Below are 56,169 nucleotides of genomic sequence, written 5' to 3'. Positions count from 1 at the left end.
TCGGTATAGCTGAAGAAGGGGGCGAGCCCTGCACCGATTTCGCCGATGACGCCGGCGCGGAAGGTCGTCGCATTGTCCTTCTGGCCCGACGAACCCGTGACGCGGTCGCGGCGGGCGCCCAGCACAACCGACACGCGATCATAGAAGCGCATCTGGTCCTGAACATAGAAACCGAGCTGCTTCTGACTGTCCGTGGTAAACGGCCCCGTCGCGACATAGGTCGTCAGTGCGTCTTGATCGATGTCGTAAAGATCGACGATCTCGAGCCCGAAGGCATCGCGTTTGGCGACCCTGTTCCAGCTGTAATCGATGCCCACCAACAATTTGTGCTCGATATTGGCACCGGTGTTGAAGCCGAATTGAAGATTGTTGTCGGTCGAAAAGACGTTCAATCGCGCATCGTTGGCACCGCCATAGAGACCGATGGTCCGACCGTCGGTGCCATACACCGAAAAGGGATCCTGCGGGTTGGAATAGCTGTCGGCATAGCGCGTGTTATATTCGAGGTCGCTGTCGATGTAGCGCGCTTTCAGGCTGAGCGTGACGGCATCGGAAAAGCGGTGAGTGACCGCGCCGCCGCCTTGCAGCGAGCGGCCGGCGTAACGGTCCGATCCAGCCTTGCCGACGAATGTATACTGGCCCAGTTGTTCCCCGGCGACCGTATTTGGCAGGAAGGTCCCGACGATCGGCAGGAACTGCGACGTCGAGCCGGTGTCGTCCTCCTGATACAGGCCGGTGAGCACGATGTCGGTGTCGGGGGTCGGCTGCCAGCGCAGGGACGGCGCGAACATCACCCGATCGTCGGGGACATGGTCGACATAGGTGTCGGCTTCGCGGGCGCGGCCGACGGCGCGGATCGCGAAATTGTCGGACAGCGCGAGGTTGACGTCGGCGAGCACCTCCTTGCGGTCGTCGCTGCCATAAACGAGATTGATTTCGCCCTGCGTTTCGAAGCCGGGTCGTTTCGAAACGAGGTTGACGAGGCCGCCGATCGAACCTTGGCCGAACAGCACCGAGGCGGGGCCGCGGACGATTTCGACGCGGTCGAAATTATAGGGGTCGGAGGTGATGCTGGCATAGAAGGAGAAGATGTCGCGCATGCCGTCGCGAAACTGCAACGCCTCAAGGCCGCGGACGTTGAAGCCGTCGACGCGGGTGTCGCGGCCATAGGGGTTGGCGAGGACGCCGGCGGCATATTTCACCGTATCGCTGATGCTGATCGCGCCCTGCGCCTGATATTGATCGGCGGTGACGATCTTGATCGGCTGCGGCAGTTCGAGCGGCGGGGTGTCGGTCTTGGTGCCAGCATAGCCGGTGACGACGATCTGGTCCTGATCCTCGATATCGGCCGAGGGTGATTCGGCGGCGAGGGCGGCGCTGCTGGCTAGCATGGTGTTGACGAGCAAGGCGATGCGCGCAGTTTTCACTTGATATTCCCCTGACGGTGCGAACGAGTCTATCGCGCACTAATGAGATGCATTCGCATTAGCAACATTGAATTTCGATCGTTCGTTCACATGCTGGAGCTGATCTGCGGCTATACCGAATGGGAGGTCCAGATTGATGTCGCACCCCATCAACATCTCGCGTCAAAGCATTCAGCTCGACGAGGAAATGTCTTCATCTGGTACGCGTTCGCCTCTTGGTTGAAGGGGGCGTTTTGCGCTCAGTTCGGCGCTGCTCGCACGGCGGTCGTAGGCGCTGCCATTCCGCCAACGTGCCCCCAACTTGTCCCTTTACGCCCGTCGCAGGTAGATCCAGCGGACTGTCGGGTGTCTTGGATTTACGCCCTAAAGCAGCCTGACCGCAAGCTGCCAAAGCGGGTCCTTCGGCAGAGCAACAGCGCAGAGGAATCAACTTCGTTCACCGCGCCCATCGAGAGGCCGCAGGTTTCAAAGCGTCGAGAAAAGCCCCGGCACTGGTGCGATAGGAGTCTTGCGCCGCAGGAGTCATGCGGTCCCAATTCGCATACATCTGTATCATCCGGCGGTTGCGGCGGAACCGGTGTTCGTGCCGGGCGAGAAAATCCCAGTAAAGCGCGTTAAAAGGGCAGGCGTCAGGCCCCGTTTTCTGCTTCACGTCATAGCCGCACCGCACACAATGGTCAGACATCCGATTGATGTAGGCACCGCCACCGGCATAGGGTTTGGTTGCAAGTCGTCCGCCGTCGGCATGTTGGCTCATGCCGATCACGTTCGGCAGTTCAACCCACTCATAGGCGTCGACATAGGCAACAAGAAACCAGTCAGCGACCTCCTGCGGCCGCACCCCCGCCAGCATCGCGAAATTGCCAAGGACCATCAGCCGCTGAATATGATGGGCATAGCCATGGTCGCGGGTGTTGCGGACGGCTTCGGCCATGCACACCATTTCGGTTTCGCCGGTCCAGTAAAATTCAGGCAGCGGCCGCGTTGCATTCAGGGCATTGGCTTCTGCGACCTCGGGCATTTCCAACCAGTAATAGCCGCGCACATATTCGCGCCAGCCAATGACCTGGCGGATAAATCCTTCGGCCGAGTTCAGCGGCACCTTTCCGGCGGCATAGGCGTCAGCGGCGGCCGTCGCAACTTCCAAGGGGGTAAGCAATCCCAAGTTGATCGCGGGGCTGAGCCAGCTGTGGAACAGCCAGTCCTCGCCGGTCACCATCGCGTCCTGATAGGTGCCGAAATCCGACAAGGCGGCGTCGATGAAGTGCGCCAACGCGCGCCGGGCTTGCGATACGGTGACCGGCAAAGCGAAATTTTCGAGCCGACCAAAATGGCCGCCAAAGCGTTCTGCGACCAGCGTCATCACCTCGCTGGTGATCGCGTCAGGCGGGAATGGCATCGGCACCGGATAGGTTACCCCGCTTTCGGGCGATGCCCGATTTTGCTTGTCGAGGTTCCAGGTTCCCCCTTCGGGTTTGCCGTCCGCCGTCATCAGCAGCCCGGTTTTGCGGCGCATATCGCGATAGAAATATTCGATCGTCAGCGCGTTTCGCGACTGCGCCCAGGTCTGGAATTCAAGGGTTGAACAGATAAACCGGTCATCGGGGCAAATATCGACAGGGATACCGCAGGCGCTTTCCCAGCTGGCGATCGCGGTGGCCACGCGCCATTCGCCTGGCTCGACAACCCGTATCGACGCAGCGCGGTGTCGATCGACGGCGCGCTTTACTTCGCCGGAGAAGCTGCCGCTATTATCAGGATCGTCGAGGCGGACATAATCGACACGCCAGCCTGAAGATCGCAACTCTTCTGCAAAATGGCGCATCGCAGACAGGATCAGCACGATCTTGCGCTGATGGTGGCGCACATAAGTGGTCTCTTCCGCCACCTCCATCATCAGCACGACCGCAACGGACCGATCGACATTGCTCAGCGAGGCCAGGTCGTGCGATAATTGGTCGCCGAGCACCGGAATCAAAATGGTCATCGCGACATGTCCCGTTTCGGACGGCTGATCGGCAGCGGGCACGGTGCGTTCATCGTTGACGACATCATAGGAAGTTCCATGCCATGCCGAAGATGATTAAAAAAGGTGATCTGCCGACCAGGCTTTGCGCGACGTGCGGCCTGCCTTTCGTTTGGCGGAAAAAATGGGCGAGGGATTGGCAGAAGGTCAAATATTGTTCCGAGCGATGTCGGCCAAACGGCTGATGCATGGCAAGGGCGCCCGCGATCCGCTCGGTCTCGGCCGTCGGCGCGGCGAAACTTCGCTCGCGCGATGACTGCCATGGCAAAGGTGACGGATCGCAACAGCGTCAGAACGATCGGACCCGGTCGCCCATCTCCCCCGTACGACCGCCGGTCTCTCGCTCATCTCCCTAGCTCCCCGTGACATGGTCGACGACCTGGGTCCGGATGTCCACGCGGGCACGCAGCCGGGCGGCAAGCAAAGCCATGCCACTGACCTTGCGCTGGACAAACAGCATATCGGTCGGCGGGATATGCCAGGATTCGCGGTCGGCGGCCAAAGACATGGCATGGTCACGAATCTCGCCGAGATAGGCGCGGTTCGCAAAATCGAACCTTCCCACCTGCACCGTGGCTGTGAAAACAAGATCGATGATGCGATCAATTTGTGCACGATGGCGGCCGATCACGGCGGGACCGATCAGACCGGCGTCGAGCGCGGCCATGCGCGCTTTGTCGCGATCGCCCGACAGGCCTGCGGCGAGCAGATTCCGATAGGCAAGGGCCGTGTGCGGCGTCACGGCTTGTGTCGCCCCAAAGTCAAGCAACACGATCCGCCCGCTTTCAGGCTGATAGCGATAATTGGCGAAATTTGGGTCGGTCTGCATCAACCCGAAGCGAAAAAGCTCGTCCAACACCAGATCGAAGATCAGCGCGGTCACGCGATCGCGCTCGTCCTGACCCGCGGTCTCCAATGTTTCGATGGGGTGCCCCGGCACATAACCCATCGCGAGCGTCCTGCTGGTCGTGAATTCGGCATCGAGCGCCGGAACGACAAATTCGGGCCGGTCGGCAAGCAGGCGCCGATACGTCTCCATCTGCGCGCCCTCGCGGAGATAGTCGGTTTCTTCGTGCAACTGGACCTTGGCCTCGGCCAACAGCGGGGCAATGTCGAGTTCGCGGGGCAACAGGCCGGACAGGCGGAGCAGCGTTTCGACATTATCGACATCGGCATCGATGCTTTCGCGGACGCCAGGATATTGGATCTTGATCGCGATATCGCGGCCATCTTGGGTCATCGCGCGGTGGACCTGCCCGATCGAGGCCGCAGCGATTGGTGTCGCGTCAAAGCGGGCGAAGCGCGTGCGCCACGCCGCACCCCATTCGGCGGCAAGAACGCGTTGAAGCTGTCGCGGCGGCATATGATGCGCGCTCTCGCGCAGGCGCCCCATGATGGCCGACAATTCGGCGGGCATCATGTCACCGGAATCGAGCGAGATCATCTGGCCGAGTTTCATCGCCGCCCCGCGCAGGTGCGACAAGCGATCGGCGACCCGCGCGGCGTTGCCCGGCGTCAACAGCATCTCGCGAAGCCGCGGACGTTCACCCTCGGCCAGCCGACGTGCGCCTTCGGCCAGCATGCCGCCGGCGACGCCGCCTGCCAGCCGACCAAACTGGCCGAGCCGCGACAGGCGGCTGCCTGGCACGGCGCGGCTCCTATCGCGATCGTCGCTCACCAGCCCTGACTTCCCAGGACACCCTTGAACGGGCCCGCAACCGCGCTGGTGATCCAACCGCCATAAAATGCGCCGGGTTGAGGGCGCACGGTTTCACCATCGACGCTGCACCGATCAAATGGCGCAGCGTAAAATGCGACATGGTCGCGGAGCATCCGGAACGATGGCGTGGGGTTGGAATAGCCCCAGCCTACCCCGGGCAGCACATCATCGTCGATCACGACATCCCAATAGGTCGCTGCACCCTTCCACTCACAAAAGGAACCGCCGTCGGAGCGGCGAAGGGCGCCAGGTGCAATGTCGGGCCGAGGGATATAATAGCTCGGCGGATGGCTTGTCTCGAGCGTGACGACGCAGGCGCAAGAGTCCGCGATGATCGTGCCCAGGTGTTCGATGACAATGCGCGCATCGACAGGCCGGGCGATCGCCGGGCGGGGAAACGACCAGACGCTTACCTGCCCGGCAGCGACGGCGTCGGGAACAGGTCTCATTCGGGGTCCAGTCTGCGGGCAAGACGTTGGAGCGCCGGCCGGGCACACAAGAACGCGCTATATAGTTTTTCCAACAGCCACAGCATGGCAGGGTTTTGCGCGGCAAGGCCCAGCGGCCGCAACAATGGGATCGCCCGCCACATCGCCGCGAAAGCCGCCCCGCCGGAGAGCATATGGTTGCCTTCGCGCGCATGGAACCGGGCAAGCAGTGTCCCGCGATCGATTGGGCAGTCGCTCGCAACCGGACCGGCAACATCGACGAAGTTGATCGCTCCGCACCGGTCGAGCCGACGCATCACCGCGATTTCGCGCCGGCATAGCGGGCATCCGCCATCATACCACACGACGAGACTTTTCATGCGAGACTTTGACCAACTTCCTTGTCGATGCACAGCGCAACCAGCTTGCCGCCACAAGTGCGACCATTTCTCCGTCACCGTCGATTACACGGCCGGATCGGAGCATGCCCATGCGCTTGCCCGATGCCGGTCCAGGCCGCCACACTATTTCCGCGCTTTGCCCCAAAGGGCAGGTCGGCCGCGGCGGCGACCGGCTGGACTATGGCTTTGTCGAATAGGTGTGGCAGACCAGTACAATGCTGGGCCGTCTAATCGCTGCTTGACGCACCCCCGCGCGGGCAATCGAACGAACGGGGTTCAAAGCCAGGCCGCAATGATCGTCAACAGGCCGAGTCCTGTGGATAGCCGCATCCGCAGAGCCAGCCATTCCGCCGCACCGGTTTCGCCCCTTGAAAGGGCGCGGTCGACCCATGGGGATGCGGTCAGACTGGCTCCGACAATAATCAGTGACGGACCCGGCCACGGCAGGCCGAACATCCATGGCAAGAAGGCCCCGAGCGCGATCAAGGTTGGCACGACGGCCGCGATCGGGGCCCAGCGTGGAACAGTCGGGCTCGTCAGCGCCAACCCCCACCAGACCCCTCCCACAAAGCTGAGGATCAGAGCCGCATAGCAAGCGGCGAAGGCCAGCGCAGCGAAATACCAGGCCGGATCGCGCGAAGCGATCATCACGACCGCCAGGAGCTGGGGCAACAGGCCTGCCCATCCGAGGCGTTTTGAGAGCAAGGATACAAAGGGTACAGATTTGGTCATGCCGACGAACAACCATGGCGCGGGGTTTGCGGCAATATGTCCTTTCAGGCACGGACTCAGCCGGCTTCGCCAAAGGGCCGTCTGGCTGGATCGGCAATTTTCATCTGCTTCAGCGGCGTACCGAAAAGACGGACCCGGTCGAGGGGGAAACCGGGTCCGACTATTTAGTCTCGCAAGCCATCATGGCGGAAGCAGGGATGAAGAATTTTCACGCCCATGGCTCGCATCATGACCTCTGTGGCATTCCTGCGGCGGACGAAACCTGACCTTTGGGGCAATCTCCACCTGTGACCCTAATATCCAGCCTCGATGGCAAATCGTATGGCGTCGGCTGTGGTTCGGGCCCCCAATGATCGGAACAAGGCCGCTCGGTGCATCTTGACGGTCCGCTCGCTCAAATCGAGGTCGTAGGCGATCTGCTTATTTAGTTTGCCGCGCGCCATCTCGATCAGGATCTCCCGTTGCCGGGGACTCAGCTGTTCAATCTTTGCATGCGCGTGTCGGCGCCGGTCGTCGTTCGCACGCGCCATACCCTCCTCAATCTCGACCTGCGAGCCAAGGAAAAATTCCAGCTCGCCGGCGGCGTCGAAGATCGGCGCCACCATGACCGCATTACGGAACGGACGCCGGTCTCGCTTGTAGTTGAGTATCTCGACCATCGTCGGTTGCTTCAAGCGAATTCCGGTCCGCAGGGTCTCGGTCAACCATGGCTCAGTGCCAGGGCCGGAGAGAAAACGGCAATTGTGGCCGACGATCTCTTGTCGGCTGAACCCGGTCAGTGCAACAAATGCCTCATTGCAGGCAACAATGGGATTGTCCGGCAAATTAGGGTTGCTGACCACGGCGGCGATCGCGCTGGACGCAATGAGGTCGGATGGGATCATCGGATGTAAGTTACAACAAAACCGGCAATACCGAAAGCCCGGTTGGTGGCTCAATGGGTTCGGAATAGGGCGCAAATGCGTGACAATGGAATCGAATGTAGCCTGTGTATCTGGTGACGGTTTTTCGGGCTGCTATTCGTGTTGGTGAACGCTAACCGAACCGTCTGTAAACGGCCGATCGGTTTGACCCATGCGTTTCTCATTTGGCCATTTTGGCCGCAGGAGAATGATCATGGGTAGGTCAAAGTTCGACTATTTACCTCCACGACCGGTGTGGAATGCCGGTCGAAAGGTTGGTGCAAAGCGGCCGTTAAAACCACGGCAGATATGGGCAATTCGCTTTCACCTGGATCGAGAGCATCGGCTTCCAGACAGGGCGCTTTTCGATCTTGCTATCGACAGCAAATTGAGAGGCTGCGTTCTGGTGAAGATCAAGATCGGCGATCTCGTCACCGGCGGTGAGTTGAGAACGCGGGCGATGGTGATTCAGCAGAAGACCGGTCGACCAGTTCAGTTCGAAATCATGTCGGATGCTCGGGGAGCCTCCTCGCTGGGCTTGAACGTCGCGGCGGATCTATCGAGGGCTATGCTTTCCCGAGCCCCATCGATCATTCAGCGCATATGAGCACGCGGCAATAAGCGCGTCTCGTCGACGAATGGGCCACTGCTGTTGGACTCCGAAGCGAAGATTACGGGACGCATTCGCTACGCAGGACGAAGGCGTCGATAATTTACAAAGCGACCGGAAATTTGCGTGCGGTGCAAATTCTGCTCGGTCACACTAGGATTGAAAATACCGTTCGATACCTCGGCGTCGATGTTGAAGACGCGTTGACTCTGGCGGAAGGCATCGAAGTCTAACCCTAAATCTTGATTTCCTAGAGAGCGAGCGCTCTGGCTCGTCCGGAACGTCCGCTCTCTCTCTATTTGGCCCCTAATAGCGGACAGTCTCCAACCGGCCAAGCGCCGCCGTGTGTAATTCCGGCTATTGCGACAAGGTTCGCGCTCTTTTGGCGTTTCCATCCAAGCCGGGGTGTTATCTGAGATTTATTCGGGTCCTGCGTGATACAAAATGAGAAGCCTGTGCTTCCCCGGTCCGATCGGAAGAAGCGGTAGCGTCGCATCGGTTGAGACGGTAACACCATCTCTGCAAGGAGCGATGCTGAAGGCGATGGAGTTCGCGAATTCAGCAAGTAACGTCGGAGGCAACAGAGATGCACCGTAGAGGTGGCAGGGCGTCTTTGACGACCGGCGATGATCGACCTCCAATTGAACCCATAGGCTCCCACCGAACGGAAGAGAGCGAGGTCGCCTTCGCCGACCCGCTCGATGGTCCGGGCATTCGCGAAGGGGTCGCCGGTCTCGCAGATCGGACCGACGATATTGGCGCCATAATTTTGATCGGCCAAGATGCGGAGCATGCCGACCGACGGGTTGGCCTCCACCGCGAACATCAGCTGCTTGCGCGGCACTTTGCCAAGCGCGGCGCGAAAACCCTGCGCCGAGCGCCTGAGCGCATTGGCCGAATAGATATAGGCCGGGGTCGATCTGTGCGGCGATCGTTTCGATCGAGACCGCCTCGGCGTGCATCTCGCCGGTGCGGAAATGGAATGAGGTCATCGATTATGTCCTTGGATGACAGATCAGCGATCACGGCGCCGGGCGTGCCGGGCGGTCCGTATCGCGCCCGGCAATTCGCGGTGGCGGCTTCGTTCGACGCGCAGCGCCAGCGCGACTTTTTTGCCGCCGATCAGGAGCAGGAGGCCGGTTGCGGCCACCAGGAGGCCGAGAAGGCCAACAAGGTCGGCGCTCCCCGCCGCTGCCGTCGCGGCGCGGGTCGCCAGCGTGCCGGCGGCGATTAGCGCCGCGCCCGCCACGCGCCAGGCGAGGTTGCGCCGGGTCATCTTTTTTCTTCCCGGTTCTTGTCCAGCCGTTCCCAAAGGACCGTTTCGCCCGCCGCGTGCGCGAGCTCGGCAAGTTGGCGTGCGTTTTCCTTGGACGCCGGGCAGAGCAGCAGATCCGCCCGGAACTCGGTTTCCTCGCGCATCGCGCGGTTCATGTCGCCTTTCTCGAAGACGAGGCCGATCGCCGGGTCGGTCTGGCGAAAGGCCGCCTGCCGGGCGTTGGCTATGAGCCGCGGATCGCTGTCGATCCCGCGTCCCTCGATCGCGACGAAGCCGAGCACGCGGGCACGGCGGACAGCTTGAATAAGCAGTTCGCCGGCGCCGCAGTCGACATCGACGATACGGATGCTTTGGCGCCCGCGCTTGCGCAGCCCCTTGAGCTTGCGAAGTATGGCGGGCCAGCGCCGGTCCTTCTCGGCGTGGCTTCGCGCGTCTTGCATCCCGGCCGACTGGGCAGCGGCAGCGGGAGACATCCACAGGATGCCGGCGGGTGTCATCGGTGAATAGCGCATGGTCATCCTCCTCATGCCGCAATCGCTGCTTCGCCCGCCTGCAACCGAGCGAAAGAAACAGCGGGGATCAGCGGATGCACGGCGGCGATAACCACGGCCTCCGGAATGCCACGACATTGGGCGCGGGCGAAGGCCCAGGCGGCACTCTGGGAAATTAAACAGCCTTCGAGTTGTCCTTTACCACCCTGAACCAGCCAGTGACCGGCCGTGTCGCGGCCAACGAATATCGTCAGGCTTGATGAATCGGGCTCCGCGGAAATCGCAGAAATCATGGCGAGATGCTCCTTGGCTACGCAAATCGCGGCCCGGAAATCGGACCGCGATGCCGACAATTTATTGAGACGCGCATAGCGATTCGAGATCGAGAGACGGCGTTAGCCATTGTATTTTCGATATTTCCTGTCGGCGCTCGCCGCGACCGCGCCCATAGTCCTCCCCGGCTTCAGGTAAAGCAGGCCGGGAGGTGGCACGGAGCAGGCGGACCCGAGGCGTGCTGAGTTTGGCCGGGTTGCGAGCTCGGCGAGCCGCCCGAGCGTCTTGCAGGCGCGTCGATGGCGGCCCAGAAACTATCGAATGGCAACGTGCCCGATACGCGTTTCCGATCGCCCTTTGTTGCACCGGCGCCGCCGGCTGTCTTATGCGGTTGCCGGATGGATCGGCGTCGCCGCGTATTTTGTTCGATCATGGTGTTTTCCAATCGATCCCTCCGGCCGAGAGGGGGGCCGGAGATACGCGGATGCATATGCCGGAACTTCGCGTTTGATCTCCAGATGAGTGCGGCGGTCGCGGCGTTGAAATTCTCAAATGACGGAACGGCCGGCCCTTAATTTTGGAACGACGAACTGGTGCCGACGTACGCCGCGTTGCCGAAATCGGCAAAATCATACGAAAATACTATGCGTCCAATAGTTTCACTGTCTCGAATTCAAACGCGCGCCTCTCCTATTTGAGGGTCTGCAGACGACTCGTGCCACGTCCCGTGGCCAGCGCCATGCTGGAGCAAACCCATGCAGGATCTTCTCTGGATCGGCATCCTCCTCTGTCTGGTCGCGGCAACCCTTGGTTACGCCCGCTTGTGCGACGACGCGTGAAGGATTGATGGCCATGACACTCGACCTCTGGCTCGCCGGGATTACCGCGCTCGGCCTTCTCATTTATCTCGTGGCTGTGCTCGCACGGCCCGAACGCTTTTAAGGGGGCGAACCCATGACCTTTCAGGGATGGTTTCTTATCATCGCGTTCGTCGCGATCCTGCTCTTGCTCTGCAAACCGATGGGCCAATGGCTATTCGCACTTTATGAGGGGCGCCGGACGCCGCTCCATCGCGTGCTCGGGCCGGTAGAATCCGGCTTTTACCGCTTGTCGGGCATCGACCCGACCGAGGAGCAGGGGTGGCGCCGCTATGCGGTCCACATGCTGATCTTCAACGCGGTGCTGTTGCTCTTTACCTATGCGATCCTGCGCCTGCAGGGCGTGCTGCCGCTTAATCCGCTCGGCTATGCCGGGACCAGTGAGCATCTCGCATTCAACACTGCCGTCAGCTTCACGACCAACACGAACTGGCAGAGCTACGGCGGCGAATCGACGATGTCTAACCTCAGTCAGATGCTCGGCCTGACCATCCACAATTTCCTCTCGGCGGCGACAGGCATCGCGCTCGCCTTCGCAATGTTCCGCGGCTTTGCACGCCGTAGTGCGGCGACGATCGGCAATTTCTGGGCCGATATGACGCGCGTCACCCTTTATCTGCTGCTCCCGCTCTGCTTCGCCATCGCGATCTTCTATATCGCGAGCGGCGTTCCGCAGACGCTGGCGGGTTCGATCGACGTGAAGACACTCGAGGGCGCCAAGCAGACACTGGCGCTCGGCCCCGTCGCGAGCCAGGAAGCGATCAAGATGCTCGGTACCAATGGTGGCGGCTTCTTCAACGCCAACTCGGCGCACCCGTTCGAAAACCCCACCGCGTTCACCAACCTTGTCCAGATGCTGTCGATCTTTGCGATCGGCTTCGGTCTGACTTGGACCTTCGGCAAGGCGGTCGGCAACCAGCGCCAGGGCTGGACGATCCTCGCCGCGATGGTCACGATCTTCCTCGCGGGCACCGCGGTCGTCTATTGGCAGGAAGCGTCCGGTAATCCGATCCTTCACAGCCTCGGCGTCGCCGGCGGCAATATGGAGGGCAAGGAGGTTCGCTTCGGCATTGCGGCTTCGTCGCTTTTCTCGGTCGTGACCACCGCGGCCTCATGCGGCGCGGTCAACGCGATGCACGACAGCTTCACTGCACTCGGAGGGATGATCCCGCTGCTCAACATCCAGCTCGGCGAAGTCGTCATCGGCGGCGTCGGCGCGGGCATCTACGGCTTCCTGCTCTTCGCGATCCTTGCGGTGTTCGTCGCCGGGCTAATGGTGGGGCGCACCCCCGAATATGTCGGCAAGAAGATCGAGGCGCGCGAGGTCAAGCTCGCGGTACTCGCGATCGCGGTGCTGCCGCTGATCATCCTCGGCTTCACCGCCATTGCGTCGGTGACGGAGGCCGGGCTGGCTGGCCCTCTCAATAAGGGTCCGCACGGATTTTCGGAAATCCTCTACGCTTTCACCAGTGCGGTCGGCAACAATGGCTCGGCCTTTGCGGGTCTGACCGCCAACACGCCCTTTTACAACGGGTTGCTTGGGGTCGCGATGTGGATCGGCCGCTTCTTCATCATCGTCCCGATGCTAGCGATTGCGGGCGGCCTGGCGATGAAGAAATACACGCCCGAAACCGCGGGCAGCTTCCCCACGACGGGGCCGCTGTGGACGGGCCTGCTGATCGGTATCGTGCTGATCGTCGGCGGCCTGACCTTCCTGCCCAGCCTCGCGCTCGGTCCCATCGCCGATCATCTTGCGATGATCAACGGCCAGCTCTTTTAAGGATCCATGCACATGGCCCAGTCCACCCGTGCGTCCGAAACCAAATCCCTGTTCACGGCAGATCTGATCGTCCCGGCGATCGGCGACGCGTTCCGCAAACTCAACCCAAAGGAACTGATCCGCAATCCGGTGATGTTCACCACTGCCGTCGTCGCGCTGCTGCTTACCGTCCTGCTCTTTGTCGGGCAGGACGGGCTGGCGCCCGGCTTCAAGCTGCAACTCGTCGTCTGGCTCTGGTTGACGGTGCTGTTCGGTACCTTCGCCGAAGCGCTCGCCGAAGGCCGCGGCAAGGCGCAGGCCGCCTCGCTGCGTGCTACAAAGGCCGAACTGACCGCCAAGAAGCTGACTGGCGAAGGCAAGGCGTATGAAAGCGTTCCCGCCAGCGCGCTGCGGGTCGGCGACATCGTGCTCGTCGAGACCGGCGACCTGATCCCGTCGGACGGCGACGTCGTCGGAGGTGTCGCGTCGGTCAACGAAGCGGCGATCACCGGCGAAAGTGCGCCAGTGATCCGCGAGGCGGGCGGCGACCGCTCGGCGGTCACCGCGGGCACGCGCGTGATCTCCGACGAAATCCGCGTCCAGGTGACGGTCAATCCAGGGCAGGGCTTCCTCGATCGGATGATCGCGCTTGTCGAAGGCGCCGAACGGCAGAAAACCCCGAACGAGATCGCGCTGACCTTGTTGCTCGTCGGCCTCACGATCATCTTCCTGATCGCGGTCAGCACGATCCCGGCCTTTGCGAGCTATGCGGGCGGCGGCATCCCCGTCGCGATCCTCGCGGCGCTGCTCATCACCCTCATCCCGACGACGATCGCGGCGCTGCTCTCCGCCATCGGTATTGCCGGCATGGACCGCCTCGTGCGCTTCAATGTGCTCGCGAAATCGGGCCGCGCGGTCGAGGCGGCGGGCGACATCGATGTGTTGCTGCTCGACAAGACCGGCACGATCACCGTCGGCGACCGGCAGGCGACCGAGTTCCGTCCGGTTGGCGGCCAGTCAATGGCGGTCCTTTCGGAGGCGGCGCTGCTGGCGAGCCTTGCCGACGAAACCCCCGAAGGCCGCTCGATCGTCGTGCTGGCGCGTGAGAAGTTTGGCCAGACGACGGCCGACCTGCCCGCGGGCGCCGAGATCATCGCCTTCACCGCGCAGACCCGCATTTCGGGGGTGAAGATCGGTGGCAGCGTCATTCAGAAAGGCGCAGTGGATTCGATCCTGAAAGCCAATCCGGAAGCGGAGACCACCGCCGCCGCCACCGAACTGCGCCGGATCACCGACGAGATCGCGCGCGCGGGCGGGACGCCGCTCGCGGTCGCGAAGGATGGCCAGTTGCTTGGGGCGATTTTCCTCAAGGACATCGTGAAGGCGGGCATTCGCGAACGCTTCGGCGAACTGCGCGCGATGGGCATCCGCACCGTGATGATCACCGGCGACAATCCGCTCACCGCCGCGGCGATCGCCGCCGAGGCCGGGGTCGACGATTTCCTCGCGCAGGCGACCCCGGAGGACAAGCTCGAGCTGATCCGCAAAGAACAGGCGGGCGGTCGCCTCGTCGCGATGTGCGGCGACGGCACCAACGACGCGCCGGCGCTCGCGCAGGCCGACGTTGGCGTAGCGATGAACACCGGCACGCAGGCGGCGCGCGAGGCGGGCAATATGGTCGATCTCGATAGCGATCCGACCAAGCTGATCGAGGTCGTCGGCCTCGGCAAGCAATTGTTGATGACGCGCGGGGCCTTGACGACCTTCTCGGTCGCCAACGACGTCGCCAAATATTTTGCGATCATCCCGGCGATGTTCATCGTGCTATATCCGGGGCTCGGTGTGCTCAACGTCATGGGCCTGAAGACCCCGGAGAGCGCGATCCTGTCGGCGATCATCTTCAACGCGCTGATCATCCCGCTGCTCGTGCCGCTCGCGCTGCGGGGCGTCACCTACAAGCCGATGGGCGCGGGCCCGCTGCTTGCCCGCAACCTCGCCGTCTATGGCCTCGGCGGCCTGGTGGCACCTTTTGTCGGCATCAAGCTGATCGACCTTGCGGTCGGCGGCCTGGGTCTTGTCTGAGGAGATGACAATGAACAAGGATTTCATCAGCTCGCTGCGTCCGGCGCTCGTTATGACGCTGCTCTTTGCACTGCTTCTCGGTCTTGCTTACCCGCTGGCGCTCACCGGCATCGGGCAGACGCTCTTCCCCAACCAGGCGAACGGCAGCCTTGTCGAGGAGAACGGCAAAGTCGTTGGTTCGACCGTCGTCGGCCAGGCGTTCACGTCCGAACGCTATTTCAATACGCGTCCTTCCGCGGCGGGGAAAGGCTATGACGGGCTCGCCTCGTCGGGCTCGAACCTCGGCCCGACGTCGCAGGCGCTCGTCGACCGGGTCAAGGGCGATGTCGAGAAACTGAAGACCGCCGAACCGGGCAAGACCGTCCCGTCCGACATGGTGACCGCGTCGGGCTCGGGGCTTGACCCGGACATCACGCCTGAGGCCGCTTTCTATCAGGTCGATCGGGTGGCGCGTATGCGCGGCCTTGCCCCGGCGGCGGTTCGCGGGCTTGTCGAAGAGAGCATCGACAAGCCGTTCCTGGGCATTCTTGGCGAACCGCGCGTGAATGTGTTCAAGCTCAATCGACGACTCGATACATTTGGCGCTAAACCTGCCGCGTGACAGAAAAAGATCGACCATCACCAGAGGCCTTCCTGCGCCAGGCGGCGCAGGAAGGCCGTGGCCGTCTCAAGGTCTTTCTCGGCGCCGCCCCCGGGGTCGGCAAGACGTGGGAAATGTTGACCGACGGGCGGCAACGGCGCGAGGCAGGTGTCGATGTCGTGATCGGCGTGGTTGAGACTCATGGCCGGCGCGAGACCGAAGCGCTGGTTCACGGTCACGAGATCATTCCGCGCCGCGACGTCGATCATCAGGGCCATAGTCTTGGCGAAATGGACATCGACGCGATCCTCGAACGCCGTCCCCGGCTTGTCCTCGTCGACGAACTCGCCCATTCGAACGCTCCGGGCAGCCGGCACCCGAAGCGCTACCAGGATGTCGAGGAATTGCTCGCCGCCGGCATCGACGTCTATTCCACGATCAACATCCAGCACGTCGAGAGCCTGAACGATGTCGTCGCCTCGTTCACCCGCGTTCGCGTCCGTGAGACGGTGCCCGATTCGATTCTCGAAAATGCCGAGATCGAGGTCGTCGACATCCCGCCCGACGAACTGATCGAGCGCCTCCGCGACGGCAAAGTCTATATCCCGCAGGAAGCGAGCCGCGCGCTCACCCATTTCTTTTCCAAGTCGAACCTGACCGCGCTGCGGGAACTTGCCCTCCGCCGCGCCGCGCAGGCGGTCGACGCCCAGATGCTTGACCATGTGCGCAGCCATGCATTGGCCGGCAGCTTTGCCGTCGGCGAACGGATCGTCGTTGCGGTCAGCGAGCTGCCGGTCGCCGCCGAACTCGTTCGCGCCGGCAAACGCCTTGCCGACGCGCTCAGGGCTCCATGGAGCGCGGTGTATATCGAAACGCGGCGCAGCCAGCAGATGTCAGACGACGACCGGCGGCAGCTCGCCGACACGCTCGCGCTCGCCTCGCGGCTTGGCGCCGCCACCGCGACGGTTCCCGCGGCGAGCGTCGTCGAAGGGCTGCGCAGTTTTGCCGGCGATGCGCGGGCGACCCAGATTGTGATCGGCAAATCAACCCGACCATGGTGGTTCGAGATGCGGCATGGCTCGGTTGTCGATCAGCTCGTGCGGACGATCGACGACGTCGCGGTGCATGTCCTGCCGGGGGAGCCCGAGGCGAAGGCGGCTCAGCGCCGCGCTATTGCCGTCCCCGGCCGCTGGGGCAAGACGTCGGACTATATGTGGTCGTTGGCGATGGTCGTGGCGATGACGGCGCTGGGCCGGCTGCTGATCGAGGCGATCGACCTTGGCAATATCGCCTTGCTCTATCTGGTGCCGGTGATGTTCGCGGCCGCGACTTTCGGCCTGCGCGCAGGACTCTTCGCCGGCCTTGCGTCCAGCCTAGCCTATAATTTCTTCTTCCTGCCGCCGACCGGGACGCTGACCGTCAACAATCCGGAAAATGTCGTCAGCATTCTCGTGTTGCTCGGGGTCGCGGTGGTGACCAGCCAGTTTGCCGCGCGGGTGCGGGCGCAGGCCGATCTCGCGCAATCGAGCGCGCGGCAGAATGCGGCGCTCGCCAGCTTTTCGCGGTTGCTGATCGCAGCCCCCGATCAGGACACGCTGATGCAGGCAATCTGCGCCGAGGTCGGGCGTCTGCTTGATGTCCGCACGGCGCTGCTTTTGCCGTCCGCCGATGGCCCGATGCTGCGTGCCGCGGTGCCGCCCGAAGACCGGCTAGAGCAGATCGAGCGCGCCGCGGCGCAATGGGCGATGGACAATGAGCAGCCCGCGGGGCGCGGATCGTCGACGCTCACCGCGTCGGACTGGCTGTTCCATCCCCTGCGCACGACACGCGGCGTGCTTGGCGTGCTCGGGCTCACCCGCGATGACGCGCGCGAACCGGTGCGGTCCGATCAGGTGCCGTTGCTGATGAGCCTGCTCGATCAGGCGTCGATTGCGCTCGATCGGATGAAGCTAGAGGAGGAGTCGCATCACGCGAAGCGGGTCGACGAGCGCGACCGGCTGCGCTCCGCCCTGCTATCCTCGGTCAGCCATGATCTGCGCACCCCGCTCACGACGATCCTCTCGGCCGCGCAGGAAATCCGGCATCATCCCTCGCCGCAGCTGGCCGAGACGATCGAGACCGAGGCGTTGCGCCTCAACCGCTTCGTGTCGAACCTGCTCGACATGGCGCGCGTCGAAGCGGGCGCCTTGCCGATGAAGATCGAGGCGACCGAACTGTTCGACGCCGCTGCGAGCGCGGCGCACGACACGCGGACATCGCTTGCGGGTCACGAGGTCAAGATCGATATCTCGCCGAATATCCCGTTCGTCCGCGTCGACCCGGTCCTGCTTCACCATTGCCTGATCAACCTGCTCGACAATGCGGGGCGCTATGCCGATCCCGACACGCCGATCGCAATCCGCGCAGATCGCACCGCCGATGCGATTCTGCTCTCAGTCATCGACCAGGGACCGGGCATCGCACCAGGAAACGAGAAGCGTGTTTTTGAAACATTTACGCGGCTTGAGGGAAGCGACCGGGTGAAACATGGCACCGGCCTTGGCCTGGCGATCGTCAAGGGTTTTGCAGAGGCGATGGGGCTCTCGGTCGAGGCGAGCAACAACGCCGAACCGCACGGCGCCTGCTTCACCATCCGCATTTCCGAAGCATTGATCATCACGCATCTGATCGACAAGGACATCCCATGAAAGTGCGTCACAAGGTTCTGATCGTCGATGACGAGCTGCATATTCGCCGCCTGATTCACGCCGCGCTGGCGCGCGCCGATTATGCGATCGTCGAAGCCGAAAATGCCCGCGAGGCGATGGAGCGCCTGCGGGACGAGCGGCCCGATATCACGCTGCTCGATCTCGGGCTGCCCGACCGCGATGGACTCGAGCTGGTTCCGTTGTTCAAGCAGCAGTCCGACACGACGTTGATCGTCGTATCGGCGCGCGATGCGATTGAGGAAAAAGTGGCGGCGCTCGATCTGGGCGCCGACGATTATCTGACCAAGCCGTTCGACACCGACGAGCTGCTCGCACGCGTGCGCGTGGCACTGCGCAACCGATTGACCCGCGACGGCGGAAACCTGACCCTTTCGGTCGGCGATGTGACGATGGACCTGATCACACGGACGGTGACCAAGGGTGGCAAGGAGGTGCATCTTACCCCCAAGGAATATGCCGTGCTCGCCCAGCTCGCGCGGTTCCCGGGCCGGGTGATCACCCATAACCAGATCATGCGCGAGGTGTGGCCGAACGAGCATGAGCATCATGTCGAATATCTGCGCGTGCTCGTGCGGACCTTGCGGCAAAAGCTGGAGGCTGATCCGCAGCAGCCGCAGATCATCTGCAACGAACTGGGTATCGGCTATCGGCTGCGGCTGGGCGATCATCTTGCCGAAGCGGGCGAGGGGGCTCGTTAATGCGCCGGCACCGGCGCAGGGTTTGCAAACATATGCAATCTCTATGCGGGCAGCGCTTTCCCGCTCTCGAATTCAAACGGCCGCTTCGCCTACATGGGGCGATGAACAAAAATGATATCGACCGGCATCATGGGGCGCCATCCGGCGTGCGCGACCGCATCGTCGACTGGCTCGGCGCCCAGGGGCCTTTGCTGTTGACCATCTATATGTGCAGCGTCGTCGCGCTGGTCGCATTTTTCGCAGACGCCACGCGCTGACCCGTCAGATTTCTACCTGCGATCCAAGTTCGACGACACGGTTGCTCGGAAGCTTGAAAAACTCCATCGGACTTTCGGCGTTTTGCACCATCCAGGCGAACAGTTTCTCGCGCCAGATCGCCATGCCGGGGCGGCTCGATGCGATGAGGGTCTGCCGGCTCAGGAAATAGCTGGTGTCGAAGCTGTTGATCGGCCCGCCGGCGCGATCGAAGCCGCTGAGCGCGGCGGGGATATCGACATCCTCCATAAAGCCGTGGCGCAGCCGCACGCGATAGGAACCAGCGCCCAAATCGATCGCCTCGATACGGTCTTCGGGCGCGAGGTGCGGCACGGCCTCGGTGACGACCGTCAATATAACCACGCGCTCGTGCAAGATCTTATTATGTTTCACATTGTGGAGCAGCGACGGCGGCACCCCTTCCGCCGACGAGGAAAGAAAGATCGCCGTTCCCGGAACGCGATTCACCGACGTGGCGGTGGATTTGACGAACAGGTCTAGATCCATCGCACCAAGATGGAGGTAGCGGCGCATGATCTTGCGTCCGGTCGACCATGTGGTGAGCAGGACAAATGCGACCGCTGCCACGAGGAGCGGAAACCAGCCGCCGTCCGGAATTTTCGTGACGTTCGATGCGAAATATGCGCCGTCGATGAGGAGGAAGAGGCCCGTGACCCCACCGGCCAGCAACGGAGGCCAGCGCCAGACCTTGAACGTCAGGATTCCGAGCATGCAGGCGGTCAGAACCATCGTTCCGGTCACCGCTATGCCATAAGCGGCCGCGAGGTTGCTGGAACTGCGGAAGCCAAGCACCAAGGCGATCACAAGCACCAGCAATGTCCAGTTGACGAAGGGCACATAGATCTGGCCGACCGTCGAGGCGCTGGTGTGGAGGATACGCAGGCGCGGCAGAAAGCCGAGCTGGACGGCCTGGCGCGTCACCGAGAACGCCCCCGAAATGACCGCCTGGCTCGCGATGATCGTCGCGAGCGTCGCCAGGATGACAAGCGGCAGGCGCGCCCATTCGGGTGCCATAAGGAAAAAGGGATTCGATGCCGCGGCCGGATTGTCGATGAGCAGTGCGCCCTGACCCATATAGTTGAGCATCAGGCATGGCAGCGCCGCATAGAGCCAGGCGATGCTGATCGCCTTTCGCCCGAAATGCCCCATGTCGGCATAGAGTGCCTCGGCGCCTGTCACGGCAAGCACCACCGACCCAAGCGCAAGGAAGGCGAGTTGCGGATCAAGCGCAAAAAATCGGACCGCCCAGAGTGGGTTGATGATGCCAAGTATCTCGGGATGCCCGACGATGTTGGTAACGCCGAGCACGGCGAGGACGATGAAATAGATCGCCATGATCGGGCCAAACAAGGTACCGACCTTTTCGGTTCCGAAGCGCTGAATCAGAAAAAGTCCGATCAGGATCATGATCGCGATCGGCAGCACGAACCGGCCAAGCGAAGATTGCACGACCGTCAGGCCTTCGACGGCCGAGAGAACCGATATCGCAGGCGTGATAATGGCATCGCCGTAGAAGAGCGCGGTTGCCAGGACACCCAGCATCGCGATCGCCGGCGTCCAGCGCGTCTCGCCGAGCGTCCGGGAAATGAGCGCGAGAAGCGCCATGCTCCCACCTTCGCCGTCATTGTCGGCGCGCATGACGATGAAGACATATTTGACCGTGACGACCAGCATCATCGTCCAGAAGATCAGCGACAGGACGCCATAAATATGGACATTATCGACAGTCAGCGGATGATGCCCGACGAAGCTTTCCTTCAGCGCATAGAGCGGCGAGGTGCCGATATCGCCGAAAACGACGCCGAGGGCGCCAAGCGCAAGAGTCGGAAGGCGCGCTTTGCCGTGGGCATCCGGTTCGGCTTCGGCACTTCCACTCTTCATACTCATCGATCAACGTCCCACATATTTGAATTCGGTGGCAATGACATGGAACGCCATATGATCTCCATGTCGGAAGCGCGGCATCTCCATATGAATCCCATATGATTGACGGTCGATGCCTGCTCTTGGCGGGCAATCATATGGAATCTCTACGCTGGACGGCGTTTCCCGATCTCGATTTCCTACGCCCCGATGCGTAATTGGACGGCCTCCCATAGGAGGTCGGACATGAAGAAATGGCATGAAACACTTGCTGCCAACCTGGGCCTGCGCGTCGGCGGCCTCGCCCTGCTCGCGGTAGGCTGGTTGGCCGCCGTTCGGCTTCATCAAATGGCGCTCACCACCTCGGCGCGGGATGCAACGTCGTTCATGATGCTCCTCTCTGCGATCGTTTTTATCTGTGGTAGCGCAGGGAGCGCGCTCCTCTTTGTCGGTCCCGGGCTCTGGGAAACCGTCGAGGTTTCTGAGCGCTGGCGGCGCTTGCCCTCATCCAACTTTGAAGCGCCGACGATTATCGAACTCGATTTGTAGCGGTTAGCCAGCGATCGAAACCAGCAGACCGCATAGCGAAAACACTATGCGGTCGGGGCGTTATCGCTTTTGATTTCCAACGCCGCACTGATCTAGTTGAGCGTCCTCGCGAGCGTCCGCCATGTCCGGCCGAGGCGCTTTCAAGAGGAATTTATGAAAATCATCATCACGGTCGCCGTTCTTGCGGCAGGCCCATCGCCCATAGGATAATGGCGTATAGCGACCTGCGCGATTTCAACGACACGGTCCGCTACGGCACAGTCCACAAATACAAAATGCGGGAGCGCAGGTCATGGAAACTGAAATCGTCCAGCTCTGGGATCGCGAGATGATCCGCGACTGTCTGTATCGTTATTGCCGAGGGATCGACCGCGTTGACGAGGTGCTGCTTCGCTCGTCCTATTGGCCCGATGGAACCGACACGCACGGCGCCTATCGTGGCAGCGCGTCGGGTTTTGTCGATTGGGCGATGGAGGCCCTGCCCAAAATCGAGCGCGGAATCCACCAGATCCATAATATCCTGATCGAACTGCGTGGGGCCGAGGCGGCGGTCGAAAGCTATTTTACGGCCTTGCAGCGCCAGCCTGGCGCCGACGGCACGCTTGTCGAAGTGCATATGGCAGGGCGCTATGTCGACCGGTTCGAAAAGCGCGGCGACGAATGGCGCGTCGCCGACCGCATCGTCGTGTTCGACTGGGTCGAGGAACGCCCTGCGCCGAAGGCGAGCGAAGCCGAGCGGTTCGGGCGTCGCCAGCCTATCGGCTCGTGCTGGCCCGACGATCCGGTCTATGGCCTTTTCGGCGCCGCAGCGAAGGAGGAAATTTGATGGGTATTGAGACGCTCGCGTGGGAGCCCTTGTTCGTGATGCGGCTGAACGTCGCTTATGATCAGGCGCAGGCGATTGGCGGCGAAAGCCGGCTGGGCATATTTCCGGTGCATGGCGGCACGTTCGAGGGCGACCGCCTGCGCGGGCGGGTGATGCCCGACGGGGCGGACTGGGTGACCTGGCGCGCCGACGGGACGATGATCATCGATGTGCGCACCTCGCTAGAAACCGACGACGGGGCGCGGATCGCGATGCATTATACCGGGCTGACCGTGCCAACCTCGCCCGAGGCGGCGGAGCGCTTCAAGCGGCGCGAACCCGGACCGTACGAGGATCTGTATCTCCGGACGACACCGCGCTTCGTTACATCGCATCCGGACTATGATTGGCTGAACCGCGTGGTGGCCGTCGCCAATGGCATGCGCACCGACGACGGCCCGGAGTATCACGTCTTCGCGATCAAGTGATTGCGACCGCGGCCGCGGCGAAATGATCGCCGTGACGTTTGCGCAGTTCGGTCTTTAGCAGCTTGCCCGTTGCGGTGTGCGGCAGGTTGTCGACGAACAATATGTCGTCGGGTAGCCACCAGCGCGCGACTTTGTCGGCAAGATGGGCCATGATCTCGTCCTTCGTACACGCCGCGCCAGCATGCAGCCGGACGAGCATCAGCGGCCGTTCCTGCCATTTGGGGTGTTCTACGCCGATAACCGCAGCCTCGGCGACCCCGGCGTGGGCGACGGCCGCATTTTCGAGATCGATCGATGAAATCCATTCGCCGCCCGATTTGATGACGTCCTTGGCGCGGTCGGTGATCTGCAAGAAGCCGTCGGGGTCGATCTTGGCGACATCGCCGGTGTCGAACCAGCCGCCCGAGTCGAGCGCGCTGCCCGCCGGCTGGCCTTCATAGGCATTGAGCACCCAAGGGCCGCGGACCTTCAGCAGCCCCGCCGCCTCGCCGTCGCGCGGCAATTCCTGGCCATCCTCGTCCTCGATGCGCAACTCGATGCCAAATACCGCGCGGCCCTGCATTGCGCGCAGGTCGATCTGCGCCGCGTCCGGAAGGTCGGCGTGATGCGCGAGCGGGCGGCAGACGGTCGCGACGGGGCTGGTTTCGGTCATCCCCCACGCCTGCATCGTTTCGACGCCAAGCAGGCTGCGGAACCGTTCGATCAGCGATCGCGGCGTCGCCGCGCCGCCGGTGAAGATGCGGTTGAGCTTGAGCGCAGTCTTATCTTCGGGCGATCGTTCGCGTTCGAGATGGTCGAGGAAAGCGAACCAGATCGTCGGAACGCCGAGCGAGAAGGTGATGCCTTCGTCGCGCATCAGCTCGAACAGCGAAACGGGATCCAGCGCCGCCCCAGGCAAAACCACCTTCGACCCCGCCATCGCCGCCGAATAGGGGATGCCCCACGCGTTGACGTGGAACAGCGGGGTGACGACGAGGATCGAGTCCGCCGCGCCGAGCGCCATGCTGTCGTTCGCGAGGGCGCTCATCGCGTGGAGCACCGTCGAGCGGTGGCTGTAGAGCACGCCCTTGGGATTGCCGGTCGTGCCGCTTGTATGGCAGAGCGCGCTCGCCATATTTTCGTCGATGTTGGGCCATTCGGTGATAGCGCGCGGGCCGCCGGTCAGGCTCTGGTACGAAATCGGGTCGGCGATACCGGTTTTAGGTATATCGGCCTGATCGCTCAAGATGATGACGCGCTCGATCTTGGGCAGGTCGCCCAGCATCGGCTCGACGATCGCAACCAGATCGGGATCGACGCACAGCACGCGCGCGCCGCCATCGTCGATGATGTAGCGGATCTGTTCGGCGAACAGACGCGGGTTGACGGTGTGGAGCACCATGCCCGCGCCGCTGACGCCATAATAAAGTTCGAGGTGCGGCAGACGGTTCCACGCGAGCGTCGCGACACGATCGCCGGGACGCAGGCCAAGATCCACTAGTCCTGCGGCGATGTGGCGGGCGTGGCGTTCGACCGTCTGCCAGTCCGACCGCGTCAGCGAACCATCGGCGCCGTGCGAAACGATCTCGCGTCGCGGATGATTGATCGCCGCGTGGCGTATCAGCATCGCCGTCGTCAGCTGCTGCGCCTGCATCAGGCCGTTCATCAACACTCTCCCTTTCATTGACTTGGTGGCCGGACGATTGCCCAGACGGCGACCGGCGCGAAGCGCTGCCGTCGGAGTGCTTCGACAATCACATTTGGGAAAGTGGCGCGATCGCGCCGCGCCCGCGAGCCAGCTGCACGATGCTGTGGCTAAGCCTGCTGCAATCGATGGGAGATGCGAACATGAATCTGGACCTCGCTCCGGAAGACCGGGCCTTTCAGCAACAGGTGCGTACGTTTTTTGCGGACTCGATTCCCGAGGAATGGAAGACCACGGTCCGCGCCGGTCTGCGCCTGTCACCCGAAACGTTGACCGCTTATCAGCGCCGCCTCGCCGACCGCGGCTGGGGTGCGCCGACCTGGCCCAAGGAATATGGCGGCGCCGGCTGGACCCCGCAGCAACTTCACATCTTCTGGTCGGAGGCGTCGGCGGCCGACGCACCGTCGCAATTCCACCAAGGGCTCGAACTGATCGGCCCGATCATTTTCACTTATGGCAGCCAGCCCCAAAAGGATTTCTACCTGCCGCGGATCATCAGCGGCGAGGATTGGTGGTGCCAGGGTTATTCAGAGCCCGGCGCTGGATCCGACCTTGCGGCGCTGCGCACCCGCGCCGCCCGTGACGGCGACGATTATGTGATCAACGGGCACAAGATGTGGACGAGCTATGCCCATGTCGCGAACCGCATGTTCATCCTCGCCCGCACATCGACCGAAGCCCGGCGGCAACAGGGCATTTCGCTGATGCTTGTCGATATGGACGCGCCGGGCATCCGCATCAGCCCGATCCGCACGCTCGACGAAAAGCATCACACCAACGAGGTATTCCTTGACGATGTCCGCATCCCCGCCGCGAACCTCGTCGGCGAGGAGGGCATGGGCTGGAATTACGGCAAGGTGCTCCTCGACCGCGAGCGCATGGTGGCTGCGGCGACCGCGATGTTCCTGCCGCAGACGTTGCGCGCGGTGCGCGCGGCGGCGACGCGGCGGCGGGTCGCCAACGGTACGCTGCTCGACAAGCCCGAATTCCGCGCGAAACTTGCGCAGGTCGAGATCGAGGCGATGGGGGTGCAGGCGATGGTGTTGCGCCTTATGGCCGACGCCGCCACCGGTGCCGATTCAGGCGCGCGCGGCTCTATGGTCAAGCTGCGCTGGTCCGAACTGACGCAGCAGGCGACGGCTTTGTGGGTCGAGGCGCTGGGTCCGAAGGCGCAGCATTTCGCCGCGCTCGACGATGGCGGCGCGTTGCCGCAGGACATGCCGCTTGCGCTGCAGGGTGCGCTCTATTCGCGTGTCACCACGATTTACGGCGGATCGAGCGAGATCCAGCGCAACATCATCGCGCGCCGCGCGCTCGGGCTTTGAAGGAGACGATCGATGCAGTTCGCCTATAATGACGAGCAGCAGATGCTGCGCGACAGCGCGCAGCGTTTTGGCGAGGACGAATGGGGGGCGGCTGACCGCCTGAGGCGGTTGTCGGATGTTGGCGAAGGTGCCGCGCAGCGTTGGGCGCGGATGGCTGAACTGGGGTGGCTGATGCTGCCGATTGCCGAGGATGAGGGCGGGCTGGGGGGCGGGCCGATTGAGATCATGGCGATCATGGAAGCTGTCGGTCACCACCTGATGACCGACGCTTATGTCACGCACTGCGTACTCGCGCCCGCGCTGATGCGGGGCGGCGGCGACCATTGTACGGCGCTGTTCGAACAGGTCGGTGCCGGAAAGATCCGTATCGCCGCTGCGCTGATCGAGGATGAGGGGTATGCGACGGCATCGATCGCGACCCGCGCAGAAAGCAGCGGCGACGACTTTCGCCTGACCGGCGCGAAAGCGCATGTCGAAGATGGAGCAGACGCAGACTGGTATCTGGTGTCCGCACGCACTGCGGGCAAGGCCGGCGAGTGCGAGGGGGTCAGCCTGTTCCTCGTCCCGGGCCATGCCGATGGGCTGGTGGTACAGCGCTTTAGGTCGGTTGACGGCCACCGCCATTGCACGCTGGCGCTGGCCGATGTCACGGGCATCCCGGTCGGCGCAATTGGCGAGGCGGCGCACCGCATCGACGCGGCGCTCGACCTTGCGATCGTCGCGCACCTGGCCGAAGCGGTCGGGTCGATGGAGGCGGCGGTCGCCGCGACGCTCGATTATGTGCGAACGCGCCAGCAGTTCGGCGCGCCGATTGGCAGCTTTCAGGTCGTTCAGCACAAGATCGTCGACATGAGCGTCGCGTGCGAAGAGGCGCGCGCGCTGACGATGGTTGCCGCCTCGCAGATCGCGAGCGGCGGCGATGCCGCGTCGTTGATCGCAGCGGCCAAGGTCCGCGTGGCCCAATGCGGGATCGCGGTCACGCAGCAGGCGGTGCAGCTTCATGGCGGCGTCGGCACCAGCGAGGAGCTGATCGTCAGTCATCACCTCCGCCGCCAGATGATGCTCGACCTCGCACACGGCGACCGCGACCATCACAAGGCACGGTTCGCGGACCTGACGCGTTAGGCGTCCTGCTTCGCTTCGTCGGCCGCGATGCGGCGGCTGGCGAGCCAGAACAGCAAAGAGCCGATCGCGAGCGGCAACGCGACCAGCGCCATCGCCACGCGCAGTCCTTGCTCGCTACCGAGCGTGGGCGAGAGAAGATCGCTTGCGATACCGACGAAGAGCGGCCCGAGCGCGAGGCCGATTGCGTTGGTGACGAACAATTGCACCGCCGCCGCCATCGCGCGCACCCGCGCCGGGACGAGCGTCTGGACCGAGGCAAAGACCGAGCCATAGTTGAGCGCGTGGACGAGGATCGCGCAGCTGAGGAAGGTGAACGACAGCGGGACGGTATTTGCGAGGGCAGCGCCCGCGAACAGCGGCGCGGCGATGACGAGCGAGATCGTCGGCACCAGCGTATAGCCCGCGATGCCGCGCCGCGCCGCGCGATCGGCGAGATGGCCGCCGACGAAGGTTCCAACCATGCCGACAAGCCCGACGATCATGCCGAGGCTGATTCCCAGGAAGACGCTGGGCGGTACGCCCCAGCTTGTCGCCAACGCATCAATGCCTGCGGTGTGGGTGCGCATGTAGAGCGAGCCGAAAAACGATGCCTGACCATAGTAGCCAAAGGCGCCCATCGCGGTGCCGAACGAGATGAACCAGAAGCTCGGTAGGCTGCGCAGCGTATCGAGGACCTGTTTCAGGGGGATAGGCGGCGGCGCGGCCGTCGCCGCGGCGACCTTTTTGCGTGGCTCATCGAGTGCGAGCCAGACGATCACGGCCAGAAGAATCCCCGGAAGCCCCGCCATCAGGAAGGCCGCGCGCCAGCCCAGCGTGGCGAGCAGGATGCCACCGAGAACGAGCCCGGCGAGCGAACCGACCGGCACGCCCAACGAATAGAGCGCAAGCGCTCGGCCGCGCTGTTCGCGCGGGACATAGTCGGTGATCAGACTGTGCGCCGCGGGGGTGCAGCCGGCTTCGCCGACGCCGACGCCGATCCGCGCCAGCAATAATTCGGTGAAGTTACGCGCCAAGCCGCACAGCGCGGTGAACCCGCTCCACACGAACAGCGCGATCGCAATCATCCCGACGCGATTGCCGCGATCGGCGATCCGCGCGAGCGGGATACCTAGGAGCGTGTAGAAAAGCGCGAAAGCGAGGCCGCTGATCATGCCGATCTGCCAGTCCGCCATATTCAGATCGGCCTTCATCGGCTCGACAAGGATCGTTACGATCTGGCGATCGAGCATGTTGAACGCATAGACGATCATCAACAGGAACAGCGCGCCATAAGGCATGCGTGCGGGCGCGATTTCGTCGGACATCGTGGTGGTATCGCCGGTCATAAGCCTCTCCATCGCGGGCGCGTCGCCCGTCCGCCTCTGACTTCACTCTAGGCTTTGGGTGGCCGCACGCAGGGTGACGGACGTCGAGCAGTGCGATTATCCCCATGCTGATTTGTCGCATCGCTCTGCGCTCGTTCTCGCGCTGGCGGCGCGCACCGCTCAGATGGGGTGAAAGGGAAGAGGCGATCATGGCATTTGCAACGAACGGCGCGGTCCGCATCTCTTACGAGCGCATGATCGCGGGCGATGGCCCGGCGGTGATCCTGCTCGCCGGCGCGGGACGCCCGTCGACCGATTTCGATGATAATTTCTGCGCCCCGTTATTCGCCGCGGGCTTTGTCCCGATCCGCATCGACAGCCGCGATACCGGTCGATCGACGGCGCTGGTCGATGTCGTTCCCGACCTGCCGGCGATCAAGGCGTCGGCACTGGGCGCGGGGGATGGCCTTCCGCCTTATGGCATCGCCGATATGGCGCGCGATGTCCTGGCGGTGATGGATGCCGAAGCCATCGGCCGCGCGCATTTCGTCGGCCGCTCGATCGGCGGCCTTGTCGCGCAGCAACTGGCCGTCCTGCATCCCGATCGCGTGCAAAGCCTGTCGCTGATCATGGCGATGAGCCGGTCGATGGCCGATGTCATTCCCGACGCCGCGCTCGATCGCCTGATGGCAGAACATATCGCCGACGAGGCTGCCTATGTCGACCGCCAGCTCGGCGTCGCGCAGGCGAACGGTATGGCGCAGGATTTTGACGCCGAGCGCATTGCCGCGGAAGCGCGGATCGCGTGGCGGCATGGTATCCATCGCGGTGGCACGGCACGCCACTTCGCCGCCAGCCTGGCAGCGCCCGACCTGCGTGTGGCGCTTGGCGCGCTGTTCGTCCCCACGCTCATCCTTCACGGCCGGCAAGACAAGGTCATACCGCACGAGCGCGCAGCCGAAACCCGCGCGGCGATTCCCGGCGCGGTGATCGAGATTGACGAGACAATGGGGCATGACGGGCCGCCGCGGCTCCGCACTAGCTGGGGGCGACGGATCGCCGTACATATCGCCAATGCCAACCGGGGCTGATGGCCTTCACCGGAAATCACATATGTGATATGACAGTTCGACGACCTGGTTTTCGCGGCTCGCGGGCCGCGTTACGTTATCCTGGCCGCATCACAGACCGTCACAGGACGGCAAAACTGGTCAACCACAGATGGCGCCTTCCACGCCGCAGTCGTTGAGGTGGAGAGATGATACGCAAACCCGTCAAATCGGCCTCGCGCACGTTCGAGGTGCTCGAACTGTTCCGCGATCGCCGCCAGCCGCTGCGTCTCAACGAAATTTACTCGGCGCTTGGCTATCCGCAATCGAGCACGACCAACCTGCTCAAGAGCATGGTGATCGAGGGCTATCTCAATTATAATCGCAGCACGCGAACCTATTTGCCGACGTTGCAGGTCGCGTCGCTCGGCAGTTGGCTTTACGGCCATGTCGCCTTTGGCAGCGGTTATAACTGGCTGATCGACGAGCTGTTTCGCAAGACCGAAGAAACGGTCGTTCTCGCCACCCAGAACGACCTGTTCATTCAATATGTGATGATGCGCGTGCCTGACCATCCGCACAAGCGTCCGCCCAACCCCGGCGAGATGCGCCTGATGCTCGATGCGACGTCGGGCATGGTGTTGATGAGCCGGATGCGCGATCGCGAGATCGACAAAATCTACCGCTATTCCAACTATTACGAGCTGAATCCCGACAAGGCGATCACGCTTGAGGATGTGATGAGCCGGATCCGCTGGATCCGCCACACTGGCTATTGTTATTGGCCCGAGCATCCGGTGCCGGGCATCGCGTCGATCGCAATGCCGCTGGGTGAAAGCATCCACGGTATCCCGCTCGTCATCGGAATTGGCGGGACGACCGACCGCCTGTCGCCCCGGCGCGCCGAATATGTCGAACTGATGCGCGACACGATCGCCGAATTCCACCGACGCTTCCCGCAGGATCAACGCGACGCAGTCGATACGGGTGACGAGGACGTCGACGACTATGCGATCGCCGCCGAGTAGCCATTCCATTTGAAATAATGCCCAACCCCTGCACGCCGCGCGGCGTGTCCGGCGCGCCGACATCTATCGTCGCGCCGGAAGAGGAGACTTTATGCCCATCGAAATCGATCTGCTGGACGTCGGCGTTGCCGGACTCGGCGAAAGCCCGCTCTGGGACCATCGGAGCGCGCGGTTGTGGTGGGTCGATTCGACCGCAGGACGTCTGCATTCGAGCAATGCCGAGGGCGGCGATCAGGCCGAATGGACATTCGATCACACGATCGGCAGCATCGGACTCGCCGAGGGCGGGCTGATCGTTGCGCTGGCCGACGGCTTTTATCGCTTTGCTGCCGAAAGTGGGCAGATCGAACGCGTCGCCAGCCTCGATATGGCACCGGAGACGCGGCTGAATGACGGCAAGGCCGATCGGGCTGGCCGCTTCCTCGCCGCATCGATGCGGACGGGCGAGGCGATCGGGACGGCGGCGCTGTTCCGGCTCGACGCCGACGGCACGACGGCGTGTCTGGAGACGGGGATCGGCATCGGCAATGCGATCTGCTTTTCGCCCACGGGCGATGCGCTCTATTTCGCCGACAGTCTCGACGGCATGTTGCGCCGCTATCCCTATGATCAGGTGAGTGGAAAGGTCGGCCAGCGACAGGATCTGGTCGATTGCCGCGAACATGGATCGGGCGCGGACGGTGCGACGGTCGATGCCGAAGGGCGGATATGGGTCGCGCTGGTTTTGGCGCAGGCGGTCGGTTGCTACACGCCCGACGGTAAGCTGCTGCGTTCGATCCCGGTGCCGCTGCCCTATCCGTCGTGCCCGGCCTTTGGCGGGCCGAACCTCGACATTCTTTACCTCACCAGCATCGCCAATTCGGGGCATCGGATCGTGGCCGATCATCCCGATGCCGGGCGGATCACCGCGATCCGGGGACTCGATGTCCCCGGGATCGCAGAAGGCATTTATCGCTGAACGATCAACGCAGCGCGATCGAGATGCCGCCGTCGACGAGCAGCGATTGACCGGTCACAAAGCCTGAGCGCGCGGGATCGGCGAAGAACAGCACGGCTTCGGCGATGTCCGACGTTTCGCCGAGGCGCCCGAGCGGGGTGCTGGCCACGCGCGCCTGGAAAGTCGCTTCGTCGAGCATGGCGCGTACACCTTCGGTGGCGACGGTCGATGGCGCCACCGCGTTGACGCGGATACCCGCGGGTGCGAGTTCGATGGCGGACGAGCGGGTCATGCCTTCGACCGCGGCCTTGACCCCGCAATAAACCATCGCGTTCGGCAGGCCGAGATGCGCCGAGACCGACGCGATATTGATGATCGATCCGCCGCCGCGCGCCCGCATCGCGGCAGCGGCCGCCTGGGTGCCCCAGATGATCCCGGCGATACCGACGCCCAGCATCCGGTCGAGGCTATCCTCGTCGATATGCTCGATCGCGGCATATTTGGTCCACATCGCATTGTTGACGACGATGTCGATGCCGCCGAGCGCCGCGATGGCGCTCTCGAACGCCTCGGCCAGCGCGGCGCGGTCGGATACGTCACAACCGAGCGCGATCGCCTTGCCGCCCGCTGCTGCAATCTCCGTAACCAGGTCGTCGGACCAATGCGCTTTCCGGTCGAGTAGCGCCACCGACGCACCGGCTGCCGCAAAACGCTGTGCGATTTCCCGGCCGAGCCCGCGCGAGGCGCCGGTGACGAGCGCGACGCGCCCTTCGAATTGTTTCGTCATGCTTGGCCCCATAAAAATGGAGCCCGCTTTTGGCGGGCTCCAGTGGGAGAGAGATCAGAATTTGTAACCGACTTCGACCCCGTAGGTCCGGCCCTTGTTGAGCGGCGAGAAGGTCGAGCCGGCGAAAAAGGGCAGGGGCGCTTCGGTGCCGAACGTCGCCTCGTTGAGGAGGTTGTTCCCGTAAACCGACAGCTTTACCCGTCCGTGCGTTACCGCCAGGCTGGCATCGACCATTGTCGCCGCGCGCAGCAAGCCGGTGTTCTGGTCGTTGTAGAAAGCGGCATCGCGATGGTTCGCACCGACGCGGGCTTCGGCGTCGAAATCGCCGCCGATGGCGGTTGCGTAGGTGATCGACCCCCCATAGCTCCACGGCGACAGACGCGGCAATTTCAGGGCAAAGTCCCGGTCGTTGATCACGCCATCGGCGTTCAGATCGAACAGGATCTTTTCATATTTGCCCTTGGTGTAGCCGAATTGTCCGGCGATCGTCAGGCCCGCAACCGGTTTGAGCAACAGCTCGCCCTCAATCCCCTTGATCGATACATCGGCCGCATTGGTGATGATCTGGAAGTTGCCGAACGGCGCGAACGGCGCCTGAAATTCACGTTGGGTGCCATTGATCCGGCTGTAAAAGCCCGAGAGATTGATGCGCGCGAAACCGCCCACTTCCTGCTTCAGGCCGATTTCATAAGCATCCTGCTTTTCCTGATCGAACGGACCCGGAGCGACATTGGGGTTGAGGTTGCGGAAGTTGTAGCCGCCGCTGCGGAAGCCTTTGGCAAAAGAGGCATAGAGCAGCGTGTCCTCGCTGGGCTTGAACTGGACGCCGACGCGCGGGGTAAAGCCGCCCCAATTGTCCTTGTCGCGAAAGTCGTAGCTGCAGCGCAGCGTGTCGAGATTGCACCCGCCGACCCCGATCGAGCGAACCTGGACGTCTTTCTCTTCCGCCGAATAGCGAGCGCCGACGCTGAGCGTCAGCATGTCGGTCAGGTTCCAGTCGACCGTTGCAAAGACGCCGCCGGTCCGTTGTTTCTGGCGACCACCACCCGATACGGTCAGCGCGCCGCCCGACAGCAGGCGCTGTTCGGCATAGTTGATGTCCTGATTGAAGTAGAACAGACCCGTCGTGACGTCGAACGCGCCAAAGGTGCCAGCGTAGCGCAGCTCGTTGCTGAACTGCCATTGGTCGATGTTGTTGCGCGAATGGAGGCTGGTCACCGGTGAGCCATCGACATCGGCGCCGGAATCGTTGCTCAGCGCGCGCACCGCGGCGATATTGGTGATCTTGCCGTCGCCGAACGCGGTGTCGATGTTGAGTTCGGCAATGCCCTGATCCCAGTCGGTTTTGACGAAGCCGGCAAAATTCTGGTTCACGCGGAAACTGTCGCGTGGAAACAGGCCGTGGTTCGTTACCGCGGGGCCGTCGCCGCGAATGCGGCCATGTTCGTACCGCAGCACCAGGTCGAAACTGTCGTTGGGTTGCAGGCGCAGCGCCGAGCGGACGATCAGCGTTTCGCTGCCGCCGATCTTCTTGCCGTCGAAGTCGTTCCTGAACCAGCCGTCGTCGTCATTATAATAGACCGCGACCTTGCCGCTGAGCACGTCGCCCGCGAGCGGTCCTGACACCGAGATGCTCGCGCGCTTTTCGAGGCCGGTCGAAAGGGCGGCCTTGGCATCGAGACGGAAACGGTTCGACGGGGTCGTGGTGCGCAGCAGCACCGCGCCGCCGGTCACGTTGCGACCGAACAACAGACCTTGCGGCCCACGCAAAATTTCGACGCCCTCCAGATCGAAGGTATCGAACAACACCCCCGCGCTCACCCCCAGATAAACGCCATCGACGAAGACGCCGACGGTCGGGTCGATCGAAGGGATCGAGCTGTTGATCCCCAGGCCGCGGATCGAGAAATTGGCGTAGCCCGGGGTCGTGCCGACGCTTTCCAGCGAGGCGTTCGGCACGGCGTAGCTGACGCTGGCGATCGAACGCGCGTGGATGCTGTCGAGTTCGGTCGAACCGAATGCGGTGATGGCGATTGGCACGTCCTGGACGTTCTGGGCCGAACCGCGCTTGGTCGCGGTCACGATGATGTCAGTGAGGCCGCCGCTGCTCTGCTGGGCCTCGTCCTGCGCCGTCTCTTCGTCCTGCGCGAACGCGGGCGTTGCAGCGATCAGCGCGGCAAAACCGACACTCGCCAACAAAAGCTTATAGTGTTTCGTCATGGTCCACTCCCTGGTGTGAATCGCGCTGTCCGTTGGTCCTCCGGTGGGCGATCGCCGTGAAGGGGTGCGCGGGTTTTAAATCGTGTTGCCGTTCGATGACGAACCGGCCAGCCCCCGTTCTGGCGTTGCGGCGCGAAGAGCAATGCGGGCGCAGGGCAGGGTGCAAAAATCACAATCGCGATTCCGCTCAGGCGCTTTCAATCCAGAATGAGATTTTCGACGCGTCGCGCGGCTTTCGCGTCCCGATCCCGATGCGCCGATGCCATGACCCTGCACAACTGGGAGACAAGAACATGAGCAGCATTCGCACCGAAATCGAAAATCATGTCGCGCTCGTCACGCTCGACAATGCGCCGGTCAACGCGGCCGCGCTCGACATGCTTCAGGAACTCACCGACGTTTTCGACAGCTTCAACGACCGCGACGATGTGCGTGTCGCGGTGCTGACTGGCGCGGGCAAATGTTTCAGCGCCGGCGCCGATCTCAAGAACCGGCCGGACCTGTCGATCCCCGGCAAGCGATGGAACCGCAACCGCGTGGTCCGCGAGGTTGCCTATTCCATCGCCGATTGTGCCAAGCCGGTGATCGCCGCCGTCAACGGCCCGGCGCTCGGCGCGGGGCTTGGTCTCGTGTCCAGCTGCGACATCATTGTCGCGTCCGAAAACGCCGTGTTCGGCCTGCCTGAAATCGACGTCGGCCTGATGGGAGGCGGCAAGCATACCGCACGCATCATCCCGCATTCGCTGACCCGCCGCATGATGCTGACCGGATACCGCGTCCCGGCCGAGGAAATGTATCGCCGCGGCATCATCGAAGCCTGCCTGCCCGCTGACGAACTGCTGCCCTATTGCATGGACATGGCCGCCGTGATCGCGGCGAAAAGCCCGCTCGCGACGCGCTATGCCAAGGACAGCATGCGCACGATCGAAAATATGACGCTGCGTGACGGCTATATCTATGAACAGGGCAATACCGCCAAGCTATCGACCTCTTACGACGCGCAAGAAGCCGTTGCGGCCTTTGTCGAAAAGCGCGCGCCGGTCTTTCAGGGCCGCTGAGGATCATCGGCATGGACTGGAATTTCGGCGACCTGCTGGACGCGACCGCAGCGAATGTGCCGGGCGACCGGCCGGCGATCATTCGCGGCGATCAAGTCACGACCTGGGCGGATTTCGATGCGCGCACCAACCGGCTGGCGCGCGCGATGCTGGCGGCAGGGCTGCCCGCCGGCGCGCGTATCGCGATCCTCGCGCGAAACATCCCCGAATTTATCGAAATTGCGGCGGCGGCGTTCAAGGCGCGGCTGACCCACGTCAATCTCAACTATCGCTACACGACGTCCGAGATCGAATATGTGCTGCGCGACTGTCAGGCGGCCGGGCTTTTCTATCAGGATGAATTCGGTCCTGTCGTGGCGTCGCTGATTGGGGGGGCGATCGACCATCTGACCTATGCCGTGCAGATCGGCAGCGATGGCGACTATGACGGCATCGTGATCGAGGGCGATGCGTCGCCGCTCGGCATCCTGCGCTCGCCCGACGACGGCTATCTTCTCTATACCGGTGGAACTACCGGGCGGCCAAAGGGCGTGATGTGGCGGTCGGCCGACGCGCGGCGTTCGCAGCTTGAATCGCCGGTCGCGGGGACGGCGCCTGCCAGCATGGACGATCATCGCGCGCATGTCCTGAAAGGCACCGCCGGGCGCGTGATGCCCGCATGTCCCTTGATGCACGGCGCTGGTCTCAACAGCTCGCTTGCCGAGCTGCTTGTCGGGGGTACGGCGGTGCTGCTGCCGTCGGATCGCTTTAGCGCCGAAGAATTGTGGAGCGAGGCTGAGCGGCACCGGGTCACGCGTATCCTGATCGTCGGCGACGCCTTTGCCCGGCCGATGGCCGATGCGCTGCTGGCGAACCCGGGCCGGTGGGATCTTTCGGCGCTGCGCCTGATTTCTTCTGCCGGGTTGATGTGGTCGGAGCAGGTGAAGAGCGCGCTGCTTCAGGCGTTGCCGGAATTGACCTTGCTCGACATCCTCGGCGCGTCCGAAGCGTCGGGTTTCGGCTTCGCGATCACTAACAAGGATCGCGCTACCCCGACCGGGCTGTTCGAACCCGGACAGCAAACGGTGATCATCGACCAAGAGAGCGATCGCGTGCTCGCCGACGACGAGGTCGGGCAGGGCTGGCTCGCACGGCGCGCACCGTTCGGCGCGGGCTATCATGGCGATCCCGAAAAGACCGCCAGCGTCTATCGCACCATCGACGGCACTGCCTATGCGATCCCCGGCGATATGGCTGAACGACTGCCCGACGGGCGGTTCCGCCTGCTCGGCCGCGGCAGCATGTGCATCAACACCGGCGGCGAAAAAGTATTCGTGGAAGAGGTCGAAGAAGCGCTCAAGCGCGTGGACGGCATTGCCGACGCCATGGTGTTCGGCCTGCCCGATCCAAAATGGGGGGCAGTCGTCACCGCGCTGATCGAAGCGGGCGACAGTCCTGACGATCAGGTGCTGCGCGCCGCGCTGTCGCAGGACCTCGCCGCCTACAAACAACCACGCACGATTATCCGCGTCGCCGCAATGCCGCGCCATGCCAGCGGCAAGAGCGATTATCGCAGCGGCATGGACATCGCGCGCGCCCAAATCGCCGAGCAGGCTGCGGTGGGCTGACCCGCGCCGCATCCGACCCGATATTCCCCGGAAAGAAGAGCATGCAACAGGCTGACAATCAAAACGAACCCGCTCCCCGCCGTCTCGATGCCCTGATCATCGGCGCCGGGTTCGGCGGCATGTATGCGCTGCACCGCACCCGCGGCATGGGGCTCGACGTCCATCTGATCGAGGCCGGCGACGATGTCGGCGGCACCTGGTACTGGAACCGCTATCCGGGCGCGCGCTGCGATGTGATGAGCATCGACTACAGCTATTCCTTCTCCGATGAAATCCAGCAGGAGTGGACGTGGAGCGAGCAGTTCGCGGCGCAGCCCGAAATCCTCTCCTACGCACGCTTCGTTGCCGACAAGCTTGATCTCAAGCGCGACATCAGCTTCGAAACGCGCGCGACGTCGGTTCATTACGATGACGAAGCTGCGCTGTGGCGGATCGAAACCGATCGCGGCGAACTGTTCGAGGCAAATTATTGCCTGATGGCGACGGGGCCACTGTCGATCCCCAAAAAAATCGACATCCCTGGCGCCGAACGTTTCAAGGGCGAGCTTTATCTATCGGGCAAATGGCCGCACCACGATGTTGACCTCGCGGGCAAGCGCGTCGCGGTGATCGGCACCGGATCGTCGGGCATCCAGATCGTCCCCGTCGTCGCCGAGCAGGCTGAACATCTCACAGTTTATCAGCGCACCCCGAGTTTCACCCTGCCGATGCGCAACCGCAAGCTGGATGCCGACTATGTCGCGCATATCAAGGCGCATTATCCGGGGCTGCGCGCGGTCGCGCGCCATTCGCTGACCGGCGGCGTTCGCCCGATCACCAGCCGACCGGTGTTCAGCGTGACGCCCGCAGAATGCGAGAAGCTGCTGGAGGATGCGTGGCAGCATAGCGGGCTGGCGTTCCTCGGCCTGTTTTCCGATCTGCTTACGAACCGCGAAGCGAATGAAGTGGTTGCCGAATTCGTGCGCGGCAAGATCGCCGAAACGGTCGACGATCCCGACACCGCGCGCCGGCTGACGCCGCGAGGCTATCCGATCTTCGCGCGGCGGCCATGCCTCGATACCGGCTATTACGAGGCGTTTAACCGCGACAATGTGACGTTGAAGGATTGCCTCGAACATCCGATCCTCGAGATCACCGGAAGGGGTCTGCGCACCGCTGAGGGCGAGGTCGAGGTCGATATCATCATCGCCGCGACCGGCTATGACGCGCTCACCGGCGCGATGTTGTCGATCGATATCGAGGGCAAGGAAGGCCGCCGCCTGAAGGACAAATGGGCCGACGGCGGTCGGTCGCATCTGGGGTTGATGATCGAGGGTTTCCCCAATCTGTTCGTCATCGCGGGACCGAACGGACCGTCGGCGCTTGCGAACTTCATCCTGCTCAACGAACAGAATGTCGATTGGGTGTGCGACTGCATCGAACATATGCGCGCCGACGGCCTGCGGTCGATCGAGGCGAATGCCGATGCTGAGGATGGGTGGATGAACAAGGTGACGACGCTCGGCTCGCTCTCGCTCTATCCGACCGCCAATACCTGGTACATGGGCGCCAATGTTCCAGGCAAGCCGCGCACTTTTCCGGTGTATATCGGCGGGCTTGGCCGGTATCGCGAGATATGTGCGGATGCGGCGGCCGAGGGCTATCGCGGTTTCACCTTGCGATAGTCACGCGCTTATTGCGCCCTGATCTGGAGAAAAAACCTGATGTCATCTGACAGGCTGTTTGAGTCGCTTCCGCTCGCTCGCGGCCCAGCGATGAAAAACCGGTTCATGCTCGCGCCCCTGACCAACCGTCAGAGCCATGGCGATGGCACCCTGTCGGACGTCGAGCGCAACTGGCTGGAAATGCGCGCGGCAGGCGGATTTGCGCTGACGATGACCGCTGCGGCGCATGTCCAGCCGGTCGGGCAGGGCTTTACCGGACAATTGGGCGCCTTTGACGACGTGCATATTGACGGCCTTGAGTCGCTGGCAAAGCGGATCAGGGAAAAGGGTTCGCTCTCGTCGCTGCAATTGCACCACGCGGGCAGCCGTGCGGAACCCGAATTGATTGGCACACCGGTCGCGCCGTCGGCCGTTCCAGACCGAAATGTGCGCGGATTGTCGGAATCCGAGGTCGAGGCGCTGCGCGACGACTTCATCGCAGCGGCCAGGCGCGCCGAACACGCAGGCTTTGACGGCATCGAGATTCATGGCGCGCATGGCTATATTCTCGCCGAATTCCTGTCCGCGACCTCCAATACGCGGACCGATCGTTACGGCGGCAGTCTCGAAAATCGGGCGCGGATCATCTTCGAGATCATCGACGGCATCCGCGCGGCGACGGGGCCCTCGTTTCAGGTCGGGCTCCGCCTGTCGCCCGAACGCTTCGGATTGGTGCTTGAGGAAATCCGCGATGTCGCAGCGGAGGCAATGCGTCAGGGGAAGATCGACTTCCTCGATATGTCGTTGTGGGACGTCTACAAGGAACCGGAAGACGACAGGCTCAAAGGACGTTCGCTGCTGAGCTTTTTTGCCGAATTGCCCCGAGGGGACGTTCGTCTCGGTGCTGCCGGAAAGGTGATGGACGCCGAAGACGCACGCGCGGTTCTTGATGCCGGCTGCGATTTTGTCGTGATCGGTCGTGCCGCCATCTTGCGTCACGACTTTCCCGAACGCGTCCGAGGCGACCCGGCCTATCGTTCCCCGGCGCTGCCCATAGGGCTACAGCATCTGCTCGACGAAGGGCTAAGCAGCGAATTCGTGCGCTACATGCGGCGTTGGCCGGGATTTGTGGAAGACGATGCGGCAGAATAGCCGCGCCGCTTGCCGCCCAGCGACAAACCATGTTTGTCATCTATCGACCGAATTCCGCGGGCGGCGGACGGCGTAGCGGGCGCCATCGCGTCTATTTGCGGGCGGCTATCCTTTGACGCGCCAGCCAGAGCATCAGCGATGCCGCCAGCGGCGCCAGCAGCATCAATGCCAGCGCATAGCGGAGTGATTCAGCGCCGAACGTCGGGGCGATCGCATCGCTGACGACCCCGATTAACAGTGGCCCGATCGCAAACGCCATCAAGTTCTGAGCGATCAGCATCAGTGTCGAGGTTACACCGCGTTGCGACCCGGTCACAAGCGATACCGCCAGTGCGACGCACGGCCCCAGTGAGCTGGCGAGCAGGAAGTTCATCAGGGCAATGCCGAGCAGAACGAGTGGCAGCGTCGGAGCGAACAGGAACAGCGCGAAAGCCGGGGCGGCCAGCGGCAATGCCACGACCGGGACGATCAAACCCGCCCAGCGGTTGCCGCTGCGCTGGATCAGCCGGGTCGCGACGATGCCGGCCAATATGCCGCCCGCTATGCCGCCGATCACTGCCGGCGGCCCAACGAGCGCGCCGACCTCGGCCAGCTGGACATTGTGCGAGCGCAGCAGGAAAGCGGGTGCCCACACCGGGAGGCAGGCCAGCATCATGTTCGACGCGCCGTAGCCGAGCGCAAGCCAGCCCATGCCCGGGATCGCAAGAATCGTCCGGATCGCCGACAGGATGCCGCTATCCGCGACCGCCTGAGACCCGGGCGCAGCGATCCGCGGTACGGGCTGCATCGTCAGGGCAATCAGCAACACCAACGCCAAGCCCGCGACGCCGAAAATCTCGAACATGGTACGCCAGCCAAATGCGGCGGCCAGGATGCCCGCTAGCACCGATCCGACCATGATCCCGACCCCCGAACTGGCCTGAAAGATCGACACCGTTCGCGTGAGCTTTGGTCCGGGGTACAGATCGGCCAGCAGCGACAGCGCGACAGGAAACACCGTCGCCTCGCCGATCCCGACCAGCATCCTGCACAGCGCCAACGTGTAGAAATCCTGCGCGTAGCCCGTCGCCGCGGTTGCCGCGGACCACAAGGCTACACCAAGTGCCAGGATCAGGCGGCGGTTGCCGCGATCCACCCAGCGCGCGATGGCGATACCGGCGAGCAGAAAGAACACCGAAAAGGCAAGGCCCGACACGATGCTGATCTCGGTATCGCTCAGCATCAGCTCTTTGCGCATCGGTTCGATGACGATGCCCAGCAGCGCACGGTCGGCATAGTTGAAAATGTTGGCGAGCAGCAGCAAGATCAGCGCATAGGCCGCAAACAGGCCGCTGCGCGGTAGTGCGGTGTCGGTCTCGGTCACGCCATGCTCTCCCTTTTTCCGTCCGCCAGGCTCGTAGCCACGACGCCGGGAATTATGCTATCCTTGGACCACCCGCTGGTCGATCACCCCGAACAGCGGCGTCCCGTCGGGCAGCGCCGCTTCCATTCGGACCCGGTCCCCAAAGCGCATGAACGCGGTACGCGGCTTGCCCTCGTCGATCGTCTCGATCCCGCGCCGTTCGGCGATGCACGACGATCCGACTTCGCGGTAATTGTCGTTGGATACCGTCCCGCCGCCGATGATCGTCCCGGCGCACAGCGATCGGGTCTTTGCGGCATGAGCAACATGCTCGGCGAAGGACCAGCTCATCGCATAGCCCTCCGCCGCGCCGAACCGTTCGCCGTTCCAGTCGACGACGAGCGGCAGATCGACCCGACCGTCGCGCCAGTGCGCACCCAGCTCGTCAGGGGTCACCGCGACCGGGGCCAGGCTGCACGCGGGCTTGGCCTGCACCCAGCCGAAGCCGATCTTTGCTTCGCGCAGCGCAAAGCCGCGCAGCGACCAGTCGTTGATCTGGACGATTAGCTTGATGTGCGCTGCTGCGTCCGCGGCGGTCGTGCCCATCGGCACATCGTCGACGATCACGCCGAACTCGCCCTCGAAATCGATATTATGCGCTTCGCTCGGCATGGGAACATCGGCAGTGGCGGACAAGAATTGGTGCGACAGGCCCTGATACATCAGCGGCGCGTCATTGGGCGGCGCGGGTCGTCCCGTCGCTAGCCGCATCAGCTCACCATGGCTGTCATACGCCGATCCATCGAGCCACTGCCACGCGCGCGGCAGCGGCGCGACGGCTTCGGGTGCAGCGAAATCGAACGCATCGGCGAGACCGCCCTGTTCGAGCCGTTCGGCCACCGTGCGAAGCGGCGCTTCGATTTCGCTCCAACGGTCGAGCGCGTCCTGAAGCGTCGCTGCGATGCCGTCCGCCGCAACCGCGCGTGCATGATCGCGCGAGACGAGGATCAGGCGTCCGTCCCGCGTCCCGTTGTCGAGGGTGGCGAGCTTCATGCGCCCGCCGCCCCGCCAGAGTCGTGCAGCGCCAATTTCTTGAGCAACCAAGGCACGATCACTTCGCGGATCGTCCGGTCCGGTCCCCAACCTGCGCCGAAGCCCATGTGCACGCCCTTGGGGTTGATCCAGCCGTCCTTGGCATCCCCGCGGGTGAGCAGCAGCAACTGGTCGGCGATCGGCACCTGGCTGTCCTTCGCGCCATTCATCACCAGCATCGGCGCGCAGGGACGGTCGATCATGTCATCGTGGAGCAGCGACATGCGCGGACCATAGTCGAGAAACTCGTCGAGCGTCTTCACCCCGAAAACATTGGCGCGCGCACCGAACAGGTCGAGCAGATATTCGCGCGTGCCGAGCGCTTTCAGCTGCCAGTCGGGCTGGAAGAAATGATGCACCGCGCCGCCATGATTGATTGCGCCCAGCAGGCGGTCCTTTTCAGCAATCGCGACGCGGGTTGCCCAATGGCCGCCCCAGCTGACGCCGCGCATGAACATCCGCGTTGAATCGACGTCAGGGCTGTTTTCGGCCCAGTCGAGCACCCGGCTGAACACGCGTTCCGACCCGACGTCGCCCTTGATCGGCGACTGGCCGGTCCCCGGCATGTCCATGGCGAATACGCAGATGCCGTGCGGCAAATAGGATAGCGCCTCGTCGGCGACATTTTCCTTCCAATAATCCAGTCCGCCGCATTGGACCATCAGCGGGAAGGGGCCGGGGCCTTCGGGTTTGCGGAAATAGCCGATGATCTCCTTGCCTTCGAACGGGATGCGGATGACTTCGAGCTTTTGCGGCAGCAGGTCGGCGTAGCGGCTATAGGCCGCGATCGCCTTTTCGTAAGACGCCTGTTTGCCCGGCGTGCTGATCGTCGGGAAGCGGCCCATCGTGTAAGTGGCATAGGCACTTTTGAACAGCTCACGGCGTTCGTCGGCGCTGGTCGCCGCTTCGGCGTCGGCGACGACCCGGTCGCCGACATCCATCCAAACCTTGGCCCATTCCTCCGGATCGAGCGAGCTGAGGGCGGCCATGGCGCGCTCCGCATCAACCGGCCGGACGCCGCGGCCGGGATAGCCGCCAGCGGTGATGCGCTTGACGGTATCCTGGCGCAGTTCATCCAGCGTGCGGGGCGGCGCAATGCGCGGGTCGATAGGAGTCATGATCGGATCATCCAGTTCAGTAAGGTTGCGCCAGCGCCTTGGTCGCCGTCATCAGCAAGCCGGTCTGTTGCATCCGGTCGGCGTTGGCGATTTCCATCTCGCCTTGGCGCACCGATGTTTCGACGACCAATTTGGCGCGTTCGAACCGGCGGTCCATGAACGCGCTTAGCGCCGCCGCGACATCGTCGTTTCCCGTCAGTTCCTCGGCGAGCACAAGGCCGTCCTCGACAGCGAGGCCCGCGCCCGACGCCATATGCGGCGTCGTCGCGTGCGCGGCATCGCCGATCAGCACGATGCGGCCCTGGTACCAGGGATCGGGGAGCAACAGCCATTCAAGCGGGCGATAGACGATCTGCGAATCCTCGCCGAGCGCTTCGCGGACCGCGGGCACATTGCCGCCGAACAGCGCCATCAGCTCGGCCATGTGCGCGACATGGGTTTCGGGCGCAAACCAGGGATTGCCGGGGACATGTTCGAGCAGGAAGACATACATCTGGTCCTGCGAGATTGGCGACATGCCCAGCTTCATCGGGCCGCCGAAATAGATTTCGGCGCGGTCGATTTCGGGAGGGCGATCGGCGACGATCCGCCAGCATCCCTGGCCGGTGAACTGCGGTTTCGGCGCGTCCGGAAAGATCATGTCGCGGGTCTTGGAGAAAATGCCGTCGGCGCCGACGACCAGATCGTAGCGTGCGTTGCTGCCGTCGGTCAGCGTCACATTGACGCTGCTGACATCCTGTTCGAACGCTTCGACCGTGACGCCCAGTTTCACGGCGACCCCGGCAGCACGCACCCGCATCGACAGGATATCGTGGAGCACCGGGCGCATGATGCCCCCACCGTGCAGGATCGGCGGCGATCCCGGCGGCGCGCGCATCGGCGGCCCCAGCGGTTCGCCGGTAAACTTCATCGGGCGCATCCCGTCATGGACAAATCCGCGCGCGCGGATTTCGTCGAGGACGCCCAGATCATCGAACGCGCGCAGCGACATGCCGGTGATCGTGATGCCCGCGCCATAAACGCGCCAGGCGGGATCGCTGTCGATCAGCGTCACCGTCACCCCGCGCCGCGCGAGCGCCAGCGCGGCGGTCATCCCGCCGATGCCGCCACCGACGATCAGGACAGTCTGTATCATGATGTCTTCCCCCGTGCCGTCCGGTTCACGCCGGTATGCGCCAAAGGCCCTTGTCGGCGTCGAGCGTCACATGCGGCACATTGCCCATGATGATCCGCCCGGTGCCCCACTGGTCGGTGATGTCGGGCCGCATCTCATAGGTTCTGGGTTCCCAATCGTCGTGGCACTCTTCCAGGTCGGAGGTGTATTCGACCGCATTACCGTTAGGCGTCAGATAATAAGTGAAGGTGTTATTGCCCGCCGTGTGCCGTCCGGGGCCCCAGCTGAGCGTGACGCCTTCCTTGGTCAGCCGCCCCAGTCCGCGCATCATCTCGTCGACCGAGGCAACGTCGAAGGCGACATGGTTCAGCGCCGGTTTGCCCGGCATGATGGCAAGGCGGTGGTGCGCGGGGTTGCAGCGCAGGAACACCATGAACTCGCCGATCCAGTCGGACAGCTTAAAGCCAAGCACATCCTCATACCATTTTGTCAGGCCCTTATGGTCGGGCGAATGCAGCACGACATGGCTGAGGCCGACGGGGATCGATTCACCGACCTTCAACTGTCTCGCGTCGCGCCGCTGGGTTTCGCTGATCACTTCGAGCGCGCGCCCGTCCGGATCGAAGAAGCGCGCGGCATAGCCGCCGAACGGGCCTTGCGCCGGGCCGGGTTCGGCAATCGATTTCGATCCGGCGGCCAGCGCCTGAGCGTAAATCGCATCGACGTCAGCGCGTGTAGCGGCGGAAAAGCCGATCAGATCGGTCTTTTTCTCATCGTCCTGGCGCAATCGGATGACGAAGGGATGGGCCGAACCTTCGGCAGCGAAATAGACCTTACCGTCCACTTCGGAAACTTCGGTCAGACCCCAGGTTTCGCCGTAGAATTGTCGCTCGGCGGACAGGTCGGGCACGGCATGGGCGACATAATGGAGATCGGTCACTCGGGCGTTCATGGTCGTTTTTCCTGACAAGATTGCTGAGGGTTGTCATAATTCCTGTTATCAGGAATTACAAGTCCCGCAGCCCGTTGCCGCGGGACTTGCCCCCTAAAAAATTCAGAACTTGCCCCCGATGCGCAGGCCATAGGTACGCGGCGCAGTGGCCAGTCCGGTCATTGTGCCGACGCTCAGGTTGACGTTGGCCTGGGCCAGACGGCGGGTGTTTTCGATATTGTTGACATAGGCGGTGACGAACCAGCGGTCCGACTTCGGTGCCAGCGTCAGCGACGCGTCCGACTGAAACCCGGCGGGCGATACGACCCACGGGAAATAGGTCGTCGCCGCAAAAAAGTCGCCGCGATAGCGGGTGCCGCCCTGCGCCACGAGATTATAGTCGCTGAGCTCGATGGTCTGCTCGACCCCGAGGTTGAACGACCATTTCGGCGAGAACAGGCTGTCCTTGCCCGAACAGTCGATCGCGAACGAATTGGTGCCGCGGAAAATGACGGGGGTCGCGGGGCAGTTGAAGTTCGGCAGCGGGCCGGGCGCCTGCACCGTTCCCGAATTGGGCGAATAGGTGATGAAGTCGTCATAAGTCGCATCGAGATATTGGACGCTGCCGGTCAGCCGCGTGGTCGGCGTCGCGAGGAAATCGACATCGACATCGATCCCCTTGTTGGTGCTGCGCCCGATGTTCGAGGTGTAGAAGACCGACGCCGGCGGCGTGCCGAGGTCGAAACCGAATTGGCTGACCTGCTGGTCCTTGTACTTCCAGTAAAACAGCTCGACGTTCAGTTGCAGCCGATTGTCGAAGAAGCGGTTCTTCGACCCGATCGTATAAGCCTCGATCGTTTCTGGGTCATAGGAATCCAGCCCGCGCGCGAACGAGAAGCCGCCGCCGTGGAAACCCGTCTCGAAACTGGCATAGATCATGTTGCGCGGCGTGACCTGCCAGTCGGCGGCCAGACGATAGGTGAATTTCTTGTCCCGCGTCGATGAGTTGATCGCGATCCGGGTGTTGTTGATCGTCGGGGTGTTCGGCCCGCGCGATCCCGGCGGGCCAAAAGCGATACCGCGGGCGGTGTAAAAGGCGACGACTTCGGCCGCGGTCGTCACCAGCGGCATCAACGGCACCGTCGGACAATTGTCCTGCGGCGGCGTCGGCGCGCCGCAAAACACGGTATAGACGTTGCTGAGCCCATCGAACCTTTTGTCGTCGTCGGTGTAACGACCCGCCGCGATCAGCGTCAGCGTATCGGTGACGTGAACGGCAAGGCGTCCGAACACTGCTTTGGATTCGGTCCCGGTCGTGTAATCCTGAATCGGCAGCGAGGTGAGCTGGTTGATCGCCGACGAATTTTCAATGTCTTCGTCGAAATAATAGGCGCCGATCAGATAGTCGGCGGCATCGCCGATCTTGCCGGCAAAGCGCGTTTCCAGGCTGAACTGCTGGGCATGTTCATCGATGATGAAGCCGCGGAAGTTCGACGAAGTCGACAGCGAATTGACGTCCGATTCGCGGTACGCCGCTTGCACGGTCAGCGTTCCCGCGTCGGTTTCCCAGTTGGTTTCATTGGTGAAGCCCCACACCGAATTGTCCTGGCGCGGGTAGCTGCCCAACGGTTCGGAGCGGCGCCCGGCTTGGGTGATGAAGCGCGTCTGCAGGAACGCCTCGCTGCGCGGGTCGTGCATGCCGACCTTGGGTCCCAGGTCGGGGGTCGGGGCAAAGCCATAGCCAGCGGTGGGGCTGATCAGAAAGGTTGTGCCATAGACGTAAGCGCCGCTGCCGACGCCGCCCTGATGCGAGAAATCGGCCCCAAATCGCGTCGTCAAATTCGGCGTCAGCTCGGCCAGCAATTGCCCGCGCACCGAAATCGAATCCTGGTCGCCGGTGCCGTCGGACAAATAACCGTCGCGTTTGTTATACGCCGCGGCGATGCGGAATGCGCCGCGGTCGCCGATCGGCAGATTGAGCGCGCCCTGCGCCTGAATCGCGTCGTAATTGCCGTAGCTGGCCTGAAACTCGCCGCTGGTTTCGCCGATTTTGGGGCGGTTGGGAATGACGTTGATCGCGCCGCCGGTGGCGTTGCGGCCGTATAATGTACCCTGCGGACCCTTGAGCACTTCGATGCGCTGCAAGTCGTAAAAGAAGCCCTGGGTCGAGTTCGGGCGGCCGATATAGACGCCGTCATAATTGAACGCGATCGCCGGATCGCTGTACGAATTGACCGTCGTATTGCCGACGCCGCGCAGGAAGAATGAGGTGTTGGGGCCGCCCGACGCGGTCGCAACCAGCGCGGGGACGAGGCGCGAGAGATCCTCGGCGCGGGTCACATTCTGGCGGGTCAAATCCTCGGGTTGGACCACCGCAATCGGAAGCGGCGCCTTTTGCGCCGTTTCTTGCGTGCGCTGCGCGGTGACGATGATGTCGTCGAGCCCCGCCTGGTCGGCTGTACCGACCGGCGCGTCTTGCGCGTGCGCCGGAACGGCGATCATCGCGAGCATGGATGCCGACGCCAAGATGATATTTTTCATAACTTCTCCCCCTCTAACCGGCTCTGCGGCCGTTATTCCTGATACAACGAATTATTATTCCTGTTATCGTGAATAAAATTGGAAGGCAATCGTGATTCGTCAAAATTTTTCGGGACGGCGACACTGCCGCTCGGGCGCGTCATAGCGCACTGCACTGGCTCCTCTCAAACCAGCGCTTGTCCCAGCGCAATTATTCCTTATATCAGGAATAAGAACTGCCTGAGCGGCGCCAGAGATGGGACGGGATGCTACGCATGACGGAATTATTTGACCTTTCGGGCAAGGTCGCCGTGGTGACGGGGTCGACGCGCGGTTTGGGCTACGCGATCGCCGAGGCGCTGATCGCGCACGGCGCGACGGTGATCGTGTCGAGCGAGGACGCCGACGACACCGCGGGCGCCGCTGCGAAGCTGGGCGGAACTGGTATCGTGTGCAACGTCGCCGACGACGCTGCGATTGCCGCGCTTGTCGAAAATGTGACCACGCGGTTCGGCGGTATCGACATTCTCGTCTCCAATGCCGGGATACAGGGTGGGCCGTCGGCCGATCCGCTCGACATGACGATTTTCGACCGCGTCATCCGGGTGAACTTGCGGTCGATGGCGGTGCTGACGCGTCACGCGCTGCCGGTGATGGCAGGGCGCGATGGCGCTTCGGTCATCCTGATTGCCAGCATCGCCGGGCTGCGCGGCAACGCGCGCATCGACGCTTATGCGCTGGCCAAGGCGGGGGTCGCGCAACTTGCCCGCAATCTGGCGGTGCAATGGGGGCCGAAAGGCGTGCGGACCAATGCGATTGCCCCGGGCCTGATCGCGACGCGCTTTGCCGACGGACTGCTCGGTGACGAGGCGTTCATGGCGCGGCGGATGCAGATGACCCCGCTGCGCCGGGTCGGACAGCCCGAAGAGATTGCGGGCGCCGCGGTGTTCCTCGCCGCGCCGGCGGGTGGATTCGTCAATGGCCAGGTGCTTGTCGTCGATGGCGGCACTGTGATTACCGATGGGAGCTGATATGTCTTTACCGCCAGTCCACCGCGTTGTGACCGGGCATGATGCCGCCGGCAAGGCGGTGGTGATTGCCGATTCCAAGTTCGAGAGCATCCCTAACCCGGCTGGCACCGCTCTGTTTACGTTGGTGTGGACCTCGCAAGGCATGCCGGTCGATAACAACGACGCCTTCGACGGGCGCGAGCGCGATACCGACATCACCTTGCCGGGCGGATCGGTGATCCGCGTCGTCGACATGCTGCCGGGAACGACCGCACCGATGCATCGCACCAGCAGCCTCGATTACGGCATCGTCATTTCGGGCAAGATCGAACTGATCCTCGATGATCAGGCAGCGACGCTGGTCGAACCGGGCGGCATCGTCATTCAACGCGGCACAATCCACAGCTGGCGCAACCCCAGCGCAGACGAAACCGCGCGGGTTGCGTTCGTGCTGATCGACGCCGCGTCGGTCACGGTCGATGGCGCGCCGCTCGAAGACATTCACCCGCGCCTCGGCCGCAAACCCTAATCCCACCGGGAGAGCAAGATGGACGCCGCCCAGAATATATTGCTGACCCAGGTCGGACCCGGCACGCCGATGGGCGAAGTGCTGCGCCGCTATTGGTTCCCGGTCGCCGGGGTCAGTGAATTCGACACCCAGCGGGTCAAGGCGATCCGGCTGCTCGGCGAAGATCTGGTGCTGTACCGCGACCTTAGCGACAAGTTCGGGCTGGTCGAACGCCAATGCGCCCACCGCCGCGCCGACCTGTCGTACGGCTTTGTCGAGAAATGCGGGCTGCGCTGCAACTATCATGGCTGGGCCTATGACCAGAGCGGCCAGTGCGTCGAAATGCCGTTCGAGGACACCGTCGTTCCGCAGGCCAAGTATAAAGACAAGATCAAGATCAAGGCGTATCCGGTGCGCGCCCACGCCGGATTGCTGTGGACCTATATGGGGCCGGCGCCGGCGCCCGAGCTACCCGACTGGGAACCTTTCAACTGGGCGAACGGCTTTCGCCAGATCGTGATTTCAGAGCTACCATGCAACTGGCTTCAGGCGCAGGAAAATTCGATCGACCCGGTGCATTTCGAATGGATGCATATGAACTGGGGCCGCCGGCAGGATGATGAAAATGCCGAGCTAGGCCCGCGCCATTTGCAGGTCGCGTTTGACGAATTCGACCATGGCCTCATCTATCGCCGTATCCGCGAGGATCTGTCGGACAAACATTCGATGTGGACGGTGGGCCGCGTATGCCTGTGGCCCAACGCCTTTTTCCTCGGCGACCATTTCGAGTGGCGCATTCCGATCGACGATGAAAATATGCTCAGCATCGGGTGGATGTTCAACCGTGTGCCGAACGAACGGGAACCCTATGTTCAGGACCGCATCCCGACGTGGCGCGGGCCGATCGTGGATCCCGAAACCGGTCGCTGGCATAGCCGCCATGTGATGAACCAGGATTTCGTCGCGTGGGTCGGGCAGGGGGTGATCGCCGATCGGACGAAAGAGAAGCTGGGGCTGAGTGATCGCGGTATTCAGATGCTGCGCAAACAATTGCTCCAGGACATCGCAGCGGTCGAGCGCGGCGAAGACCCCAAGGGCGTCATCCGCGATCCGGCAAAGGCGAAGAATGTCGAGCTGCCGACTGCCGAGCGCGATCTGCTGGTCGGCGGCGCCAGCCTGGAGGGCTTCCTGAAGCACCCGTTCTTTGCCCATCACCTCCACGAATTTCTGTTCCAGGCGGGTCAGCCGCGCGCGGTGTGGGAGGATTATTGCGCCGCGATGGGTATCGATCCCGATCATCCCGCGGCGGCGCGGCCTGTAACGGCGCGGTTCGGGGTGGCGCTGGAGGAGGAGCAGGCGGGTTAAGGCTGCCGCTAACCCAAGCACTCCCGCCACAGTGATAGCTTTTCCTGCGTTGCGCGGTCCGAATAGCTGAACAGCACCAGATCGCTGTCGGCCGCGAACCGCCGCTCGGCCCAGGATGGCACCACCATGATCTCGCCCGGGGTCAGGGCGAACGCGATATCGTCGATGAACAGCGTCCCGGTGCCCTCGACCACCACATGGATCGTCCCGTCGCTCGATCGCGCGGCGCGCGTTTCAAAACCCGCCGGGACCAGCCGTGCAAAGGCTGACATCGTTGCCATCACCGGGCCGCCATCGACCGGGTTGGTGAATTCCATCAGATAGGCGTCGTGCGGATGCGGGGCTTCGCTGCGGCGGAGCACCTCCAGCGTCTCGCGCCATTCGGCGAAGGGATAGATGAAGAGGGGATTGCATTGGCCCGCGGCGCGTCCGGCATGGACGGGGCGCATGTTGCGGCCCCAGCGCATCCCCGCATCGCCCGCTGGGCGCGATGTCGGCCACGCGCCGCGATCCTCGCGATGTTCCGCAAAGCTGGCGTCGAGCATCTGGACGAGCGGGATATCGAGCCCGTCGAGCCAGATCATCGGCTGGTCGGTCTCGTTGCCATGATCGTGCCACAGCCACGCGGGGGTCAGAATCAGGTCATGCTGGTGCATATAGGCGCGCTCGCCGTCGAGCGCGGTGAAGGCGCCGTCGCCCGACATGATGAAGCGCAGGGCATTCTGGGTGTGCCGGTGCGCCGGAGCGACCTCGCCGGGCAGGATCAGCTGGAGTCCGGCATAGAGCGTGCTGGTGATCCGTGACTGTCCCGGCATCGCGGGGTTCTCCAGGATCAGCACCCGGCGTTCGGCCTCGGCTGCGGTGATCAGCTCGCCCGCTTCCATCAGCAGCGGTTCGATCCGGCCGAACGACCAGGCAGCAGCCACGGCGGGGGTCTGCGGGGTAGGCGTGACGAGGGCGGCGAGCACCTTCCACAGCGGCGCCAGCCCCTCGGGCGTCAGGCGTTCGTAGAAATCGCCGCGCGCGGCTTCCAGGTTCGACGGGTATGCGGTCGAGGTCATCGCGAGTCCTTATTCATTCTTGCAGGAATTATGCACCCTGATATGGATCGATGCAATTGCCAACCATCGCCGAGGTGCGAATTCGTGGGCCCTACGCCCGCACCGCGCCGCCGGACGTCGTCACGAGAGGATTTTGTCATGACCCATGTTTTTGCGCTCCCGGATCGCCCCGTCGCCGCGATCGAAGGAACGGATCAGGTCTTTCCCGTCGGCCGCATTTTCTGCATCGGTCGCAATTACGAAGCGCATGCGCGCGAAATGGGGAAAGATCCGAACCGCGAGGCACCATTCTTTTTCACCAAATGGGCCGACGCGCTGGTGCCAAATGGTACGACGATTCCGTATCCGCCCGAGACCGCCAACTATCACTTCGAGGCCGAACTGGTGATCGCGATCGGCAGGGCTGGGACCAAGGTCAGCGTGGCCGATGCGCTCGACCTTGTGTTCGGCTACGCGGTCGGACTCGACATGACACGCCGCGATTTACAGCTGGAAGCTCGTGACAAGGGGCGGCCGTGGGATACCGGCAAGAATTTCGCCTGTTCCGCGCCGATGGCGGCGATCCGCCGGGTCGGCGATATCGGTCCCATGACGGCGGCGCCGATCCGGCTGACCGTCAACGGCGCTGTTAAACAGGACGCCGACATCGCAGACCTGATCTGGGATTGTGCGGAGACCATCGCCCATGTCAGCCGCTTCGAAAGGTTGCTTCCGGGCGACCTGATTTTCACCGGCACCCCGGCCGGGGTCGGTGCGGTCGTCCCGGGCGACGTCGTCGAAGTGACCATCGAAGGGTTGGAAACGTTGCGGGTGAAGATCGGCGACCGCGACCCGGATTTCGCATGATCCTGCACGATTTCTCTTTGTCGTCGGCCAGCTACCGCGTCCGCATCGTTCTGGAACTGAAAGAGCTGGGCTATCAAAAGCGCAATTACGTACTGCGTGCGGGCGAGCAGCGGGCGCCCGACTATCTTGCCGTCAATCCGGCGGGTCTCGTTCCGGCGCTTGAGGTCGACGGCTTGGTGCTGGGGCAGAGCCTCGCGATCATCGAATATCTCGACGCGCTCCATCCCGAACCGCGGATGATCCCCGCCGATCCGCTTATGCGGGCACGGGCGATGGAAATGACGCTGACGATCGCTTGCGACGTTCACCCGATCAACAATCTGCGCGTCCTGCAATATCTCGAGCATGACATGGGGCAGGGCAAGGCCGCGATCGACGACTGGTACCGGCACTGGGTCGCGCAAGGCTTCACGGCGCTCGAGGGGCTGTTGCCCGACACGCCATTTGCGGGCGGCGATGCCCCCAATATCGTAGATGCCTGTCTGGTGCCGCAGATGTACAACGCCCGGCGTTTCAAGGTCGATCTGGCGCCGTTCCCGCGGGTGACCGCGATCGCCGATCGCGCGGCCGCGCTGCCCGCCTTTATGCGGGCGGCGCCGCCGCCGGTTTAGCTATGCGCCGAGGTCGCTGTTCCGCTGTCTCGGCCCGAATGGGCGCGCGGGTTTGCGCGTTGAAGGCATCGACGAAGCGTTCGAGCAGCGCGAGAAATTTGGCGGCGTCGGTTGCCGAGAATGGTTCGAGGGCGCGGTCCCGGGCGCGCTGCGCCGGCGCAGCGACGCGGGCCAGCATCGCATGACCGGCTTTCGACAGGGTGATGATCTTGCGGCGCTTGTCGACCGCATCGTCGCGCCGTTCGATATAGCCCGCTTCGGCGAGTTTGCTCACGACCAGCGTCGTCGTCGAACGGTCGATGCCGACAAGCGTCGCAATCCCGACCTGATCGAGGCTGCCGCGCGCACGGAGTGCAATCATCGCGCCATATTGGGTGGTCGTCAGGCCGAGTCCGGCGGCTTCCTCCAGAAACAAGGCCGCGCTGATCTGGTGGGCGCGGCGCAGCAGAAACCCTGGCCGCTGATAAAGGTCTTCGAGCGATCCTTCTCCCTGTTGCCCATCTTCTGTCACGCCCATGTTCGCTACCTTCGTCGTCCGTGCCCCGTGGTTAGTCGATTTTTCCGGCGATGGAAGCCCGGCGCGGTGTCAGCGGCGCGGCGCCGCCTCGATGCTGAAGCCGGCGACGCGTTTGTACTGGTCCGACAGGGCACGCAATTCGCTTTGCGAGATATGGTCGTCCAGATTGTCGAACGGACGGTCACCGACCAGTTCCTCGACTTTCAGATTGATGATGTCGGGGGGGCTGGCCCGATTGGTGCGGACGATCTGCGACGTGGCCGGACGACGATCGGCTTCATAGTCGGCGAAGGCGGCGGTCGGGTCGCTGTGCGCGGCGAGCAGGTCGGCCAGCCGCCGAGCATCGATCAGCGCCTGCGCCGACCCGTTCGATCCGCGCGGATACATCGGATGCGCCGCGTCCCCGGCAAAGGTCACGCGGCCAAAGGTCCAGCGATCGACCGGGTCCTTGTCGACCATCGGATATTCGAGCACGGTATCCGCATCGCGGATCAACTGGGCGACGTCGAGCCAGTCGAACTTGAAGCTTTCGTAGAGCGGCAGGAAGTCGGCGGCATGGCCGGCCTGGTTCCAGTCGTTGCGCTGACCGGCGCTGCTCTCGATCTCGGCCACCCAGTTGATCAGCTGTTTGCCGGTGCCGTCGATATCGTCGGCGATCGGATAGATCACGATCTTTCCGGTCTTGATCGATCCTACCCGCATATAGGTTCGTCCGCCCAGGATAGGTGGTCGCCGGGTGATGCCGCGCCATGTGTTGATCCCGGTAAAGGCAACGGTTTCGGCGGGATAGAAATGGCGCCGGATCGCAGAGTTGATTCCGTCGCAGGCGATGACGATGTCGGCGGTCACCGGCGCCCGCGCCGATCCGTCCGACGTCGCCTTGAAATGCAAGTTAACCTGCGTCTCGCTCTGGTCGAGCCCGACGCATTGATGATCGCAGACGACCGAATCGGCGCCAAGTCGCGCGCGCACAGCGGCGAGCAAGATGCCGTGCAGACGGCCGCGATGCAGCCCGATTTCGGGGTGGGGATAACCAGCATATTTGCCGCGCGCCTCGCTGTAGATTTTTTGCCCGAAGCGGTTGAAGAAGGCGCTGGTGCGGTTCTCGATCCCGGCGGCGACGACCTTGTCTGCCAGCCCGAGCGCGGCGATTTCGCGCATCGCGTGCGGCAGCAGGGTGATGCCGACGCCGATTTCAGCGATCTCGGGCGCCGTCTCGTAAATCCGGGCCGACATGCCGTGGCGGTGGAGTCCCAGCGCCAGCGCCAGGCCCGCGATTCCGCCGCCGACAATCGCGATGTTGAGCGGTTTTCCCATGATCGTTTTTCCCAAACCGGTTGCGTGTCGAGCGACCCTATACTATCAGACGTCTGATGATGTCGAGTCAGGATCGATTCGGCGATATGGCGGGAGCGGCCAGATGATTATCGATTGCCACGGGCATGTGAGCGCCCCGGTGGAGCTGTGGGCGTATAAGGCGGGGGTGCTGTCGCACCGCGGCAGCCACGGGCGCGGCAAGGTCAACGTCAGCGACGATCAAATCCGCGCCGCCGCGAACAAGGTCGAGATGGCGCCGTGCGGGCACCTCGACATGCTGCACAAACATGGCACTGATCTGCAGCTTATTTCGCCGCGTCCTTTCCAGATGATGTCGAGCTTTGAGCCGGGCCGCGTGGTTCACTGGTTCGTCGAAGAGTGCAACATCATCATCCATCGCCAGATGGGGCTGTTTCCCGACAAATTTGTCGGGGTGTGCGGGCTGCCGCAGGTCGCGGGCGAGCCGATCGAAAACACGTTCGCCGAACTCGACCGCTGCATTTCGCTCGGCTTCAAGGGCTGTCTGCTCAACCCCGATCCCTATGAAAACACCGGCACCCATCCGCCCGGGCTGAACGAACGCTACTGGTATCCGCTGTACGAGAAATTATGCGAGCTCGACCTGCCCGCGCACATCCATGCGACCGGATCGCGATCCGACCGCGAACCCTATTCGCTGCATTTCATCAACGAGGAAACGACAGCGGTCTTCAACCTCGTCAATTCGGATGTGCTGACCGATTTCCCCGATCTGAAGATCGTGGTCAGCCACGGCGGCGGCGCGATCCCTTATCAGCTCGGCCGGTTCGAGGCGGGCTCGATCAACCCCGGATCGACGCGGCGGTTTTCGGAAGGGATGCGCAAACTCTATTACGACACGGTGCTCTACACCGAAGGCGCGCTGCGCCTGTTGATCGAAACCGTCG

The 56,169-nt window shown here is 63.1% G+C and carries 52 protein-coding genes and 1 pseudogene (2 of these 53 only partly in view); 28 read left to right on the top strand and 25 right to left on the bottom strand.

Going from position 1 to position 56,169, the window contains the following annotated elements:
• A protein-coding gene (locus ACQY6T_RS08270; RefSeq protein WP_428630399.1) for a TonB-dependent siderophore receptor crosses the window boundary here: on the bottom strand, positions 1-1,391 show its 5' portion. 634 nt of this gene lie to the left of the window's left edge; only the first 1,391 of its 2,025 coding nucleotides appear in the window; it begins with the start codon at positions 1,389-1,391; its stop codon lies off the left edge, out of view.
• Positions 1,392-1,863: 472 nt separating this feature from the next.
• The gene (locus ACQY6T_RS08265; protein WP_428630227.1) at positions 1,864-3,414 is read right to left on the bottom strand and encodes a cryptochrome/photolyase family protein; all 1,551 of its coding nucleotides are present in this window, start codon (positions 3,412-3,414) and stop codon (positions 1,864-1,866) included.
• A gap of 83 nt (positions 3,415-3,497) precedes the next feature.
• Here ACQY6T_RS08265 and ACQY6T_RS08260 point away from each other — a divergent pair, with 83 nt between their 5' ends.
• Positions 3,498-3,638, top strand: coding sequence for a DUF2256 domain-containing protein (locus ACQY6T_RS08260; RefSeq protein ID WP_428630225.1), 141 nt, complete (start codon positions 3,498-3,500; stop codon positions 3,636-3,638).
• 167 nt (positions 3,639-3,805) lie between these two features.
• Here the strand turns inward: ACQY6T_RS08260 and ACQY6T_RS08255 are convergent, their stop codons facing one another.
• The 4 genes from ACQY6T_RS08255 to ACQY6T_RS08240 form a co-directional block, all read right to left on the bottom strand.
• A complete protein-coding gene (locus ACQY6T_RS08255; protein WP_428630224.1) occupies positions 3,806-5,131 on the bottom strand; it encodes an ABC1 kinase family protein in 1,326 nt (441 codons plus the stop codon).
• Positions 5,128-5,622, bottom strand: a complete 495-nt coding sequence (locus ACQY6T_RS08250) for a DUF427 domain-containing protein (protein ID WP_428630222.1) — start codon at positions 5,620-5,622, stop codon at positions 5,128-5,130. The genes ACQY6T_RS08255 and ACQY6T_RS08250 overlap by 4 nt, the downstream gene beginning before the upstream one ends.
• The gene (locus ACQY6T_RS08245) at positions 5,619-5,981 is read right to left on the bottom strand and encodes a thiol-disulfide oxidoreductase DCC family protein (RefSeq protein ID WP_428630220.1); all 363 of its coding nucleotides are present in this window, start codon (positions 5,979-5,981) and stop codon (positions 5,619-5,621) included. The genes ACQY6T_RS08250 and ACQY6T_RS08245 overlap by 4 nt, the downstream gene beginning before the upstream one ends.
• A 297-nt stretch (positions 5,982-6,278) precedes the next feature.
• Positions 6,279-6,734 (bottom strand): DUF3429 domain-containing protein, encoded by a 456-nt coding sequence (locus ACQY6T_RS08240; RefSeq protein ID WP_428630218.1) that lies wholly within the window; start codon positions 6,732-6,734, stop codon positions 6,279-6,281.
• Between the two features lie 14 nt (positions 6,735-6,748).
• Between ACQY6T_RS08240 and ACQY6T_RS08235 the strand changes: the two genes are divergently transcribed.
• Positions 6,749-7,000 carry a hypothetical protein gene (locus tag ACQY6T_RS08235; RefSeq protein WP_428630217.1) on the top strand — a complete coding sequence of 84 codons (252 nt, stop codon included), beginning with the start codon at positions 6,749-6,751 and terminating at the stop codon, positions 6,998-7,000.
• 27 nt (positions 7,001-7,027) lie between these two features.
• On the opposite strand, the gene ACQY6T_RS08230 is transcribed toward ACQY6T_RS08235, so the two are convergent.
• Positions 7,028-7,618, bottom strand: a complete 591-nt coding sequence (locus ACQY6T_RS08230; RefSeq protein ID WP_428630215.1) for a LuxR C-terminal-related transcriptional regulator — start codon at positions 7,616-7,618, stop codon at positions 7,028-7,030.
• 232 nt (positions 7,619-7,850) lie between these two features.
• On the opposite strand from ACQY6T_RS08230, the pseudogene ACQY6T_RS08225 reads away from it, so the two are divergent.
• Positions 7,851-8,479: pseudogene (locus tag ACQY6T_RS08225) on the top strand (tyrosine-type recombinase/integrase).
• Between the two features lie 62 nt (positions 8,480-8,541).
• Here ACQY6T_RS08225 and ACQY6T_RS08220 read toward each other — a convergent pair.
• The 4 genes from ACQY6T_RS08220 to ACQY6T_RS08205 form a co-directional block, all read right to left on the bottom strand.
• Positions 8,542-9,039, bottom strand: coding sequence for a hypothetical protein (locus ACQY6T_RS08220; protein WP_428630398.1), 498 nt, complete (start codon positions 9,037-9,039; stop codon positions 8,542-8,544).
• Between the two features lie 222 nt (positions 9,040-9,261).
• Positions 9,262-9,522 carry a hypothetical protein gene (locus ACQY6T_RS08215; RefSeq protein WP_428630214.1) on the bottom strand — a complete coding sequence of 87 codons (261 nt, stop codon included), beginning with the start codon at positions 9,520-9,522 and terminating at the stop codon, positions 9,262-9,264.
• On the bottom strand, positions 9,519-10,040 hold the full coding sequence (locus ACQY6T_RS08210) for an SAM-dependent methyltransferase (RefSeq protein WP_428630212.1): 522 nt from the start codon (positions 10,038-10,040) through the stop codon (positions 9,519-9,521). Before ACQY6T_RS08210 ends, ACQY6T_RS08215 begins: the two co-directional genes overlap by 4 nt.
• Positions 10,041-10,045: 5 nt before the next feature.
• Positions 10,046-10,306, bottom strand: coding sequence for a hypothetical protein (locus tag ACQY6T_RS08205; RefSeq protein WP_428630211.1), 261 nt, complete (start codon positions 10,304-10,306; stop codon positions 10,046-10,048).
• 832 nt (positions 10,307-11,138) lie between these two features.
• On the opposite strand from ACQY6T_RS08205, the gene kdpF reads away from it, so the two are divergent.
• From kdpF to ACQY6T_RS08170, 7 genes are all read left to right on the top strand, one after another.
• Entirely contained in the window at positions 11,139-11,228 is a 90-nt protein-coding gene (kdpF, locus tag ACQY6T_RS08200) for a K(+)-transporting ATPase subunit F (protein ID WP_037516526.1), read from the top strand.
• 12 nt (positions 11,229-11,240) lie between these two features.
• Positions 11,241-12,944, top strand: coding sequence for a potassium-transporting ATPase subunit KdpA (kdpA, locus tag ACQY6T_RS08195; protein ID WP_428630208.1), 1,704 nt, complete (start codon positions 11,241-11,243; stop codon positions 12,942-12,944).
• A gap of 12 nt (positions 12,945-12,956) precedes the next feature.
• Positions 12,957-15,005 (top strand): potassium-transporting ATPase subunit KdpB, encoded by a 2,049-nt coding sequence (gene kdpB / locus ACQY6T_RS08190; protein ID WP_428630206.1) that lies wholly within the window; start codon positions 12,957-12,959, stop codon positions 15,003-15,005.
• 10 nt (positions 15,006-15,015) lie between these two features.
• Positions 15,016-15,606, top strand: coding sequence for a potassium-transporting ATPase subunit KdpC (gene kdpC, locus ACQY6T_RS08185; RefSeq protein ID WP_428630205.1), 591 nt, complete (start codon positions 15,016-15,018; stop codon positions 15,604-15,606).
• Entirely contained in the window at positions 15,603-18,272 is a 2,670-nt protein-coding gene (locus tag ACQY6T_RS08180) for a DUF4118 domain-containing protein (protein ID WP_428630203.1), read from the top strand. The genes kdpC and ACQY6T_RS08180 overlap by 4 nt, the downstream gene beginning before the upstream one ends.
• Positions 18,269-18,991, top strand: a complete 723-nt coding sequence (locus ACQY6T_RS08175; protein WP_428630201.1) for a response regulator — start codon at positions 18,269-18,271, stop codon at positions 18,989-18,991. The genes ACQY6T_RS08180 and ACQY6T_RS08175 overlap by 4 nt, the downstream gene beginning before the upstream one ends.
• A gap of 101 nt (positions 18,992-19,092) precedes the next feature.
• On the top strand, positions 19,093-19,248 hold the full coding sequence (locus ACQY6T_RS08170) for a hypothetical protein (protein ID WP_428630199.1): 156 nt from the start codon (positions 19,093-19,095) through the stop codon (positions 19,246-19,248).
• Positions 19,249-19,252: 4 nt separating this feature from the next.
• Here the strand turns inward: ACQY6T_RS08170 and ACQY6T_RS08165 are convergent, their stop codons facing one another.
• On the bottom strand, positions 19,253-21,148 hold the full coding sequence (locus ACQY6T_RS08165) for a potassium transporter Kup (RefSeq protein ID WP_428630397.1): 1,896 nt from the start codon (positions 21,146-21,148) through the stop codon (positions 19,253-19,255).
• Between the two features lie 228 nt (positions 21,149-21,376).
• On the opposite strand from ACQY6T_RS08165, the gene ACQY6T_RS08160 reads away from it, so the two are divergent.
• The 3 genes from ACQY6T_RS08160 to ACQY6T_RS08150 all read left to right on the top strand — a co-directional run bounded on the left by ACQY6T_RS08160 (position 21,377) and on the right by ACQY6T_RS08150 (position 22,972).
• Entirely contained in the window at positions 21,377-21,679 is a 303-nt protein-coding gene (locus tag ACQY6T_RS08160; protein ID WP_428630198.1) for a hypothetical protein, read from the top strand.
• Positions 21,680-21,971: 292 nt separating this feature from the next.
• Positions 21,972-22,505, top strand: a complete 534-nt coding sequence (locus ACQY6T_RS08155) for a nuclear transport factor 2 family protein (RefSeq protein ID WP_428630196.1) — start codon at positions 21,972-21,974, stop codon at positions 22,503-22,505.
• Complete coding sequence (locus ACQY6T_RS08150; protein WP_428630194.1) at positions 22,505-22,972, top strand: DUF3237 domain-containing protein; 468 nt, start codon at positions 22,505-22,507, stop codon at positions 22,970-22,972. The genes ACQY6T_RS08155 and ACQY6T_RS08150 overlap by 1 nt, the downstream gene beginning before the upstream one ends.
• Here ACQY6T_RS08150 and ACQY6T_RS08145 read toward each other — a convergent pair.
• Entirely contained in the window at positions 22,965-24,617 is a 1,653-nt protein-coding gene (locus ACQY6T_RS08145) for a long-chain fatty acid--CoA ligase (RefSeq protein WP_428630192.1), read from the bottom strand. The genes ACQY6T_RS08150 and ACQY6T_RS08145 overlap by 8 nt on opposite strands.
• Positions 24,618-24,799: 182 nt before the next feature.
• Between ACQY6T_RS08145 and ACQY6T_RS08140 the strand changes: the two genes are divergently transcribed.
• Complete coding sequence (locus ACQY6T_RS08140; protein ID WP_428630190.1) at positions 24,800-25,981, top strand: acyl-CoA dehydrogenase family protein; 1,182 nt, start codon at positions 24,800-24,802, stop codon at positions 25,979-25,981.
• 12 nt (positions 25,982-25,993) lie between these two features.
• Entirely contained in the window at positions 25,994-27,106 is a 1,113-nt protein-coding gene (locus tag ACQY6T_RS08135; protein WP_428630188.1) for an acyl-CoA dehydrogenase family protein, read from the top strand.
• Here ACQY6T_RS08135 and ACQY6T_RS08130 read toward each other — a convergent pair.
• The gene (locus tag ACQY6T_RS08130) at positions 27,103-28,431 is read right to left on the bottom strand and encodes a spinster family MFS transporter (protein ID WP_428630186.1); all 1,329 of its coding nucleotides are present in this window, start codon (positions 28,429-28,431) and stop codon (positions 27,103-27,105) included. The two genes, ACQY6T_RS08135 and ACQY6T_RS08130, sit on opposite strands and share 4 nt — an antisense overlap.
• A gap of 188 nt (positions 28,432-28,619) precedes the next feature.
• Between ACQY6T_RS08130 and ACQY6T_RS08125 the strand changes: the two genes are divergently transcribed.
• The 3 genes from ACQY6T_RS08125 to ACQY6T_RS08115 all read left to right on the top strand — a co-directional run bounded on the left by ACQY6T_RS08125 (position 28,620) and on the right by ACQY6T_RS08115 (position 31,445).
• Positions 28,620-29,501, top strand: a complete 882-nt coding sequence (locus tag ACQY6T_RS08125; protein WP_428630184.1) for an alpha/beta fold hydrolase — start codon at positions 28,620-28,622, stop codon at positions 29,499-29,501.
• 167 nt (positions 29,502-29,668) lie between these two features.
• Positions 29,669-30,487 (top strand): IclR family transcriptional regulator, encoded by an 819-nt coding sequence (locus ACQY6T_RS08120; protein WP_428630182.1) that lies wholly within the window; start codon positions 29,669-29,671, stop codon positions 30,485-30,487.
• A gap of 91 nt (positions 30,488-30,578) precedes the next feature.
• On the top strand, positions 30,579-31,445 hold the full coding sequence (locus ACQY6T_RS08115; protein ID WP_428630180.1) for an SMP-30/gluconolactonase/LRE family protein: 867 nt from the start codon (positions 30,579-30,581) through the stop codon (positions 31,443-31,445).
• A 4-nt stretch (positions 31,446-31,449) separates the two neighbouring features.
• Here ACQY6T_RS08115 and ACQY6T_RS08110 read toward each other — a convergent pair whose 3' ends face one another.
• Both ACQY6T_RS08110 and ACQY6T_RS08105 read right to left on the bottom strand, forming a co-directional pair.
• Positions 31,450-32,211 carry an SDR family NAD(P)-dependent oxidoreductase gene (locus ACQY6T_RS08110; RefSeq protein WP_428630178.1) on the bottom strand — a complete coding sequence of 254 codons (762 nt, stop codon included), beginning with the start codon at positions 32,209-32,211 and terminating at the stop codon, positions 31,450-31,452.
• Between the two features lie 54 nt (positions 32,212-32,265).
• Positions 32,266-34,431 carry a TonB-dependent receptor gene (locus tag ACQY6T_RS08105; RefSeq protein ID WP_428630176.1) on the bottom strand — a complete coding sequence of 722 codons (2,166 nt, stop codon included), beginning with the start codon at positions 34,429-34,431 and terminating at the stop codon, positions 32,266-32,268.
• 293 nt (positions 34,432-34,724) lie between these two features.
• Here ACQY6T_RS08105 and ACQY6T_RS08100 point away from each other — a divergent pair, with 293 nt between their 5' ends.
• The 4 genes from ACQY6T_RS08100 to ACQY6T_RS08085 are packed head-to-tail and all read left to right on the top strand — an operon-like array spanning position 34,725 to position 39,891.
• Complete coding sequence (locus ACQY6T_RS08100; protein WP_428630175.1) at positions 34,725-35,489, top strand: enoyl-CoA hydratase/isomerase family protein; 765 nt, start codon at positions 34,725-34,727, stop codon at positions 35,487-35,489.
• An 11-nt stretch (positions 35,490-35,500) separates the two neighbouring features.
• Complete coding sequence (locus ACQY6T_RS08095; protein ID WP_428630173.1) at positions 35,501-37,096, top strand: AMP-binding protein; 1,596 nt, start codon at positions 35,501-35,503, stop codon at positions 37,094-37,096.
• Between the two features lie 41 nt (positions 37,097-37,137).
• Positions 37,138-38,760 (top strand): flavin-containing monooxygenase, encoded by a 1,623-nt coding sequence (locus ACQY6T_RS08090; RefSeq protein WP_428630171.1) that lies wholly within the window; start codon positions 37,138-37,140, stop codon positions 38,758-38,760.
• Between the two features lie 39 nt (positions 38,761-38,799).
• Positions 38,800-39,891 (top strand): NADH:flavin oxidoreductase, encoded by a 1,092-nt coding sequence (locus ACQY6T_RS08085; protein WP_428630169.1) that lies wholly within the window; start codon positions 38,800-38,802, stop codon positions 39,889-39,891.
• Between the two features lie 91 nt (positions 39,892-39,982).
• Here the strand turns inward: ACQY6T_RS08085 and ACQY6T_RS08080 are convergent, their stop codons facing one another.
• The 6 genes from ACQY6T_RS08080 to ACQY6T_RS08055 all read right to left on the bottom strand — a co-directional run bounded on the left by ACQY6T_RS08080 (position 39,983) and on the right by ACQY6T_RS08055 (position 48,029).
• Positions 39,983-41,254, bottom strand: a complete 1,272-nt coding sequence (locus ACQY6T_RS08080; protein WP_428630167.1) for an MFS transporter — start codon at positions 41,252-41,254, stop codon at positions 39,983-39,985.
• A 57-nt stretch (positions 41,255-41,311) separates the two neighbouring features.
• Positions 41,312-42,286 (bottom strand): fumarylacetoacetate hydrolase family protein, encoded by a 975-nt coding sequence (locus ACQY6T_RS08075; protein WP_428630165.1) that lies wholly within the window; start codon positions 42,284-42,286, stop codon positions 41,312-41,314.
• Positions 42,283-43,443 (bottom strand): alpha/beta hydrolase family protein, encoded by a 1,161-nt coding sequence (locus ACQY6T_RS08070; RefSeq protein ID WP_428630163.1) that lies wholly within the window; start codon positions 43,441-43,443, stop codon positions 42,283-42,285. The genes ACQY6T_RS08075 and ACQY6T_RS08070 overlap by 4 nt, the downstream gene beginning before the upstream one ends.
• Before the next feature lie 16 nt (positions 43,444-43,459).
• Positions 43,460-44,578 (bottom strand): FAD-dependent oxidoreductase, encoded by a 1,119-nt coding sequence (locus ACQY6T_RS08065; protein WP_428630162.1) that lies wholly within the window; start codon positions 44,576-44,578, stop codon positions 43,460-43,462.
• 25 nt (positions 44,579-44,603) lie between these two features.
• Positions 44,604-45,509 (bottom strand): VOC family protein, encoded by a 906-nt coding sequence (locus tag ACQY6T_RS08060; protein WP_428630160.1) that lies wholly within the window; start codon positions 45,507-45,509, stop codon positions 44,604-44,606.
• A gap of 102 nt (positions 45,510-45,611) precedes the next feature.
• Complete coding sequence (locus tag ACQY6T_RS08055) at positions 45,612-48,029, bottom strand: TonB-dependent receptor (protein ID WP_428630158.1); 2,418 nt, start codon at positions 48,027-48,029, stop codon at positions 45,612-45,614.
• 254 nt (positions 48,030-48,283) lie between these two features.
• On the opposite strand from ACQY6T_RS08055, the gene ACQY6T_RS08050 reads away from it, so the two are divergent.
• From ACQY6T_RS08050 to ACQY6T_RS08040, 3 genes are read left to right on the top strand one after another with little or no spacing between them, the layout of a single operon-like run.
• Positions 48,284-49,039 carry an SDR family NAD(P)-dependent oxidoreductase gene (locus ACQY6T_RS08050; RefSeq protein WP_428630156.1) on the top strand — a complete coding sequence of 252 codons (756 nt, stop codon included), beginning with the start codon at positions 48,284-48,286 and terminating at the stop codon, positions 49,037-49,039.
• A gap of 1 nt (position 49,040) precedes the next feature.
• On the top strand, positions 49,041-49,547 hold the full coding sequence (locus ACQY6T_RS08045; RefSeq protein WP_428630154.1) for a cupin domain-containing protein: 507 nt from the start codon (positions 49,041-49,043) through the stop codon (positions 49,545-49,547).
• Between the two features lie 18 nt (positions 49,548-49,565).
• Positions 49,566-50,891 carry a Rieske 2Fe-2S domain-containing protein gene (locus ACQY6T_RS08040; protein WP_428630152.1) on the top strand — a complete coding sequence of 442 codons (1,326 nt, stop codon included), beginning with the start codon at positions 49,566-49,568 and terminating at the stop codon, positions 50,889-50,891.
• A gap of 8 nt (positions 50,892-50,899) precedes the next feature.
• Here the strand turns inward: ACQY6T_RS08040 and gtdA are convergent, their stop codons facing one another.
• Complete coding sequence (gtdA, locus tag ACQY6T_RS08035) at positions 50,900-51,952, bottom strand: gentisate 1,2-dioxygenase (protein WP_428630151.1); 1,053 nt, start codon at positions 51,950-51,952, stop codon at positions 50,900-50,902.
• A 138-nt stretch (positions 51,953-52,090) separates the two neighbouring features.
• On the opposite strand from gtdA, the gene ACQY6T_RS08030 reads away from it, so the two are divergent.
• Together ACQY6T_RS08030 and maiA are read left to right on the top strand one after the other, a co-directional pair.
• Positions 52,091-52,798: a fumarylacetoacetate hydrolase family protein gene (locus tag ACQY6T_RS08030; protein ID WP_428630149.1), complete on the top strand. Its 708-nt coding sequence runs from the start codon at positions 52,091-52,093 to the stop codon at positions 52,796-52,798.
• A complete protein-coding gene (gene maiA / locus ACQY6T_RS08025) occupies positions 52,795-53,409 on the top strand; it encodes a maleylacetoacetate isomerase (RefSeq protein WP_428630148.1) in 615 nt (204 codons plus the stop codon). The genes ACQY6T_RS08030 and maiA overlap by 4 nt, the downstream gene beginning before the upstream one ends.
• On the opposite strand, the gene ACQY6T_RS08020 is transcribed toward maiA, so the two are convergent.
• Both ACQY6T_RS08020 and ACQY6T_RS08015 read right to left on the bottom strand, forming a co-directional pair.
• A complete protein-coding gene (locus ACQY6T_RS08020) occupies positions 53,381-53,926 on the bottom strand; it encodes a MarR family winged helix-turn-helix transcriptional regulator (RefSeq protein ID WP_428630146.1) in 546 nt (181 codons plus the stop codon). The genes maiA and ACQY6T_RS08020 overlap by 29 nt on opposite strands.
• 69 nt (positions 53,927-53,995) lie before the next feature.
• Entirely contained in the window at positions 53,996-55,243 is a 1,248-nt protein-coding gene (locus ACQY6T_RS08015; RefSeq protein ID WP_428630144.1) for a flavin-dependent oxidoreductase, read from the bottom strand.
• A gap of 103 nt (positions 55,244-55,346) precedes the next feature.
• Here ACQY6T_RS08015 and ACQY6T_RS08010 point away from each other — a divergent pair, with 103 nt between their 5' ends.
• Positions 55,347-56,169: the 5' portion of an amidohydrolase family protein gene (locus tag ACQY6T_RS08010; protein WP_428630142.1), read on the top strand. The gene runs 182 nt beyond the window's last position; only the first 823 of its 1,005 coding nucleotides appear in the window; it begins with the start codon at positions 55,347-55,349; its stop codon lies off the right edge, out of view.

Origin of the sequence: Sphingopyxis sp. (genome assembly GCF_965279725.1) — a bacterium.
Lineage (GTDB): Bacteria > Pseudomonadota > Alphaproteobacteria > Sphingomonadales > Sphingomonadaceae > Sphingopyxis.
The sequence above is the reverse complement of the archived record's forward strand: the minus strand, read 5'-3'. Positions and strand labels throughout refer to the sequence as shown.

Excerpts from the sequence above, each read along its gene's own strand:
- ACQY6T_RS08265 (WP_428630227.1), bottom strand. The coding sequence starts at position 3,414 with ATGACCATTTTGATTCCGGTGCTCGGCGACCAATTATCGCACGACCTG.
- ACQY6T_RS08260 (WP_428630225.1), top strand. The coding sequence starts at position 3,498 with ATGCCGAAGATGATTAAAAAAGGTGATCTGCCGACCAGGCTTTGCGCG.
- ACQY6T_RS08250 (WP_428630222.1), bottom strand. The coding sequence starts at position 5,622 with ATGAGACCTGTTCCCGACGCCGTCGCTGCCGGGCAGGTAAGCGTCTGG.
- ACQY6T_RS08245 (WP_428630220.1), bottom strand. The coding sequence starts at position 5,981 with ATGAAAAGTCTCGTCGTGTGGTATGATGGCGGATGCCCGCTATGCCGG.
- ACQY6T_RS08240 (WP_428630218.1), bottom strand. The coding sequence starts at position 6,734 with ATGACCAAATCTGTACCCTTTGTATCCTTGCTCTCAAAACGCCTCGGA.
- ACQY6T_RS08235 (WP_428630217.1), top strand. The coding sequence starts at position 6,749 with ATGGCGCGGGGTTTGCGGCAATATGTCCTTTCAGGCACGGACTCAGCC.
- ACQY6T_RS08230 (WP_428630215.1), bottom strand. The coding sequence starts at position 7,618 with ATGATCCCATCCGACCTCATTGCGTCCAGCGCGATCGCCGCCGTGGTC.
- ACQY6T_RS08220 (WP_428630398.1), bottom strand. The coding sequence starts at position 9,039 with ATGCTCCGCATCTTGGCCGATCAAAATTATGGCGCCAATATCGTCGGT.
- ACQY6T_RS08215 (WP_428630214.1), bottom strand. The coding sequence starts at position 9,522 with ATGACCCGGCGCAACCTCGCCTGGCGCGTGGCGGGCGCGGCGCTAATC.
- ACQY6T_RS08210 (WP_428630212.1), bottom strand. The coding sequence starts at position 10,040 with ATGACCATGCGCTATTCACCGATGACACCCGCCGGCATCCTGTGGATG.
- ACQY6T_RS08205 (WP_428630211.1), bottom strand. The coding sequence starts at position 10,306 with ATGATTTCTGCGATTTCCGCGGAGCCCGATTCATCAAGCCTGACGATA.
- kdpF (WP_037516526.1), top strand. The coding sequence starts at position 11,139 with ATGACACTCGACCTCTGGCTCGCCGGGATTACCGCGCTCGGCCTTCTC.
- kdpA (WP_428630208.1), top strand. The coding sequence starts at position 11,241 with ATGACCTTTCAGGGATGGTTTCTTATCATCGCGTTCGTCGCGATCCTG.
- kdpB (WP_428630206.1), top strand. The coding sequence starts at position 12,957 with ATGGCCCAGTCCACCCGTGCGTCCGAAACCAAATCCCTGTTCACGGCA.
- kdpC (WP_428630205.1), top strand. The coding sequence starts at position 15,016 with ATGAACAAGGATTTCATCAGCTCGCTGCGTCCGGCGCTCGTTATGACG.
- ACQY6T_RS08175 (WP_428630201.1), top strand. The coding sequence starts at position 18,269 with ATGAAAGTGCGTCACAAGGTTCTGATCGTCGATGACGAGCTGCATATT.
- ACQY6T_RS08170 (WP_428630199.1), top strand. The coding sequence starts at position 19,093 with ATGAACAAAAATGATATCGACCGGCATCATGGGGCGCCATCCGGCGTG.
- ACQY6T_RS08165 (WP_428630397.1), bottom strand. The coding sequence starts at position 21,148 with ATGAAGAGTGGAAGTGCCGAAGCCGAACCGGATGCCCACGGCAAAGCG.
- ACQY6T_RS08160 (WP_428630198.1), top strand. The coding sequence starts at position 21,377 with ATGAAGAAATGGCATGAAACACTTGCTGCCAACCTGGGCCTGCGCGTC.
- ACQY6T_RS08155 (WP_428630196.1), top strand. The coding sequence starts at position 21,972 with ATGGAAACTGAAATCGTCCAGCTCTGGGATCGCGAGATGATCCGCGAC.
- ACQY6T_RS08150 (WP_428630194.1), top strand. The coding sequence starts at position 22,505 with ATGGGTATTGAGACGCTCGCGTGGGAGCCCTTGTTCGTGATGCGGCTG.
- ACQY6T_RS08145 (WP_428630192.1), bottom strand. The coding sequence starts at position 24,617 with ATGAACGGCCTGATGCAGGCGCAGCAGCTGACGACGGCGATGCTGATA.
- ACQY6T_RS08140 (WP_428630190.1), top strand. The coding sequence starts at position 24,800 with ATGAATCTGGACCTCGCTCCGGAAGACCGGGCCTTTCAGCAACAGGTG.
- ACQY6T_RS08135 (WP_428630188.1), top strand. The coding sequence starts at position 25,994 with ATGCAGTTCGCCTATAATGACGAGCAGCAGATGCTGCGCGACAGCGCG.
- ACQY6T_RS08130 (WP_428630186.1), bottom strand. The coding sequence starts at position 28,431 with ATGACCGGCGATACCACCACGATGTCCGACGAAATCGCGCCCGCACGC.
- ACQY6T_RS08125 (WP_428630184.1), top strand. The coding sequence starts at position 28,620 with ATGGCATTTGCAACGAACGGCGCGGTCCGCATCTCTTACGAGCGCATG.
- ACQY6T_RS08120 (WP_428630182.1), top strand. The coding sequence starts at position 29,669 with ATGATACGCAAACCCGTCAAATCGGCCTCGCGCACGTTCGAGGTGCTC.
- ACQY6T_RS08115 (WP_428630180.1), top strand. The coding sequence starts at position 30,579 with ATGCCCATCGAAATCGATCTGCTGGACGTCGGCGTTGCCGGACTCGGC.
- ACQY6T_RS08110 (WP_428630178.1), bottom strand. The coding sequence starts at position 32,211 with ATGACGAAACAATTCGAAGGGCGCGTCGCGCTCGTCACCGGCGCCTCG.
- ACQY6T_RS08105 (WP_428630176.1), bottom strand. The coding sequence starts at position 34,431 with ATGACGAAACACTATAAGCTTTTGTTGGCGAGTGTCGGTTTTGCCGCG.
- ACQY6T_RS08100 (WP_428630175.1), top strand. The coding sequence starts at position 34,725 with ATGAGCAGCATTCGCACCGAAATCGAAAATCATGTCGCGCTCGTCACG.
- ACQY6T_RS08095 (WP_428630173.1), top strand. The coding sequence starts at position 35,501 with ATGGACTGGAATTTCGGCGACCTGCTGGACGCGACCGCAGCGAATGTG.
- ACQY6T_RS08090 (WP_428630171.1), top strand. The coding sequence starts at position 37,138 with ATGCAACAGGCTGACAATCAAAACGAACCCGCTCCCCGCCGTCTCGAT.
- ACQY6T_RS08085 (WP_428630169.1), top strand. The coding sequence starts at position 38,800 with ATGTCATCTGACAGGCTGTTTGAGTCGCTTCCGCTCGCTCGCGGCCCA.
- ACQY6T_RS08075 (WP_428630165.1), bottom strand. The coding sequence starts at position 42,286 with ATGAAGCTCGCCACCCTCGACAACGGGACGCGGGACGGACGCCTGATC.
- ACQY6T_RS08070 (WP_428630163.1), bottom strand. The coding sequence starts at position 43,443 with ATGACTCCTATCGACCCGCGCATTGCGCCGCCCCGCACGCTGGATGAA.
- ACQY6T_RS08065 (WP_428630162.1), bottom strand. The coding sequence starts at position 44,578 with ATGATACAGACTGTCCTGATCGTCGGTGGCGGCATCGGCGGGATGACC.
- ACQY6T_RS08060 (WP_428630160.1), bottom strand. The coding sequence starts at position 45,509 with ATGAACGCCCGAGTGACCGATCTCCATTATGTCGCCCATGCCGTGCCC.
- ACQY6T_RS08055 (WP_428630158.1), bottom strand. The coding sequence starts at position 48,029 with ATGAAAAATATCATCTTGGCGTCGGCATCCATGCTCGCGATGATCGCC.
- ACQY6T_RS08050 (WP_428630156.1), top strand. The coding sequence starts at position 48,284 with ATGACGGAATTATTTGACCTTTCGGGCAAGGTCGCCGTGGTGACGGGG.
- ACQY6T_RS08045 (WP_428630154.1), top strand. The coding sequence starts at position 49,041 with ATGTCTTTACCGCCAGTCCACCGCGTTGTGACCGGGCATGATGCCGCC.
- ACQY6T_RS08040 (WP_428630152.1), top strand. The coding sequence starts at position 49,566 with ATGGACGCCGCCCAGAATATATTGCTGACCCAGGTCGGACCCGGCACG.
- gtdA (WP_428630151.1), bottom strand. The coding sequence starts at position 51,952 with ATGACCTCGACCGCATACCCGTCGAACCTGGAAGCCGCGCGCGGCGAT.
- ACQY6T_RS08030 (WP_428630149.1), top strand. The coding sequence starts at position 52,091 with ATGACCCATGTTTTTGCGCTCCCGGATCGCCCCGTCGCCGCGATCGAA.
- maiA (WP_428630148.1), top strand. The coding sequence starts at position 52,795 with ATGATCCTGCACGATTTCTCTTTGTCGTCGGCCAGCTACCGCGTCCGC.
- ACQY6T_RS08020 (WP_428630146.1), bottom strand. The coding sequence starts at position 53,926 with ATGGGCGTGACAGAAGATGGGCAACAGGGAGAAGGATCGCTCGAAGAC.
- ACQY6T_RS08015 (WP_428630144.1), bottom strand. The coding sequence starts at position 55,243 with ATGGGAAAACCGCTCAACATCGCGATTGTCGGCGGCGGAATCGCGGGC.